Annotated in this window: 54 protein-coding genes, 1 tRNA gene, 1 other RNA gene and 1 pseudogene (1 of these 57 only partly in view); 31 read left to right on the plus strand and 26 right to left on the minus strand. The window is 55.3% G+C overall.

The features are described from left to right. Positions 1–91 precede the first annotated feature (91 nt). The 4 genes from ssrS to SPV1_RS05410 form a co-directional block, all read right to left on the minus strand. Positions 92–255, minus strand: a non-coding RNA gene (gene ssrS / locus SPV1_RS14145) — 6S RNA. A gap of 565 nt (positions 256–820) precedes the next feature. Continuing rightward, entirely contained in the window at positions 821–2,362 is a 1,542-nt protein-coding gene (locus SPV1_RS05405) for a B12-binding domain-containing radical SAM protein (protein ID WP_009850123.1), read from the minus strand. Positions 2,363–2,457: 95 nt separating this feature from the next. Continuing rightward, on the minus strand, positions 2,458–2,628 hold the full coding sequence (locus SPV1_RS14300) for a hypothetical protein (protein WP_155806632.1): 171 nt from the start codon (positions 2,626–2,628) through the stop codon (positions 2,458–2,460). A 178-nt stretch (positions 2,629–2,806) separates the two neighbouring features. Further along, the gene (locus SPV1_RS05410; protein WP_040881682.1) at positions 2,807–3,982 is read right to left on the minus strand and encodes a type III PLP-dependent enzyme; all 1,176 of its coding nucleotides are present in this window, start codon (positions 3,980–3,982) and stop codon (positions 2,807–2,809) included. A 152-nt stretch (positions 3,983–4,134) separates the two neighbouring features. Between SPV1_RS05410 and tal the strand changes: the two genes are divergently transcribed. From tal to SPV1_RS05425, 3 genes are all read left to right on the plus strand, one after another. Next, positions 4,135–5,091: a transaldolase gene (tal, locus tag SPV1_RS05415; RefSeq protein WP_018293768.1), complete on the plus strand. Its 957-nt coding sequence runs from the start codon at positions 4,135–4,137 to the stop codon at positions 5,089–5,091. Positions 5,092–5,159: 68 nt separating this feature from the next. Further along, positions 5,160–5,903 (plus strand): DUF481 domain-containing protein, encoded by a 744-nt coding sequence (locus SPV1_RS05420; protein ID WP_009850127.1) that lies wholly within the window; start codon positions 5,160–5,162, stop codon positions 5,901–5,903. 82 nt (positions 5,904–5,985) lie between these two features. Next, entirely contained in the window at positions 5,986–6,654 is a 669-nt protein-coding gene (locus tag SPV1_RS05425; RefSeq protein ID WP_009850128.1) for an adenylate/guanylate cyclase domain-containing protein, read from the plus strand. Positions 6,655–6,712: 58 nt separating this feature from the next. Here the strand turns inward: SPV1_RS05425 and SPV1_RS05430 are convergent, their stop codons facing one another. Then, positions 6,713–7,426, minus strand: coding sequence for a class I SAM-dependent methyltransferase (locus SPV1_RS05430; RefSeq protein ID WP_009850129.1), 714 nt, complete (start codon positions 7,424–7,426; stop codon positions 6,713–6,715). A 339-nt stretch (positions 7,427–7,765) separates the two neighbouring features. Here SPV1_RS05430 and SPV1_RS05435 point away from each other — a divergent pair, with 339 nt between their 5' ends. Together SPV1_RS05435 and SPV1_RS05440 are read left to right on the plus strand one after the other, a co-directional pair. Further along, entirely contained in the window at positions 7,766–10,201 is a 2,436-nt protein-coding gene (locus SPV1_RS05435; RefSeq protein WP_040881503.1) for a Tex family protein, read from the plus strand. 117 nt (positions 10,202–10,318) lie between these two features. After that, complete coding sequence (locus tag SPV1_RS05440; RefSeq protein ID WP_009850131.1) at positions 10,319–11,200, plus strand: Dyp-type peroxidase; 882 nt, start codon at positions 10,319–10,321, stop codon at positions 11,198–11,200. A gap of 69 nt (positions 11,201–11,269) precedes the next feature. Here the strand turns inward: SPV1_RS05440 and zwf are convergent, their stop codons facing one another. The 5 genes from zwf to SPV1_RS05465 form a co-directional block, all read right to left on the minus strand. Further along, positions 11,270–12,784 carry a glucose-6-phosphate dehydrogenase gene (gene zwf / locus SPV1_RS05445; RefSeq protein ID WP_009850132.1) on the minus strand — a complete coding sequence of 505 codons (1,515 nt, stop codon included), beginning with the start codon at positions 12,782–12,784 and terminating at the stop codon, positions 11,270–11,272. Positions 12,785–12,792: 8 nt separating this feature from the next. Further along, positions 12,793–13,830, minus strand: a complete 1,038-nt coding sequence (locus SPV1_RS05450; RefSeq protein ID WP_009850133.1) for a coproporphyrinogen III oxidase — start codon at positions 13,828–13,830, stop codon at positions 12,793–12,795. Between the two features lie 98 nt (positions 13,831–13,928). Beyond that, on the minus strand, positions 13,929–15,092 hold the full coding sequence (hemW, locus tag SPV1_RS05455; protein ID WP_040881505.1) for a radical SAM family heme chaperone HemW: 1,164 nt from the start codon (positions 15,090–15,092) through the stop codon (positions 13,929–13,931). Between the two features lie 11 nt (positions 15,093–15,103). After that, positions 15,104–16,624 carry an Rne/Rng family ribonuclease gene (locus SPV1_RS05460; protein WP_009850135.1) on the minus strand — a complete coding sequence of 507 codons (1,521 nt, stop codon included), beginning with the start codon at positions 16,622–16,624 and terminating at the stop codon, positions 15,104–15,106. Beyond that, on the minus strand, positions 16,621–17,190 hold the full coding sequence (locus SPV1_RS05465; protein ID WP_009850136.1) for a Maf family protein: 570 nt from the start codon (positions 17,188–17,190) through the stop codon (positions 16,621–16,623). The genes SPV1_RS05460 and SPV1_RS05465 overlap by 4 nt, the downstream gene beginning before the upstream one ends. 131 nt (positions 17,191–17,321) lie before the next feature. Here SPV1_RS05465 and SPV1_RS05470 point away from each other — a divergent pair, with 131 nt between their 5' ends. Both SPV1_RS05470 and SPV1_RS05475 read left to right on the plus strand, forming a co-directional pair. Further along, entirely contained in the window at positions 17,322–18,299 is a 978-nt protein-coding gene (locus SPV1_RS05470; RefSeq protein WP_009850137.1) for a polyprenyl synthetase family protein, read from the plus strand. A 103-nt stretch (positions 18,300–18,402) separates the two neighbouring features. After that, positions 18,403–18,476, plus strand: a tRNA-Gln gene (locus tag SPV1_RS05475). Between the two features lie 470 nt (positions 18,477–18,946). Here the strand turns inward: SPV1_RS05475 and SPV1_RS05480 are convergent. Further along, entirely contained in the window at positions 18,947–19,879 is a 933-nt protein-coding gene (locus tag SPV1_RS05480) for a DMT family transporter (RefSeq protein WP_009850138.1), read from the minus strand. Positions 19,880–19,982: 103 nt separating this feature from the next. On the opposite strand from SPV1_RS05480, the gene SPV1_RS05485 reads away from it, so the two are divergent. Continuing rightward, positions 19,983–20,648 (plus strand): class I SAM-dependent methyltransferase, encoded by a 666-nt coding sequence (locus tag SPV1_RS05485; RefSeq protein ID WP_009850139.1) that lies wholly within the window; start codon positions 19,983–19,985, stop codon positions 20,646–20,648. Between the two features lie 53 nt (positions 20,649–20,701). Then, entirely contained in the window at positions 20,702–20,983 is a 282-nt protein-coding gene (gene ppnP / locus SPV1_RS05490; RefSeq protein ID WP_009850140.1) for a pyrimidine/purine nucleoside phosphorylase, read from the plus strand. Positions 20,984–21,019: 36 nt separating this feature from the next. Here ppnP and SPV1_RS05495 read toward each other — a convergent pair whose 3' ends face one another. Further along, complete coding sequence (locus SPV1_RS05495) at positions 21,020–21,664, minus strand: 2OG-Fe(II) oxygenase (protein ID WP_009850141.1); 645 nt, start codon at positions 21,662–21,664, stop codon at positions 21,020–21,022. A gap of 142 nt (positions 21,665–21,806) precedes the next feature. On the opposite strand from SPV1_RS05495, the gene SPV1_RS05500 reads away from it, so the two are divergent. The 10 genes and pseudogenes from SPV1_RS05500 (at position 21,807) to SPV1_RS05540 (ending at position 32,688) form a co-directional block, all read left to right on the plus strand. Further along, positions 21,807–23,198, plus strand: a complete 1,392-nt coding sequence (locus tag SPV1_RS05500; RefSeq protein WP_009850142.1) for an esterase/lipase family protein — start codon at positions 21,807–21,809, stop codon at positions 23,196–23,198. A 41-nt stretch (positions 23,199–23,239) separates the two neighbouring features. Continuing rightward, positions 23,240–23,416, plus strand: a complete 177-nt coding sequence (locus SPV1_RS14305) for a hypothetical protein (RefSeq protein WP_155806634.1) — start codon at positions 23,240–23,242, stop codon at positions 23,414–23,416. Positions 23,417–23,434: 18 nt separating this feature from the next. Further along, positions 23,435–25,801, plus strand: coding sequence for a phosphoketolase family protein (locus tag SPV1_RS05505; RefSeq protein WP_009850143.1), 2,367 nt, complete (start codon positions 23,435–23,437; stop codon positions 25,799–25,801). A 124-nt stretch (positions 25,802–25,925) separates the two neighbouring features. Further along, positions 25,926–26,462, plus strand: a complete 537-nt coding sequence (locus SPV1_RS05510) for a DinB family protein (protein ID WP_040881508.1) — start codon at positions 25,926–25,928, stop codon at positions 26,460–26,462. Further along, positions 26,459–26,890 (plus strand): annotated as a pseudogene (locus SPV1_RS05515) (PAS domain-containing protein); the annotation flags it as partial. The gene SPV1_RS05510 and the pseudogene SPV1_RS05515, both read left to right, overlap by 4 nt. A 547-nt stretch (positions 26,891–27,437) precedes the next feature. Continuing rightward, complete coding sequence (locus SPV1_RS05520) at positions 27,438–28,136, plus strand: hypothetical protein (protein ID WP_040881510.1); 699 nt, start codon at positions 27,438–27,440, stop codon at positions 28,134–28,136. Positions 28,137–28,500: 364 nt separating this feature from the next. After that, entirely contained in the window at positions 28,501–29,763 is a 1,263-nt protein-coding gene (locus SPV1_RS05525) for an amylo-alpha-1,6-glucosidase (protein ID WP_009850147.1), read from the plus strand. Between the two features lie 335 nt (positions 29,764–30,098). After that, the gene (locus tag SPV1_RS05530; protein ID WP_040881512.1) at positions 30,099–31,187 is read left to right on the plus strand and encodes a mechanosensitive ion channel family protein; all 1,089 of its coding nucleotides are present in this window, start codon (positions 30,099–30,101) and stop codon (positions 31,185–31,187) included. 108 nt (positions 31,188–31,295) lie between these two features. Next, complete coding sequence (locus tag SPV1_RS05535) at positions 31,296–32,126, plus strand: hypothetical protein (protein ID WP_040881514.1); 831 nt, start codon at positions 31,296–31,298, stop codon at positions 32,124–32,126. A 271-nt stretch (positions 32,127–32,397) separates the two neighbouring features. Continuing rightward, positions 32,398–32,688 (plus strand): hypothetical protein, encoded by a 291-nt coding sequence (locus tag SPV1_RS05540; RefSeq protein WP_231288293.1) that lies wholly within the window; start codon positions 32,398–32,400, stop codon positions 32,686–32,688. 47 nt (positions 32,689–32,735) lie between these two features. Here the strand turns inward: SPV1_RS05540 and SPV1_RS05545 are convergent, their stop codons facing one another. After that, positions 32,736–33,263, minus strand: a complete 528-nt coding sequence (locus SPV1_RS05545; protein ID WP_009850151.1) for a YgjP-like metallopeptidase domain-containing protein — start codon at positions 33,261–33,263, stop codon at positions 32,736–32,738. A gap of 228 nt (positions 33,264–33,491) precedes the next feature. Between SPV1_RS05545 and SPV1_RS05550 the strand changes: the two genes are divergently transcribed. After that, positions 33,492–34,820: an APC family permease gene (locus tag SPV1_RS05550; protein WP_009850153.1), complete on the plus strand. Its 1,329-nt coding sequence runs from the start codon at positions 33,492–33,494 to the stop codon at positions 34,818–34,820. Between the two features lie 26 nt (positions 34,821–34,846). Here the strand turns inward: SPV1_RS05550 and SPV1_RS05555 are convergent, their stop codons facing one another. The 3 genes from SPV1_RS05555 to SPV1_RS05565 form a co-directional block, all read right to left on the minus strand. Beyond that, on the minus strand, positions 34,847–35,593 hold the full coding sequence (locus SPV1_RS05555) for a sulfite exporter TauE/SafE family protein (protein WP_009850154.1): 747 nt from the start codon (positions 35,591–35,593) through the stop codon (positions 34,847–34,849). Further along, positions 35,593–36,273: an MBL fold metallo-hydrolase gene (locus SPV1_RS05560; protein WP_009850155.1), complete on the minus strand. Its 681-nt coding sequence runs from the start codon at positions 36,271–36,273 to the stop codon at positions 35,593–35,595. Before SPV1_RS05560 ends, SPV1_RS05555 begins: the two co-directional genes overlap by 1 nt. A 76-nt stretch (positions 36,274–36,349) precedes the next feature. Then, complete coding sequence (locus SPV1_RS05565) at positions 36,350–36,799, minus strand: CoA-binding protein (protein WP_009850156.1); 450 nt, start codon at positions 36,797–36,799, stop codon at positions 36,350–36,352. Positions 36,800–36,903: 104 nt separating this feature from the next. Between SPV1_RS05565 and SPV1_RS05570 the strand changes: the two genes are divergently transcribed. The 4 genes from SPV1_RS05570 (at position 36,904) to SPV1_RS05585 (ending at position 39,843) form a co-directional block, all read left to right on the plus strand. After that, positions 36,904–37,785, plus strand: a complete 882-nt coding sequence (locus tag SPV1_RS05570) for a radical SAM protein (RefSeq protein WP_009850157.1) — start codon at positions 36,904–36,906, stop codon at positions 37,783–37,785. Between the two features lie 63 nt (positions 37,786–37,848). Further along, positions 37,849–38,298, plus strand: a complete 450-nt coding sequence (locus tag SPV1_RS05575; protein WP_009850158.1) for a YiiD C-terminal domain-containing protein — start codon at positions 37,849–37,851, stop codon at positions 38,296–38,298. Between the two features lie 30 nt (positions 38,299–38,328). Further along, positions 38,329–39,531 (plus strand): multidrug effflux MFS transporter, encoded by a 1,203-nt coding sequence (locus SPV1_RS05580; protein ID WP_009850159.1) that lies wholly within the window; start codon positions 38,329–38,331, stop codon positions 39,529–39,531. Between the two features lie 33 nt (positions 39,532–39,564). Beyond that, a complete protein-coding gene (locus SPV1_RS05585; RefSeq protein WP_040881686.1) occupies positions 39,565–39,843 on the plus strand; it encodes a peptidylprolyl isomerase in 279 nt (92 codons plus the stop codon). 27 nt (positions 39,844–39,870) lie between these two features. On the opposite strand, the gene SPV1_RS05590 is transcribed toward SPV1_RS05585, so the two are convergent. From SPV1_RS05590 to SPV1_RS05610, 5 genes are all read right to left on the minus strand, one after another. Then, the gene (locus SPV1_RS05590; protein ID WP_009850161.1) at positions 39,871–40,434 is read right to left on the minus strand and encodes an SPOR domain-containing protein; all 564 of its coding nucleotides are present in this window, start codon (positions 40,432–40,434) and stop codon (positions 39,871–39,873) included. 53 nt (positions 40,435–40,487) lie between these two features. Beyond that, positions 40,488–41,162 (minus strand): spermidine synthase, encoded by a 675-nt coding sequence (locus SPV1_RS05595; RefSeq protein WP_009850162.1) that lies wholly within the window; start codon positions 41,160–41,162, stop codon positions 40,488–40,490. Positions 41,163–41,281: 119 nt separating this feature from the next. Further along, a complete protein-coding gene (locus tag SPV1_RS05600) occupies positions 41,282–42,178 on the minus strand; it encodes a pseudouridine synthase (RefSeq protein WP_009850163.1) in 897 nt (298 codons plus the stop codon). Positions 42,179–42,447: 269 nt separating this feature from the next. Continuing rightward, positions 42,448–42,639 (minus strand): hypothetical protein, encoded by a 192-nt coding sequence (locus SPV1_RS05605; protein ID WP_009850164.1) that lies wholly within the window; start codon positions 42,637–42,639, stop codon positions 42,448–42,450. A gap of 27 nt (positions 42,640–42,666) precedes the next feature. Further along, complete coding sequence (locus tag SPV1_RS05610) at positions 42,667–43,848, minus strand: protoporphyrinogen/coproporphyrinogen oxidase (protein ID WP_009850165.1); 1,182 nt, start codon at positions 43,846–43,848, stop codon at positions 42,667–42,669. A 64-nt stretch (positions 43,849–43,912) separates the two neighbouring features. Between SPV1_RS05610 and SPV1_RS05615 the strand changes: the two genes are divergently transcribed. After that, positions 43,913–45,064 carry an aminotransferase class I/II-fold pyridoxal phosphate-dependent enzyme gene (locus SPV1_RS05615; RefSeq protein ID WP_231288294.1) on the plus strand — a complete coding sequence of 384 codons (1,152 nt, stop codon included), beginning with the start codon at positions 43,913–43,915 and terminating at the stop codon, positions 45,062–45,064. Here SPV1_RS05615 and SPV1_RS05620 read toward each other — a convergent pair. Beyond that, a complete protein-coding gene (locus SPV1_RS05620; protein WP_009850167.1) occupies positions 45,054–45,434 on the minus strand; it encodes an RT0821/Lpp0805 family surface protein in 381 nt (126 codons plus the stop codon). The two genes, SPV1_RS05615 and SPV1_RS05620, sit on opposite strands and share 11 nt — an antisense overlap. 217 nt (positions 45,435–45,651) lie before the next feature. On the opposite strand from SPV1_RS05620, the gene SPV1_RS05625 reads away from it, so the two are divergent. The 4 genes from SPV1_RS05625 to SPV1_RS05640 all read left to right on the plus strand — a co-directional run bounded on the left by SPV1_RS05625 (position 45,652) and on the right by SPV1_RS05640 (position 51,387). Then, positions 45,652–46,956, plus strand: a complete 1,305-nt coding sequence (locus tag SPV1_RS05625; RefSeq protein WP_009850168.1) for a cyclic nucleotide-binding domain-containing protein — start codon at positions 45,652–45,654, stop codon at positions 46,954–46,956. Positions 46,957–47,055: 99 nt separating this feature from the next. Then, complete coding sequence (secA, locus tag SPV1_RS05630) at positions 47,056–49,704, plus strand: preprotein translocase subunit SecA (protein ID WP_009850169.1); 2,649 nt, start codon at positions 47,056–47,058, stop codon at positions 49,702–49,704. A gap of 28 nt (positions 49,705–49,732) precedes the next feature. Continuing rightward, positions 49,733–50,956 (plus strand): bifunctional glutamate N-acetyltransferase/amino-acid acetyltransferase ArgJ, encoded by a 1,224-nt coding sequence (argJ, locus tag SPV1_RS05635; protein ID WP_009850170.1) that lies wholly within the window; start codon positions 49,733–49,735, stop codon positions 50,954–50,956. 17 nt (positions 50,957–50,973) lie between these two features. Beyond that, positions 50,974–51,387, plus strand: coding sequence for an NUDIX domain-containing protein (locus tag SPV1_RS05640; RefSeq protein ID WP_081441968.1), 414 nt, complete (start codon positions 50,974–50,976; stop codon positions 51,385–51,387). On the opposite strand, the gene SPV1_RS05645 is transcribed toward SPV1_RS05640, so the two are convergent. The 4 genes from SPV1_RS05645 to SPV1_RS05660 form a co-directional block, all read right to left on the minus strand. Continuing rightward, positions 51,343–51,870 carry a hypothetical protein gene (locus SPV1_RS05645; protein ID WP_040881517.1) on the minus strand — a complete coding sequence of 176 codons (528 nt, stop codon included), beginning with the start codon at positions 51,868–51,870 and terminating at the stop codon, positions 51,343–51,345. The genes SPV1_RS05640 and SPV1_RS05645 overlap by 45 nt on opposite strands. A 116-nt stretch (positions 51,871–51,986) precedes the next feature. Continuing rightward, on the minus strand, positions 51,987–52,319 hold the full coding sequence (locus SPV1_RS05650; protein WP_009850172.1) for a YnfA family protein: 333 nt from the start codon (positions 52,317–52,319) through the stop codon (positions 51,987–51,989). A gap of 24 nt (positions 52,320–52,343) precedes the next feature. Next, positions 52,344–53,249 carry an ornithine carbamoyltransferase gene (gene argF, locus SPV1_RS05655; protein ID WP_009850173.1) on the minus strand — a complete coding sequence of 302 codons (906 nt, stop codon included), beginning with the start codon at positions 53,247–53,249 and terminating at the stop codon, positions 52,344–52,346. Further along, positions 53,246–54,406: an acetylornithine transaminase gene (locus tag SPV1_RS05660; protein ID WP_009850174.1), complete on the minus strand. Its 1,161-nt coding sequence runs from the start codon at positions 54,404–54,406 to the stop codon at positions 53,246–53,248. The genes argF and SPV1_RS05660 overlap by 4 nt, the downstream gene beginning before the upstream one ends. Before the next feature lie 114 nt (positions 54,407–54,520). Here SPV1_RS05660 and SPV1_RS05665 point away from each other — a divergent pair, with 114 nt between their 5' ends. Both SPV1_RS05665 and trpB read left to right on the plus strand, forming a co-directional pair. Next, complete coding sequence (locus tag SPV1_RS05665) at positions 54,521–55,162, plus strand: phosphoribosylanthranilate isomerase (protein WP_009850175.1); 642 nt, start codon at positions 54,521–54,523, stop codon at positions 55,160–55,162. A 15-nt stretch (positions 55,163–55,177) separates the two neighbouring features. Beyond that, a protein-coding gene (gene trpB, locus SPV1_RS05670) for a tryptophan synthase subunit beta (RefSeq protein ID WP_009850176.1) crosses the window boundary here: on the plus strand, positions 55,178–56,335 show its 5' portion. It continues 96 nt past the right edge of the window; 1,158 of the gene's 1,254 nt are visible here — the first part of the coding sequence; its start codon is at positions 55,178–55,180; the stop codon falls past the right edge of the window.

The following is a 56,335-nucleotide window of genomic DNA, read 5'->3' on the forward strand; positions in this document are numbered from 1 at the left end:
AAGAAAGGGTTTATTCTGGATCATTGGCGGAGAGATGCATGCAAAAGACCTGCCGGGGAGGTAGGGCAGGTCTTTGTTGACGGTGTTGATGAATTTCACTGGCGTTGTGGCCTATAAATACTGAACCCTTTATGACAAGGTGGGCGTTGCATCCAGACATCAGGTTTCCCACAGAGGGACTCACACAGCCTGGATAGAGAAACTCCCGTTCAGATGACATCGGCCCCGATTTATAAGCCACAACGCCAGTGAAACTGGGTTAATATTACTCCTGCGGCAGGTGTTGTGCAAGTGTTATTGATGGCAGTCATGTTCCGAGCCGGATTTGTCGAAAAAGACCAGGTATCGGTAGTCGCATATCACACAGCGATAACGCCTGGATAATGGTACCAGTCGCATCCACCATCTTCGGTGTACTCTTTTTTTTAACGCGCTTCCACATGCAGGGCAGGTTTTTGCCATGGGGCTCTCCTGGACAGGTAGCTCTGAAACATTTGCGCCATTCCATGATGGCGCACTCATCCTCTCAGTGAGGTCAAAGCCTTGCGTTCCTATATTTATGTTTGCCTGAGTATAGGCGCGGATACTCGGAACTGTTATCAGAAGAGGTCTGATTTTCATGCCGGGCATGCTGCACGATCTTTATAGTTGAAAAATTTAAAAGTGGCCAGAGCAAATGTCAGTATGGTGCGACAGTTTGCCTCGATCGGGCATGGCGTGCGGCCAGAAGGCTGTCCGAGAACATGGAACCGTTGTGAGGGAAAGCGGCCAATATACGCATTTCCCGGCAGGCTCTTCTGTTCTTAGGGCAGTCTTCCGACTACAGACCGTTTTGCTCTACCCGGGCATGTCGGATCTGGCGCTTGTTGTGACCGGTAGCTGATTGTAACGGCTCCGGGCTGCGCTCATATGCAAATGGTTGCAGGCACTTCGGCATTTTCCGCCCTTTCAGCTTCATGGTATCTTCAATTAGCAGAGCCGCAACGTCACCCCTGTTGCACCCCCGTTTGTCACACAGGTAATCGAACAGCAGAGCAGTCAGCCGGTCCAGCGATATCTGCCAGGTGCTTTGAGTTTGCTGGTATACCCAGAGTGAGAAGGCGCCAAACTGCTCATAGACGTCACCTGCCGGCCAGAGCAGGCCGATACTCTGTTTAAAGTTGCCGCTGTTGTAATAGAGGTTCCAGAAGCGTGAGAAGCGCTTCATTTGCTGGATGTCGACAAAGCTCAACAGATCATTCTTCAGGATATCATAGGGCGGTTTTGGCGAATAGATCATGCCGAACTCATCATCGTGTCGGTGCAGACTGGTGCCGGAGAGTTTTTTCAGAATGCCGATCTGGATTTCCGAGTTGGCCATCGTGCACAGGCGATTGAGGTTGTCACCGAAGCTGTCCAGTGTTTCACCGGGCAGTCCGACAATCAGATCCAGATGCATATGTGCCGAGCTCTCCTCTTCGAGAAAGCGGATGTTCTCTTTGATTTTATCCATCTTCAGGTTGCGATGAATACGATCGGCAACCTCCGTGTTCAGTGTCTGGATGCCGATTTCCAATTGCAGAGCTGCGGCAGGAAATCGGGCGATGCGCTCCTTCAGCGCATCCGGGAAGTGGTCGGGAATGACCTCGAAATGGACAAAGCAGGGTTGTCTCTCGAGGAAAAAATCAAGCAACCGGCTGGCGATTTTCACATTGAGGTTGAAGGTGCGGTCGATAAACTTGAAGCTGCGCACGCCTCGTTGATAGAGCTTGTCGAGTGCGAGCAGCAATTGTTCGGTATCGATATTGCGCACCTTTTTGTCTATCGAAGAGAGGCAGAACTCGCACAGGAAAGGACAACCTCGTGAGGCTTCCACATAGATGTAACGGTTGGCCACGTCGGCATCCGTATAATAATCATAGGGCAACTCAATGGTATTGAGGTCGGGCATCGGCGCCTGAATGGTGCGCTGCTGTGGGGGCAGGTCACCCAGTAGTGCCTTGGCCAGATCATAAAAGGCCGCATCGCCTTCGCCCTGCACAATGTAGTCCGCCGCATCAAAATTCAAACGTAGCGGCAGATAGCTGACCTCAGGGCCTCCGAGCACCACGATGGTCTGCGGCGATATCTGTTTGATCAGTTGTACCAGCTCTGCGCATTCGCAGGCATTCCAGATATAAACGCCAATCCCGATCACCTTCGGTTGTGCAGCCAGCAGTTGCTCGGCGATATCCTGGATATTGTCGTTGATGGTGAACTCACGGATTGCACTCTCAGGTTGGAGTTCGCGCATATTGGCAAATATATATCGCAGGCCGATTGCACTGTGTGAATAGCGTGCATTGAGCGTGGTTAGCAGGATGTGATGGCGGTTTTCTGGCATGATCCGCCAAGGCTACGTGTTTATGGCCGGATTACGAAATGCTGATGTCGCGAGCGCTCCGGTTGAGGTTCTATTCAGGTCTGTTTGTCGAAGGGTTAATGCAACAGGCGCGGATCAATCAGCTTTACGCGCTTTGAATTCAGGTCGATTTTCACGATGGAGCAGTATGCTGCCAAGTTCGGATATTTGGTGGCGAAAAGAGAGCGGGCGAATTGTGCCTGCTGCTCGGAGTAGTAGGGGCCATACAGGTTCATCTCGAAGTTCAATCCATATCCACACATAGTACACCATCCCTGGTTCAGATATACTGCTGATCATCAGCATATACTTCATATATCGACAGTTTACGGTGAGTGTTTAATTGCGGGTCCGGGCGTTCAGGTGCGGGGCTGAATCAGAAAGTCGGTTCCGAGCCTGTCTGTGTATCAACACTTCTGTTTCTGGTTATCCGATGACGTACTGCTTCAGTGGCGGGAAACCGTTGAATTCGATAGCGCTGTAGCTGGTGGTGTAGGCGCCGGTTGAAAACCAGTAGAGGCGGTCGCCGATCTCCAGACTATTCGGGAGTCCGTACTTGTGATCTTCGTACATGATGTCGGCACTGTCGCAGCTGGGGCCTGCAATCACACTCTCTTCGCGCTCGCCGCTCCTGTCCGTGTAGATCGGGTATTTGATGGCTTCGCCCAGCGTTTCGATCAGGCCTGAAAACATGCCGACATCGGTATAGACCCAGCGATGCAGCGAGGTCGTGGTTTTGCGCGAAATCAGTACCACCTCACTGACCAGTACGCCGGCATTGGCGCAGAGTGAGCGGCCCGGCTCGAGAATGATCTCGGGCATATCATCGCCGAAGTCGTCATGCAGGTAATGGGTTATCTCTTTTGCATAGGTGGGCAGATCATTGGTGCGGGTCAGGTAGTTGGCCGGGAAGCCGCCGCCCATGTTGATCATCTTCAGTTGAATGTCACACTCTGTTTTAAGCCAGTCGAAGATGGCTTTGACCTTGTCGATGGCAGCGTCCCACGCGCCGATATCGCGTTGCTGGGAGCCGACATGAAATGACACGCCGTAAGGCTCCAATCCCAACTCTTTGGCCAGTATCAGCAGGTTGGTCGCCATATCGGTCTGACAACCGAATTTGCGCGACAGCGGCCAGTCGGCGGTGTGGCTGCCTTCGGTGAGCAGGCGGATATAGACTTTTGCTCCGGGGGCTTCACGAGCGATATTGCGCAAATCGGCCTCTGCATCGCTGGCAAACAGCCGGATGCCCTTTGCATAGAAATAGCGGATGTCTTTGCATTTCTTGATGGTATTACCGTAGCTGCAGCGATCGGGTGAAACGCCGAGCCCGAGCACCTTGTCCAGCTCATAGGTGGAGGCCACATCAAAGCAGGCGCCACGATCACGCAGCAGGCTCAGTATTTCCACGTCCGGATTGGCCTTGATGGCATAGTAGATTTTGGCGTAGGGGAAATTATCGACAAGCTCACTGTAGTGCTCATTGATGATGCGGCGGTCTAACACCACAAACGGTGTCTCCCGGCTATCCGCAAACGTCTTGATATCGGAAAAATATTCCGGGTTGTAATAATCTTCAATACGAACGATATCTGATTGCATGCGGCGATTATTATCCTTGCTTGCAGGCGAAGCAATATGCCGGGTGAAAATAATCGATGGCGGACACATCCTGTTACTGACCTGCTATACTCCGACGATACATTTAATTGCTGATACCTCAACATTGATCAGCCGGAATGCAGGAGGAAACTATGCAGACAAGACTCGAACAGTTGCGCGGGATGACAACCGTTGTCGCGGACACCGGCGATATTGAGGCCATTCGCCAGTGGCGGCCTGTTGATGCTACAACCAACCCGTCACTGCTGCTCAAGGCAGTAAGCCAGCCCGAATATGCCCATTTTCTCGATGAAGCGGTAACATGGGCCAAGGGGCAGGGCGGTCATGGTTCCCGCCTGCTTGAGGATGCTGCCGATATGCTAGCGGTAATGGTCGGGCGCGAGGTGCTGGATATTGTTCCCGGTCGTATTTCTACCGAGGTGGATTCCCGTCTCTCTTTCGATGGCGAAGCTACGATGGCCCGCGTTCACAAGCTGATTGACCTCTATGCCGGTCGTGGCGTTGGTACAGAACGGATTCTGATCAAGATTGCTTCAACCTGGGAGGGGATTCGTGCTGCCGAGCAGCTGGAGCGCGAAGGCATCAATTGCAACCTGACGTTGATGTTTTCCATGGCTCAGGCGCGCGTCGCAGCCGATGCCGGGGTGTTTCTGATTTCCCCCTTTGTCGGTCGTATTATGGATTGGTTCAAGGCTGAAAACGGACAGGATTATGCGGCAGCGGAGGATCCGGGCGTGTTATCGGTGCAACAGATCTACCGCTATTACAAGAGTCACGGCTATGCGACCGAGGTCATGGGAGCGAGCTTTCGCAATATCGGCGAAATTCTGGCGCTGGCCGGCTGCGACCGGTTGACGATCAGTCCTGCCCTGATGCAGCAACTGGATGCTTCCTGTGAATCGGTGGAGCGTATGCTGGCGGATGATGGGGGCTGCCAGGCGCGGGAGTCTCCGATGCGAGAAGCTGAATTCCGCTGGCACCTCAATGAAGATGCCATGGCCACCGAAAAACTGTCCGAAGGTATTCGTAATTTCACGACCGATCAGCGTAAGCTGGAGGCGCTGCTTAAAGCTCGTCTGGCAGACTAGGCCGACTCACCGGCATCCTGGCCAGAGGGTTCTTGGTCAAAGGCCGGGAGCCCGGCTAGGGTTTGCCCATGCCTTTTCTTATTTTTATTCTACTCTTTCTTGCCCCGTCTCAGGCGTTGGCGATTATCAATGCCGAGGATCTCGACCTCTCCATTCACGAGGATGGCACGGCCGGCAAGGTCGGGTTTTCGCTGAATGGCAACTCCGGCAACAGTGCCAAAATTAACGGAGAAGGTAGCGGCCGGTTGTTATGGCGGCATGGATCAAATACCGAGATGCTGGTTGGCAGCTATGCCTATGGCAAAAGCCGCGGGGTGCGGGACACTAATGAGGCGTTTGTCCATCTGCGCCATCGTTATGCACTCAACGATTCGTGGGATGTTGAAGCGTTTGCGCAGGCGCAGCAGAATGAATTTGCACGTCTGAAGCTGCGTACGCTGCTCGGCGGAGGCCTGCGCTGGTCCAGTCAGGCGGAAGGCTGGCAGTTGCATGTCGGCCTGGGCTCTTTTTTCGAGCGCGAATCCTTGCGAGGCAGCAATGCGCCGGCTACCCGGCTCTGGCGTGGCAATGCCTATTTGGGCCTGCATTTCGCCATCAATGATCATGTACGGCTGCAGAATACCGTTTATTATCAGCCTGCATGGCGGTATCCTGCTGATTTCCGCCTGCTTGACGATGCGGCTGTGAGTGTCACGCTAAGCGCCGGGCTTGATCTGCGGCTTTCACTGGAGATGGCGCATGACTCCCGCCCTCCGGCAGGGGTCAGGCCGACGGATATCAGCTACAAGACCGGCCTGGCATACGCATTCTGATGCATATGTTGGGGTGTTGGGAGTCGGAGTTGGCATAGCTATTGCTCAATTTTTCACCTGTTCGGGGAACTCAGGAGTTTACATGCACAGCAATCATTCGACACTGCCGATTCAAATGTTTTTGCCGAGCGAGACGGTGGAGTTGATTGCAGAATATGGCTCTGACTTTCCTCATAATCTGGCGCTGGAGCAGGATATGACCATTTTGTTCAGCGATATGCGCGATTTTACCGAGCTGGCGGAACGGTTTGAGCCGAGGGAGGTGTATGCTTCGATCAATGCCAGTATTGCCCTGCAGGTGAAAAGCGTTCATGCCTATGGCGGTAGCGTCAACAAGTTTCTCGGCGATGGTCTGCTGGCCTGTTTTTCGGGTGAAGGGAAAAGTGAGCGGGCCGTGGCATGTGCGGCTGAATTGCTCCGGGTGCTGCCTGAGCATGAGGGGGCACTGCTGCCTTGCCGGATTGGTTTCGGCATTAATAGTGGCAAGATTATGTTTGGCGTGCTGGGTGATGCCATGCGCTGGGAGTACACGGTCGTCGGTGATGTCGCCAATACGGCTGCGCGGCTGTGCGGTATCGCCAAGCCGTTTCAGGCTCTGGTGACCGAGAGTGTGTTTGAGGACATGTCGCCGGCCAGCAGGCAGAAGTATTGCTCATTTCTGAGGCCTCAGATGTTTAAAGGAAAAAAACACCCGGTCGGCATCTACGAAGTACGCGCAGAATCAGACGACGACGCAGATAAATCAGCCTAGAGCCTGGGCTTCACGCGGAGGCTCGAGCGACCCGGTGTGTCGCTCTCCTGAGGCGTGCTCAGGTCTGTTTGCGCAGCAGGTCGATGCGGATCGGCATCTGAAAATCAGCGCCGTTTTCTCCCATGTGGAGGGCAAACCGCTGTTTCACCTGTGCATGAAGTTCATCGGACAATCGGTGATCGGTGTGCGTTACCTTGAGCACCTTTTTCTCGAAATCGGCAAAATCGCTGAAATGCATCGGTGAGTTGAAAAAGCACTGTTGCTCCAGCGACATCACCTCCGAATCGACAGCACGTTTAATGGCCTCAAAAGCGGCCAGACGCACCTGCTCTTCGTCATGAAACATCTTCAGCAGGTCGTTGAAGTCACCGGCATATACAGGCTCGGAAATATAGGCATAACCGCCGGGCTTCAGTACGCGACGGATTTCCAGCAATGCCCTGTCCATCAGCTCCAGCGGTACATGATGCAGTGATTTGAACATGAATACGACATCAATACTGTTATCCGCACACGGAATCTCTTCTGCACCGGCCATGATGAATTCGACATTGGGCAGATCATCGATGGCCAGGTGATTGCGGTGCTGAATTTCATCGACTTCCAGCGCGATGATCTGGCGGTCATTGCCTTCGGTAGCGATGGCGCGGGTGATTTCGGCTTTGCCGCAGCCCAGCTCCAGAATACTTTTGCCATCAAGTTGCAGCAATTCGTTGTAGATCTCCCGCTCGGGAGATGTGCGGGTAATAGAGGGATCGGAGAGTTTCATCATGGACAGGAGGTTAGGAGTACCTGTGCTCGCAGGCAACTGATTATGTGCCGGTGAAGATGCTCGATTCGACATGGGCTCAGAATAAAATTATCTTCATAGTCGGTTCACGGAGGTCTCACATATCGACTGCAATGTACGTCCTGTCCGGAGCGGGTCACCCTCCCTCCCCTCCCTCCGATCCCTCCGGACTGAATTCTCCTCCTCAAGAGAATCATAGGTGGCCCCGATGTATGTCGGGGCCATTTTTGTTTCCCGTTTCTTTCTGAAAAGCAGGCTATAAACTGCCGCCGACTTCGGGTGCATGCGAAGGCTATCTATTCACCCGTTGCAGGAGCATATATGCGAATTGAACTGCGTATCGCAAAAGAGTTAAACGTGAATGAGCGGCAGACTGCGGCAGCGATTGCGTTGCTGGATGGCGGGGCTACCGTGCCTTTTGTTGCCCGCTATCGTAAAGAGGCAACCGGTGGACTGGATGATACGCAATTACGTTATCTGGATCAGCGTCTCACTTATTTGCGGGATCTGGAGTCGCGTCGCTCGGTTATTCTGAAATCGATAAGAGATCAGGAAAAACTGACCCCTGCGCTGGAGCATGCCATTGTTACCGCAGAAACCATGGCACGGCTGGAAGATATCTACCTCCCCTTTAAACCGAAACGCCGAACCAGAGCGCAGATGGCGCGCGAAGCAGGACTGGAACCGCTGGCCCATAGCCTGCTGGCTGATCCGACGCAGCAGCCGGAGGCGCTGGCTGCCACATTCATCAGCAGCGAGCATGGTATCGACAGCGTTGATGCAGCGCTTGAGGGAGCGCGCCAGATTCTGATGGAGCAATTCGGCGAGGATGCCGATCTGATCGGGCGCTTGCGCGACTATCTGGGCAAACATGCGCTGCTTATCAGCTCTGTGCTGCGCGGCAAGGCGGAAGAGGGGAGTAAATTTGCCGATTATTTCGACTACAGCGAGCAGCTGAAACGGATACCGTCTCACCGTGCACTGGCCCTGTTTCGCGGGCGTAATGAAGGCGTGCTCAGTATCAGAGTGCAGGAAGGCAATGAAGTGCCGGACGCTTCGGGGATGGGGCACTGTGAAGCGATGCTGGCCCGTCATTTCAGCATTGCCGGGCGCGGCAGGCCTGCTGATAAATGGCTGCTGGAGAGCGTGCACGCAGCCTGGACGCAAAAGCTGCACAAGCGGCTGGAGCTGGACCTCTTTAACGGACTGCGGCAACAGGCCGAAGATGAGGCGATCAGGGTGTTTGCCCATAATCTGCGCGATCTGCTGCTTGCGGCACCGGCCGGCCCGCGTACGACCATGGGGCTGGACCCGGGACTGCGTACAGGTGTGAAGGTGGCGGTAGTCGATGCAACAGGCAAGTTGCTTGATACCGCAACGATCTATCCGCATGTGCCGGCCAAACGCTGGGATGAAGCGATTGCAGCTCTGGCCGTGCTGGCCGACAAACATCATGTGGATCTGGTCGCTATCGGTAATGGTACAGGTTCACGCGAAACCGAGGCGCTGGTGAAGGAGTTGCGCGAACGCTTTGCCCAGTTGCATCTCACACAGGTGATGGTTTCCGAAGCAGGTGCATCGGTCTATTCGGCTTCAGAGACGGCTGCCAAAGAGTTTCCCGGTCTGGATGTGTCGTTGCGCGGTGCTGTTTCCATTGCCCGGCGCTTGCAGGATCCGCTGGCGGAACTGGTGAAGATCGAACCGAAGTCGATTGGTGTCGGCCAGTATCAGCATGATGTGAATCAGACAGCGCTCGCACGCATGCTCGATGGTGTGGTGGAAGACTGCGTGAATCATGTCGGGGTCGATATCAATACAGCTTCAGCAGCGTTGCTGGCGCATGTGGCAGGACTCAGTCGTTCGGTGGCTGAAAATATTGTCAGTTGCCGCGATACGCAGGGCAGCTTTCATAATCGTCAGCAAATTCTCAAGGTACAGGGTATCGGGCCGAAGAGTTTTGAGCAGGCGGCCGGGTTTCTGCGTATTATGAAAGGGGACAACCCGCTGGACGCATCGGCTGTACATCCGGAAGCCTATCCTGTGGTGGAAAAGATAGTGGCCGCTACCGGCAAGCCGGTGAAAGAGTTGATGGGCAACCGTGAGTTTCTGCAGCAGCTGAAGGCGGGAGATTTTGCCGATGAGCGTTTCGGCGAAATCACCGTATCCGATATTCTGCTGGAGTTTGAAAAGCCGGGTCGCGATCCGCGTCCGGCGTTCCGTACGGCTAAATTCAAGGCGGGTGTTAAAGAGCTGCGTGACCTGCGCGAAGGCATGATTCTGGAGGGGGTCGTGACCAATGTGGCCAACTTCGGCGCATTTGTTGATATCGGCGTGCATCAGGACGGACTGGTACATATCTCCGCTTTGACGCATCAGTTTATCGATGATCCGCGCAAGGTCGTGAAAACAGGAGAAGTGGTACAGGTGAAGGTGCTGGAGGTGGATGCCAGGCGCAAGCGCATCTCTTTGACCATGCGTATGGATGATGTGCCGGGTGCGAAAGCGGAGAAGCCGGAGGCTGCCGCTGCTAAACCGGCAGAAAAACGTCGGGGGAAAAAACAGCATCCGGAGAAGTCCCGCGCAGCAGGCAAAGCGCAGGCGAACAAGGCGCATGGTGGCAGGTCGGATATACATAAAGCGCGCCCGAGTGCGCCGAAGACACCAAAAGATCAGGTGAAAGAGCGGTTGGCGACACAGAAGAGTCAGCCGAAAAATGCACTGGCGGCAGCTTTTGCCAAAGCGATGAGTAAGAAGTAACGAAAGGATCGTTTCAGCTTCGGGGCAGCCATCCCGAACGGGTTTGTTGGTCCGGCCGCCTCACTTGGTCTATACTCACACAGCTGATCAGGAACAGCGGGCGATACGGAGAAAGATATGAACAAGGTGCAACGGGGAATATTGGCAGATGTGCCGCAAGTCGGACGGCATCTGCTGTTTTCTATCATGCCGGGTGGAGATCTGATCCCGGCATTAGAGTCGTTGCGCGAGATAGCCGACGGTGAGGCGACGGTCGTCGGGCTCGGCCAGTCGCTGGTGCTTGCGCTCGGCCACGATGTGCCCGACCTGCGCCTCTTTCCGCCCGTTGCCGGAGCGGGTTTTGCCGTGCCCTCGACGCCTGCTGCTCTGTGGTGCTGGCTGCGCGGTGCAGATCGGGGTGAGCTGCTGCATCGTGCACGCCGGATCGAACGGATTCTGGTACCCGCCTTGCAGCTGGATCAGAGCATCGATGTATTCAAATACGATATCGGCCGCGATCTTACCGGCTACGAGGACGGCACTGAAAACCCGGTGGATGGGGATGCAGTCGAAGCGGCTGTCATGAGCAGTGGAAAGGTCGGTATGGATGGCTCCAGCTTCGTGGCGGTGCAGCAATGGTTACATGATCTGGGCCGGTTCGATGCGATGTCTGCAACCAACCAAGACTATACTATAGGCCGTTGCAGGGAATCCAACGAAGAGATCGCAGATGCGCCGGACTCGGCTCATGTGAAGCGTACGGCTCAGGAGGATTTTACCCCTGAAGCCTTTATCCTGAGGCGCTCAATGCCATGGTCCGATGGCCAGCGGGCGGGACTCGTGTTTGTCGCTTTCGGTAAATCGTTTGATGCCTACGAGGCGCTGCTGCGCCGCATGGTCGGTGCCGATGACGGCATCGTCGACAGTCTGTTCAGTTTTACTACCCCGATCACCGGCAGTTATTTCTGGTGTCCGCCGATGTATGACGGGCACCTTGACCTGCGCGCTATCGGCCTTTGAGGTTGCTGTTGATCAGGCAGATGCCTGATGATGCCGACGTCGCCGCATTCTTAATCGTTGTTTGCGGCTTCAGGAGATCGATGTATATCCATGCTGATATACGGTTGAGAGATCACGCCAGCAACCGATACAGCCTTCCATGATAGTATCGATATCGGGTATATCCGAGCTGCCGGCTTCATAGAAGCGGATGCTGCCGGGCTGTTTCCATGCCTCCATCACCGGCGCCACGATACGCCATGACTCCTCCACCTCGTCGGCACGGGAGAACAGGGCTGTCTCTCCGAGCAGAGCATCGTGCAGCAGGGTTTCGTAAGCTTCGGGCGAGTCCGAGCCGGTCATTGCATATGGTGCATCAAGCGCCAGCTTGTGCAGTTGATCGTTCAATCCGGGCTGTTTGGCATTAAGCAGAAAGATCATGCCCTCTTCGGGATGCAGTCGGAAAACCAGTTCATTCTGCGGCAGGTGTTCCTTGATATGGGCAAACAGGTTCTTCGGCGGTTGTTTAAAGCGGATGGCGATTTCCGAAACGCGCTCAGGCAGTCGTTTGCCGGTACGCAACAGGAATGGCACATCCTGCCAGCGCCAGTTGTCGATATAGAGTTTCAGTGCGGCAAAGGTTTCGGCGGTTGAGGCGGGGTCAACATCCGGCTCATCGCGATAGGCGGGCACGCGCTTGCCGTCAATGGTGCCGCCGGCGTACTGGGCGCGCACGGCAAAGCGATCTACCTGATCGGATGGAATCGCGCGCACGGATTTCAGCACCTTTACCTTTTCATCGCGTATGGCATTACCGTCGAGTGATACCGGCGCCTCCATCGCCACCAGCGTCATGACCTGAATCAGGTGGCTCTGGATCATATCCACCAGTGCGCCGGCCTTTTCGTAATAGTCGGCCCGGTACTCCACGCCGATCGTTTCTGAAACCGAAATCTGTACATGGTCGATATAATTGCGATTCCACAACGGCTCGAAGACGGTGTTGGCAAAGCGGAACACCATCAGGTTCTGTACCCCCTCCTTGCCGAGATAATGGTCAATACGGTAAACCTGCGACTCTTTGACATATTCCCGGAATGTCAGATTGAGTGCGCACGCACTCTCCAGGTCACTGCCGAATGGCTTCTCGATGACAATGCGGCGAAAACCATCGCTCTCATCCAGCAAACCCGACTGATGCAGGGCGGATACAGCGGATTCATACCACTGGGGCGGTATGGCGAGGTAAAACAGGGCGTTGGTTCGTCCGTTCGAGCTTTTCATGTTTTCGCGCAGGCGCTGATACATGGATGCATCGGTCAGATCACCGATTGTCAGTTCCAGCATCGTGGAGATGCTCTGCCAGCTGGCATCATCATTGATGCTGTCGGGATGAAACTCCTCCAGTGATGCATGCACATAGCTCTGCCACCGCTCTGCATGCCAGCTCGGATCGCGCATGACACCGATAATACGCGAGTTCGGTGCCAGCAGGTTCCAGTGATGCATGCGTGCCAGCGCCGGCAGCAACTTGCGCCGGGTCAGATCACCCGAGGCGCCAAAGATGACGATATTACATGGGTCTGCCTGTAGAACCGTGCTCATGGCATCGCTCAGCTATGGTTTTTCACGGTAGGAGGAGTGCTGTCGCCCGAGGCCTGCATGGCGATCGCTTCCGGATAGGTGCGGTAATGGTTGCGGACTACGGCTGCGAGCTTTGCTTTTACCTGAGCGTCCACCAGTGCAGGGGTGGTTGCCGGCAGGGCGGCGATCAGTGATTCCAGCAGTTTTTCCTGCGGTGCAGGCATGCGATCGACCCACGTGTGTAGCAGGTCGCGATCCACATAAGCCGGCAATGAGCCCATAATACCGACATCGTTCTGGTCGTGAACCAGCAGGCCGGTGGTGGTGCCGCGATCGAGTGTCAGTACCTGAAAGAAATAGAGTGTGTGGTAGGCCAGTTGTGCCGCCTGCTGCGCATCGGTGGCCTGTTCAGGGCTCTGCAGCACCTGCTTCAGGATATCGACATAGGTGTCGATGGCGGCCTCGCCGACACTTCTGGCCAGTGCGTAATCCGCATCGGCATCGCTGGTGCTGTAGCTTTCCAGATAAAAATGGGCCACGCCGCGATGACGGCCGAGAGCCGGGATATAAAAGTAACGCTCGCCCTGTGCTTTGGCCTCATCGAATTGCGCCGGAGCCGCCTGTTTGAGGGCGGCGAAGAACTGGGCTGTGTGGGCCGGATTCTCATTGGATGGATTCAGATCGGCCATCATGCGCCAGTATCCCTGCCCGTTTTTCATTTCGGTCCAGCTGATATGGATGTGTACCGACGGGGCCAGCGGATGCACGGGATGGATAATGGTCGATATGGCGTTGGCCGAACCCAGTTTCTTTTCAGGCAGATCATCGTAATGTACCTGCGAAACATTGACCGAACCGCGCCCGATCAGATCGCCATCGGCTGTTTCAAAGCGCACTCCGCCGCCATGTTTGCCCTCATCGCGACACCACTCGACCGCCGCAAGGCGCTGACTGCTACCTTCGGTGATCGCCAGTTTTTCCAGAGCCTGCACAAAACGGCTTTGAAGTTCAGTGACCAGATCCAGTGCGTGAGCTGCGCTGGCAGATGTGGCGGGTGTGCGTTGCATGGTAAATACCTCGATGTTTTATGGGCATGGAACTATGAAGGAATCGGGCCGGGGTTCAATGACCTGTAAGCCATCCTGCCTGAGTATGTGCCGGATGCTTACAATACGCTGGCGGCAATGGTGTCGGCCAGAGGCAGTCCTGCCGGGGTCAGAAAAATAGATTGTTCTGTCACCTTCAGCATCTCCCGATCCAGCCACGGTTGCAGATTGGCGGCAAACAGATCGAACGCATCAGTGCCGAAACGCTGTTTGAAGGCTGCGCGATCGATTCCCTGTGTGCGACGCAGGGCCAACCAGCATGCTTCGCCGGCTGCCTGCAGGTGATCCAGAGATTCGCGGCTGTTAATAGCGCATCCGTTGGTTGTGGCTGTCTCGATATAGCGCTCCGGCGCACGCGTGTTGCTATAGCGTGTGACGCCCAGATCCGGCTCATCCCATTTGCCGGCAGCGCCTGCACCGATGCCGATATAATCATCATATTGCCAGTAGCCGTCATTGTGGCGGCACTTGAGATCAGGGCGCGAGAAGTTGGATACCTCATAGGCCTGATAACCGGCATGGGCCAGCTGCTCACGGGTGGCGAAAAGCATGGCGAGCGCCAGCTCGTCGTCGGGCAGTGGATAGGGTTCTTGCGCATGCCTGACGGCCAGTGCGGTATGGGCTTCCACTGTCAGCTGGTAACAGGAGAGGTGCTCGGGAGCCAGTTCCACCACCCTGCGTAGTGTGGTCAGCCAGTGATCCAGATCCTGCTCGGGCAGGCCGAACATCAGGTCGAGATTGATATTGTCAAAGCCGGCACGGCGGGCCATGTGAAAGGCGGCAGTGGCTTCTTCCGGTCCGTGAATGCGCTCCAGCCAGCGCAGTTTGGCCGCATCAAGGCTCTGCACACCGATGGATAGGCGATTGATGCCGGCCTGCCGGTAAGCCAGAAACCTGTCTGCCTCGGCGCTGCCGGGGTTGGCTTCCAGTGTGATCTCACAGGAGCTGGTCAGCCCGAACAGCTCCTCTGCCGCGCTTATAACAGCTGCGATCAGTGCAGGCGGAGCCAGTGACGGTGTGCCGCCGCCGAAAAATATCGAGGCAAGTGTGCGCCCGGCGAAGGGGGCGTGCTCCGACCAGTGTGTTAGCTCGGCCAGCAACGCCTGCTGATAGGCCTGCCAGGGCGGTTCATCACGCACGTGCGAGTTAAAATCACAGTAATGACATTTATGTGCGCAGAAAGGGATATGCACATACAGGCGTAACGGGCTGGCAACAGTCACCGGATGGATGCTTACTGCAGTACTACTTCGTAGTGATCGGAGGCGAAATCCTCGTCGCTCTTGAGCGAAATCTCTTTCTTCAGGAACTCTTCGAGTTGCAGTACGCCCTGATTTTCCTCACTGAGCAGCAGATCAATGATGGAGGGATGGGCTATGACCATCAGTTTTTCGCAAGGGTAAGCGCGTGCTTCGGCGACCACCTCGCGGAAGAGCTGGTAACAGATCGTGGTCGGGCTTTTGGCCTGACCAATGCCGCCGCAACGCCCGCACTCTTTCATCAGCATGCGGCCGAGTGAATCACGTGTGCGCTTGCGTGTCATTTCCACCAGCCCCAGCTCGGAGAGCTGGACGATATGGGTTTTGGTTTTGTCGCGCTTGAGTGCCTCATCCAGTACTTCCATCAGCCGCTGCTTGTTTTCATCCTCCTGCATATCGATGAAGTCCACGACGATGATGCCGCCGAGGTTACGCAGGCGCAGCTGATGCACGATTTCATGTACGGCTTCCAGGTTGGTTTTAAAGCCGGTCTCTTCCATATTGCGTGAGCCGACAAATGAGCCTGAATTCACATCAATGGCGATCAGGGCTTCGGTCTGGTCGATGACAATGTGGCCGCCGGATTTGAGGGGGACACGCCGCTTGAGTGCGCTTTCGATGGCTTCTTCCACGCCATACACATCGAAAATCGGGCGCTCGCCCGGATAATAGTAGAGTCGTTTGGAGACTTCCGGCATAAATCTGCGGGCAAACTTTTTCATGCTTTCATACGCTTCTTTGGAGTCGATATGGATTTTTTCAACTTCCGCATCGACATAATCGCGCATGACACGCAGGTAGAGGTTCAGCTCCTTGTGGATCAGCGTACCCAGGCCTGCACTCTTGGTCCGTTTTTCAATATCACCCCACAGGCGCAGCAGGTAATCAAGATCCTGCTGGATATCAGCCTCCTGTTTGCCTTCGGCAACAGTGCGAATAATCAGGCCGCCCTTTTCAGGTGCGATAGCATGGGCGATTGCCAGCAGACGTTCACGTTCAACCGGATCCTCCAGACGACGGGCAATGCCGGTGTGCTGGAGATGGGGCAGATAGACCAGATAGCGACCGGCCAGACCGACCTGGCTGGTCAGCCGCGGTCCCTTGGAGGCAATGGGTTCTCTGGAGACCTGTACCATCAACTCCTGCCCGTCCCTGATCAGGTTGGCGATCGGCGGCGCATTCCGACGCGGCTGATTGGAGGCACTGGAGTCATCTCCGACCTCATTGTCATCACCGTGATCGATCTCTTCCGACAACTCGAGGGCGGGTTGTTTGGCGGTGGCGATATCTCCGGCATAGAGAAAGCCGGCCTTATCCATGCCGATATCAACAAACGCCGCCTGAATGCCCGGCAGGACGCGTTGCACCCGTCCTTTATAGATGTTGCCTTTCAGGCCCCGTTCGCGCTCGATATAAATTTCTTCCGCCTGCCCGTTTTCAATGCGTGCCACGCGTGTTTCGAAAGGGGTGACATTTACCAGCAATTCCACGCTCATTGCATATGCTCCATTGCCTTGATCTGTTCAATCATGCGGATCGTTGTGCGTACGGGCAGACCGATTACGTTGTCGAGCGGGCCGTCGATCGCTTCAATAAAGCTTGCCGCACCGCCCTGTACGGCATAGCCGCCGGCTTTATCCAGTACCTCATTGTGTACCAGATAGATGCCAATCTCCTCGCGGCTTAGCTCGCGAAAGCGCACACGGGTTGCCACCTGTTCGCACAATATCTGTTCGCCCAGGCGGACGGCAACGCCGGTCAGCACCTGATGGGTCTGGCCGGATAACTGCATCAACATATGCCTCGCTGCATCCAGGTCTGCAGGTTGCCCGAAGGCCGTACCGTGAATGGCAACCAGTGTATCAGCGGCAATGACCGGAATATCGGCAGGCGCACTACATGCCTGTGCCTTGTTGAGGCTCAGACGTGATACGGTTTCGCTTACCGTTTCGCCATGTTTGATAGTCTCATCAATATGTTGAGGTCGCACCTCAACGGCCATGCCTGCACTTTGCAGCAGGGTCAGGCGGCGGGGGGATTGGGATGCCAAAATTACTTCCATGCGCCCATGTTATGCAATTGCCTGATAAATGCATCCTGCAGCTTGCATGTGGCTGGCGCATGCCTGTTGGCGTGGCCGATACTTGACGATCCGGATTGCGTGTTTACGATGCACGACCCGTGAGTCAATCAATGAAATCATCACTGCAACGAGCAGTTACGCTGTGCAAGGCCGATATGCAACTGGTGGATACCTGTATCCATGAGAACCTGCAGTCGGATATCATGATGATTCCGGCTATCGGCCATTATATCGTCAACAGTGGCGGCAAGCGGCTCAGGCCTCTGCTTACCCTGCTGACCGCGCGTCTGTTCGGTTATCAGGGCAAGCGCCATGTCCCTCTGTCGGTTGTGGTGGAATTTATCCATACCGCATCATTGTTGCACGATGACGTGGTCGACTCCTCGGATCAGCGCCGTGGCGCGCCCTCTGCCAATGGCGTGTGGGGTAATCAGGCCAGCGTGTTGGTTGGCGATTATCTCTTCTCGCGTGCTTTTCAGATGATGGTGAGCGATGGCGATATGGTCATGCTCAAGCTGATGAGCGATGTGACTAATGCACTGGCGGAAGGTGAAGTGTTGCAGCTGTCGCGCACTTTCCACCTGGAGATGACGGAAGCCGAGTGTCTGGAAGTGATCGAGCGCAAAACAGCAGTACTGTTCAAGGCGGCAACGGAAGTCGGTGCTCACGTGGCCGGCCAGTCGGCACAAACCATTGCGGCTATGGCTGAGTACGGCATGTGTCTGGGTGTCGCGTTTCAGCTGATGGATGATGCACTGGATTATCTGGCGGAAGCTGAAGATGCAGGCAAGCCTGTCGGTCATGATCTGGAGGAGGGGAAGATTACCCTGCCTCTGATCCATGCCATGCAGCGCGATGAGGCGCTGGCAGAGCGGGTGGAGGCTGTTTCCGAACGTGGCGGCTATGAGCCGGGTGATCGTGAATGGGTACGCGAGCGGGTAGCCGCACAAGGTGGCGCGGAATACGCCATGCAGTGTGCCAGAGAGTATGCCGGCCGGGCAAAAAAACTGCTGCCTGAGCATGCCGACCCTGAGATGAAAGGGTTGCTGGCTGATCTGGCCGATTTTTCAGCGCACAGGCCTTTCTAAAGCCAGCTCAGTGAGGCGGCCTGAATAGTCGGGCTGAAATGGCGGAAGGAAATTTGCATTTGACGAATGAATATTGAGACATTAATGTGCGCGCCTTCCTGATTGGGGGATCGTCTAATGGTAGGACAGCGGTCTCTGACACCGTCAATCGTGGTTCGAGTCCACGTCCCCCAGCCAAACATAAAAAAAGGGTCCCGAAAGGGGCCCTTTTTTTATGTTTGGCTCTGAGGGACTAAGGCCTCAACCATTGGTTCGACAATCCAGCAGGACAGCTGGATTGAACGCCGCTTTAGCGGCGGCCCCGAAGGGGTGAAGGGCAGGATGCCCTGAATAGTCCACGTCCCGTTCTTAACGTCTTGGCAGGACAAACGCGACCTCCATGCACCACCCTTACAGGGCGCTAACGCGTGCAATGATGCTGTCCTGCATCATTGTCGACAAATCGGCAGGAGCAAGTAGCGGCGTTCCCGCTACGCGATAGGGTTGTCATTAAATCAACGCCGCTTTAGCGGCGGCCCCGAAGGGGTGAAGGGCAGGATGCCCTGAATAGTTCACGTCCTTTGATTCGACGCATTCGCAGGGTAGTGGTTTATGGTGCACATCCATGTGATTCGGGGCAATCCAGCTTCCACATCAACACAGCCCATTCACAATAGATCCTTTTGCGCCTCGCCTTCTGACTCGGTGAGAATAACCGGCACGCCGCTCGGCGGTTGCGGGGCGGGCGTTGGACGTTCGCGGGCGACGATAATACCGGCAACGACAATGCAGAGCATGCCGGCAAGCCCCGGTATGCCGGGGATCTCCTGCCATGCAAAGAAACCGATCAGACCGGCAAACAGCAGACTGGAGTAACCCAGTGGTGATACCTGTGTGATCGGTGCGTGCTGATAGGCCCAGGTGAGGCCCAGCTGACCGAGACTGCCGAACAGACCGACTGCCAGCAGCCAGCCCCATGCTTCATGCCCGGGCCACTGGAAGCTCCACAGCATTGGTAGTGCCGATATGGCGGATGAAATCAGCGCGAACCAGACAACAATAGTGACTGGATTTTCTGTGGCTGAAAGCCGTTTTACCGTCGTCAGTGCCAGCCCCGCGAATGCACCGGAGGCAAGGCCCAACAGGCCGGGTAGGGAAAAAAGGTGTGCAGAGGGACGAAACAGCAGAGCCAGCCCAACCAGACTGATGGCCAGTGCAATACGGCGAGCGATTGTCCATTGCTCTTTCAGCCACACTACGGCAAACAGCGCGATAAAGATCGGCGATGTGTAATTGAGTAGCAGCGCATCGGCCAGAGGCAGGCCATTGATGGCGTAAAAGTATAGGTACATGGCAGTCAGCCCTGCGCCTGCGCGTAGCAGGTGAAAACGAAAGTGCTCTGTCTTCAGCGACACATGATTGCGCTGCATCAGCGGCAGCAGGATGAGCAGGGCAATAAAATTACGGAAAAATACTACCTCGCTCTGTGGCAGCTCTATGCTGGCCATGCGCACGCATGCGGCCATCGAGGCAAAGCTGGCTGCCGAAAGCAGAGCAAAGCCAATCCATGCCGCAGGCAAGGGGGGCGATTTCAGCTGCATATGGCAGTCTCGGAGGATGAGTGCATCAGGAAAGGCTGGCGCGGAAGCAGATCGAGGTAAACACTCTGTTTGGTCTGTCTGCCTGACCGCGTAGAGTGGCGCTATGAGAAGCGTTGATCCGGTGGATGAAGAGGCTCAGAGGTATCAGGGCATGCATGCAGCTCAACGGCAAGCCGTGATTGAGCGCCACCGTGATAGTCTGGACTATTTCGGTTATGCGCCGCAGGCGCTCTACTGGGGTACGTCGGAAGAGCAGCTTGCAAGATTCGGGATGCTGGCCGGGATAGGTATCCGTAGCGGAGATTCACTGCTCGATGTCGGCTGCGGTTTTGGTGACCTGTACTGCTGGTTACGCAGTCAGGATCTGGTTGTCGATTATACCGGGCTTGATATCTCGCCTGAAATTCTGGCTAAAGGGCGTGAGTTGAATCCGGCACTGCGGCTGGTGCAGGGCGAGCTGTTTGATTTCGACTGGGCGCCGCAAAGCTTCGACTGGGTGGTTTTGTCCGGCACATTGAACTGGGATGTCGGAGAGGGCAGCGCTTATGCACGCCGCGTGATACGGCGCATGTTCAGCCTCTGTCGCTTCGGTGTGGCGTTCAATCTGCTGGATATCCGTACGCTTGATATGACGGGGCTTGGCGAGATCGTGGCCTATCAGCCACATAAGGTGCTTGCATTCTGTGAGGGGATTACGTCTGACTGCACGTTGTACTGTGACTACCTCGAGGATGATTTCACTATTTACATGCGGCGTGCGAACGTATGATTGCCGTAGCTTACGGCTGTTGAAATGAAATAAATGATGGATGAGGATGATCTATGTTTAAAACCAACGAGTATTTTGACGGAAAAGTGAAATCGATCGCCTTTGAAACGGCGGATGGACCGGCCACCATCGGCGTGATGGCTGCAGGCGACTATGAGTTCGGTACCTCCAGCAAAGAGATTATGTCTGTTGTATCCGGAGCTATGGATGTGAAGCTTCCCGGTTCTGACGCCTGGCTGAGTATTGATGCCGATGAACAATTTGTTGTCGAAGCCAATCAGTCATTCGGCGTGCGCGTCAAAGAGCAGACGGCCTACCTTTGCCTGTATAAATAGGCTTCGGCGCAGCGCAGGCTGCGCATATAACTGCTTTTATGGGCGGATGCGAAACCAGCCGGTCAGACTCAGTCGGTCGCGTGTGGCCGGCAAGACTTCATGCGGAAACTGCTCGCTGATAAAGGTGACCAGGCGCCCGCCCTGCGGCAGTATCTGCATCGGTAGTGGCAGGGTGGATGCATCGTGGCCCTGATGGATGTTCAGGGCACCGCCATCTTCAGCTTGCCAGTTATCGTTAAGATAGAGAATGCAGGTGACAACGCGCTCGAGTGCGCCGATAAATCGATCGTAGTGGATATCGTATGATGCGCCGGGTGGATAGAGCGCAAAATGGCCTTCATACTCGAACAGGCCCAGAAACAGATTGCGATTGATATATTGGCGCAATGTTTCCAGATCGAGCAGGTAGGGCTGTTGTATGGCCGTAGGGTTTTCCGTATCCAGCCAGTAGATGCGGTCGTTGCGGATTTCCGGGCGCAGCTGCATTGATACACCGCGGCCGATGCGGGCATGGCGAAAGGCGCCTGATTGCTGCAGCTCTCTGGCCTCCAGCGCCATGCTGCTGACCAGCAACGGCGAAACAAAATCATCACAGACGGATAACCCCGTTTCCATCAGGTCCGCTACGATGCGGTCGAACTTGTTCGATGAGCCGTTGTCGGCAAAAAGCGATTGGACCATTGCACACCCTGATGTCAGATCTGTTAAAACGCCTGCATGATCGTTCACAGTTGCATTGGCGGCAACAGAAATCAGATCCCGCCTGCGCCGCCGAGCGCTTAAATATTTTGCTATACTCCGATGCGATACAGAGGAGGTGTGTATGCAACTCATATTTGTTCACGGATGGAGCGTTACCAATACCAATACGTATGGCGGGCTGCCGGAAGCGCTGGCAAAAGCGGGCGGCACTGAAATGGATCTGGATATCCGGCATATTTACCTGGGCCGCTATATCAGTTTTCATGATCAGGTGACGTTGGATGATATTGCCAGAGCGATGGACAGGGCGCTGCGTGATCTGCCCGGTAACGGGGATACACATATTGAGCCGTTTTCATGCATCACGCACTCCACAGGCGGTCCGGTGCTGCGCTTCTGGGTGGACAAGTATTATGGTCCGGATGCGCAGCAGGGGCTGAACGATTTGCCGCTGAAGCATCTGGTGATGCTGGCACCGGCCAACCACGGCTCCGCTCTGGCCAAGTTGGGAAAGGCGCGTGTCGGACGTATCAAGGCATGGTTCAGCGGTGTTGAGCCGGGCCAGCGGGTTCTCGACTGGCTCTGCCTCGGCAGTGAGGGGCAGTGGCAGTTGAATGAGCGTGCGCTTGCATATGATTATGCCGCGCACGGATTTTATCCCTTTGTCCTGATTGGTCAGGGGATCGACAAAGCCCTGTATGATTTTCTCAATAATTATCTGGTTGAACCGGGTTCCGATGGGGTGGTGCGTGTATCCGGTGCGAATATGAACTACCGCTATCTGTCGCTGACGCAGAGTCGGGATCAGGTGATTCGCAAGCAGCCGCGAACGCTTGCCCTGAATCCGGACGGAGATGTGCGTGCGTCCAAGCCGGTACCGCTGGGCGTCTATAACGGATACAGCCATTCGGGCAAAAAGATGGGCATCATGGCCAGTATTGCAGGCGATGATGATCAGGCACCGGTGGTACAGGATATTCTGGCCTGCTTCCGGGTAGAGAGTGCGGCCGATTACCTGCGCAGAGCGGCTGAACTGGAGCTGTTGACCGATTCCCAGCAGGCAGGTACGGATCGCTTTTGCATGTTCGTGTTTAATATCTGCGATGATCAGGGGGAGCAAATCGGAGAGGGCGACTACGATCTCTACCTGCTGGCCGGAAACAACTACCAGCCGCAAAAACTGCCGAAGGGCTTTTTCAAGGACAGTCAGATGAATAGCCAGAGCGGTCGTCTGGTCTATTACCTGGATGCCAACAGGATGGAAGAGATCAGGGACGGCAAGTTCGGTCTGCGTGTTGTAGCCCGCCCGACAGACGGATTTTCCTATTATTGTCCTGCCGAGTTTCGCTCCGAAGGGATGGCTGCGGCAGGTATTTTGAAGCCCAATCAGACCACTTATGTGAATATCATACTGCACAGGTTTGTCGATGAGGCCGTTTTCCGTTTCGACCCGGCTACGGCTGCCAGAACGAACTTCAAACGCATCAAGCCATCCGGCAGGACGCTCGGATAACAGCTGACCAGGCCTGTATTGCTGCACCACAGGGAGAGCGCATGAAGATGGCTACCCAACTGAGCGGTAAGCGGTCGACGAAGGGGCTGTTCACCGCGTTTGTCGCAAGCCCATGGCGGGATGAGAATATTGCAGGCAGGCTGGTTAAGCGGGTCACTGTTGTGTCATCTTCATCTGTTAGCAATGCATGGCGGTTATCGTTTGATAAAGGCTTATAGTTACGAAGGAGTTGCGATATGAATCAACGTTCGCTCGGTGCTGAAAAACTCAAAGCCATGCATGGCTTTTGGCGGGCCTGCAACTATCTGGCGGCCGGCATGATCTATTTGCGGGATAATCCGCTGCTCTCCGGGCCGCTCAAGCCGGAGCACATCAAGCAGCGGCTGCTGGGGCACTGGGGTTCCAGTCCGGGGCTGAGCTTTATCTATACCCACCTTAACCGGCTTATTGTCGAGCAGGATGTGAATGCGATCTTTCTTGCAGGTCCCGGTCACGGCGCACCCGGCGTGCTGGCGCCGGTTTATCTGGAAGGGCGCTACAGCGAGGTATACCCGAACAAGAGCGAAGATGAAGAAGGTATGCGACTGTTTTTCAAGGATTTCTCTTTTCCGGGAGGTATCGGCAGTCACTGTACGCCGGAGACGCCGGGTTCGATCCATGAAGGCGGTGAGTTGGGTTACTCGATTTCACACGCATTCGGCGCGGCATTCGACAATCCGGATTTGCTGGTTGCGGTTGTTGTCGGTGACGGCGAGGCCGAGACGGCGCCGCTGGCCACATCATGGCACTCCAATAAATTCCTGAACCCGGTCCGTGACGGGGCGGTGCTGCCGGTGCTGCATCTCAACGGTTACAAAATCAATAACCCCTCGGTGCTGTCGCGTATCCCCGCCGAAGAGCTGACCAGCCTGATGCAGGGCTATGGCTGGAAGCCCTGTTTTGTCGAGGGCGATGATCCGGAGCTGATGCACCAGCAGATGGCTGCAGCGCTGGATGAATGTATGGCGGAGATCCGCAGCATCTGGAGTGCGGCTCGCGAGGAGGGGGTAACTGAGCGACCGCTGTGGCCGATGATTGTGCTGCGCTCGCCCAAGGGGTGGACCGGGCCGGCAGAGGTTGACGGTCACCAGGTGGAAGGTTCCTGGCGGGCCCATCAGGTACCGCTAAAGGGTGTACGGGAGAATGAAGAGAAACTGCATCAGCTGGAAGCGTGGTTGCGCAGTTATGGTCCGGAAGAGCTGTTTGATGCCGAAGGCTGCCTCCGGCCGGAATTTAAAACGCTGACGCCGAAAGGGGAGCGTCGGATGAGTGCGAACCAGCACGCCAACGGCGGGCGGTTGCGCCGGATGTTACGTTTGCCGGATTTCCGCAGGTATGCGCTGGAATTTGAGAAACCCGGCACGGTTGAAGCGGAGAATACGCGACCGCTGGGTCGTTTTCTGCGCGATATCATGAGCAGGAATATGCATAACTTCCGGGTGTTCAGTCCGGATGAGAACAGCTCCAACAAGCTGGATGATATCTATCAGGCCAGCAAAAAGTGCTGGATGGCCGGACGGTTGCCGATCGATAGCGACGGCGGCGAACTCTCGGCCGACGGGCGGGTGATGGAGATGCTCTCCGAGCATACGCTGGAAGGTTGGCTGGAAGGTTATCTGCTGACCGGTCGGCACGGCTTCTTCTCCACCTACGAATCCTTTGTGCATGTCATTGATTCGATGTTCAACCAGCACGCCAAATGGCTGGCGATGTCGCGCGATGTGGACTGGCGGGCGTCGGTATCGTCGCTGAATATGCTTATTACCTCCACGGTATGGCGTCAGGATCACAACGGCTTCACGCATCAGGATCCCGGCTTTCTGGACCTGGTGGTGAACAAGAGCCCGAAGGTGACCCGCATCTATTTGCCGCCGGATGTGAATACCCTGCTGGTCACAGCCAATCACTGCCTGAACAGCCACGACTACATCAATGTCATTGTGGCCGACAAACAGAATCACCTGCAATACCTCGATATGGATGCCGCAATCAAGCACTGTACCAAGGGGCTGGGGATCTGGTCATGGGCCAGCAATGATCAGGGGTATGAGCCGGATGTGGTGATGGCATGCGCCGGCGATGTGCCCACGCGCGAGGCGCTGGCAGCCACGTATCTGCTGCGGCAGCACTTCCCGGATTTGAAGGTGCGTTTTATCAATGTGGTTGATCTCTACAAGCTGGTGCCGGACTCCGAGCATCCGCACGGGCTGACCGATCGCGACTATGACAGCCTGTTTACCGTTGATAAGCCGATCATATTCAACTTCCACGGTTATCCGTGGCTGATTCATCGCCTGGCCTACCGGCGTACGAACCACAAAAACCTGCATGTTCGCGGTTACAAGGAGCACGGCAGCATCAATACGCCGCTGGAGCTGGCGATTGCGAACGAGATAGACCGCTTCTCGCTGGCGATTGATGTGATTAATCGCATTCCCCGTCTGGCAGTGGCCGGAGCCCATGTCAAAGAGCAGTTGCGCGATCAGCAGCTTACCTGCCGACAATATGCCTACGAACACGGCGTCGACCTGCCCGAGGCCACCAACTGGACATGGCCATTGTGAGATAAACCTGGCTGACGCTTTGCCCTTTTCAGGGCCTGTGGTGAGCCCGGCGAAAACAGATAATTGCGCATTTGCCGGAAAAGTTCAGGTTCTCTGCTATACTGTGAGCGGGCGAGGTGAGGGCATGGTTGAATATCTGCAACGCATGGCGCGTTATAACCGCTGGATGAATCGCAAGCTTTTTGCGAAAGTCGCCGAACTGCCTGCGGCAGACATTGCCGAAGATCGCGATGCCTTCTTCGGCTCCATTCTCGGCACGCTCAACCATATTATGGTCGCCGATCTGATCTGGTTGCACCGTATTGCTACCAGCAAGGCGTGCCATGAATCGCTGATTCCGCTGGCTGATTTCCCGACACCGTCACTGCTGCGCGATATCCTCTTTAATGATTTCTCCGATTTGAGTGATGCCCGTAATCAGCTGGATGTGCTGATTCTCGAATTTTCCGAGACATGGACGCAAGAGATGCTGGCCGGGATGATCCATTACCGCAATATGGCCGGTGACACACACGAGCACCCGCTGGGCGCTTTGTTGCAGCACCTCTTTAACCACCAGACCCACCATCGAGGCCAGGCCACCACGCTGCTCTTTCAGGCCGGTATCGATCCCGGCCCCACCGACCTGCTGGTGATGATGATGGAAGAGGAGAACGTATGACCGATATAGCCGCTGACATGGAAGCCGATGGTGCTGTTTACAAGACTCTGCTGGAGTCTACCAAAGCCATTCCGTGGAAGCTTGACTGGGGCACCATGAGTTTCTCCTATATCGGCCCGCAGATTGAAGCGCTGCTGGGCTGGGCGCCATCGAGCTGGCTGAGTGTCGAGGACTGGGCTGCAAGAATGCATCCGGATGACAGGGACAATGTGGTGAATTATTGCGTTGCCCAGTCGCAGGATGGCATTGACCATGAGGCGGATTATCGCGCCCTGACAAAAGATGGCGGCTATGTGTGGATTCGCGATGTGGTTCATGTGATCCGCAAGGATGATGGCGAGGTTGAAGCGCTGGTCGGTTTCATGTTCGATATCAGCGAGCGCAAGGCGCTGGAGCAGTCGCTGGAGCGCTCCAATGCGGAACTGAAAAAAGCCAATGATGAGTTGCAGGACGCGATGCAAACGATCAATACGATTAGCGGCATTATTCCGATATGCGCATGGTGCGGGCATAAGATCAGGAATGCCCGCGATCAATGGGTGAGCGTTGAGTCGTATCTCAAGGAGCATACCACCGCACAGCTTTCTCACGGTATGTGCCCGGGTTGCCAGGAAGTAGTTCTCAATCAGACCGATGTTGCCTAGTGAGGGTGCCCGCATCGCTCGATTCTCTCCGGCTTCTCTGAATCCGGCGAGGTGATGAAAGGAGGCGACCGGCTGGAAGATCGACCATCGGCACCGACAAGGACTTGATGAGTCATGCGCTAACTACCGAATAGACCGGTGCATGCGGATCAGAAGTGAGGGGTGATGATAGCTGGGGTCAAGAAAGTGCACGAAACGAGACCTGAGCCTCAATGCACGGAACATGCCAAGAGCGCATAATAAGGCGCTTGTCCGGACGCAAATTACGCTGCGCTTCGTTTGCGCCGCACGCACAGCTTTCGTCGTTAGGCCCATGAAGGAGAATTGAGCATTGGATAATGGTTATGAGCTAGATTTAAAAATGCATAACTCTAAAGGAATGGCATTTCTTAATCGAATGCGAGCGCATAGTTTTAGCCATAACATATTTTCAATGAATCTTCATGAGATAAATGAAGGGTTAAAGTTAATAGAAAACCCTGAAATAGGTATAAGGCTTATGGCTCAGGATAACAGAGAGGCAGGAGATCAGGCATTTAGAGAAGTTAACCGTCTTTTTCATAACTTGCTAGCGTCAGCCAAAACACTAATTGAGCATACACGAATTTTTATGGATAAATATTATACAGGCACCTCTATTCATCAGGCGTATTCACAAAAGATTAGAGATGATTATGCCAACGATGAGCTATGTAGATTTATCCAAGACCTTAGAAACTATATGCTTCATCAAGGCCTTCCCCACTCAGAAATGTCACTTAGTGCGCAACGTGACGGATATATAGAGACAACCATAAGCCTTGATGTTGAGAAATTGAAGTTATGGTCAAGATGGTCACCGAAGAGTAAACAATATCTGTTAAAGTCCGGTAAGAAAATAAAGGTCTCAACAATCACTGGAGAATATGGTAACAAAATCAATGCGTTGAACGAATGGCTGCATACTCATTTGCATAAATATCACGAGCATGAACTTGATGAATTAAAATCAATGAGAGATGAGTACATATCAAAGTATGGAGAGGCCTAACCAGTCGCTACACCGACCAAAAACCGCTGTGCGGTTTTCGTCGGGTGAGCGTGGTCGTTATGTGCCAGAAAAAATACGGGGCCCAAAGTGAGTCATAATTTCGAAAATGACGGGGTCTGGCATGAGTTATTGAGTTGTTTCGTTTGTTATACTGCCTGCAGCGCCCTGAGTGAGGCGGTTGGCACGTTGCTTTTGGGGCGTTCGATGGTCTAAGCTTACAACTTGCGTCCTTGCTGGTCTGGTGTGAACTATACGGATCAGCAAAGGGGGGAAGATTGATGGCGGCATGGGTAACTAAATGCACGAAACAAGATCTTCGCAGCTCAAAGGTGCAGGCATCGGCCCTGCGCGGGAGTGACCGGGTATGCATAAGAATCCCGTAGAGGAAGAGGGTTACAGCAAGGCGCTGGCACTGCTTCACGCATGTGTGACGGCGGACGGATTCGTAGCCAGCCCCAGCGATCACGACAACTACCGGCGCATCTGGGCTCGCGATGGAACGATTATTTCGCTGGCCGCACTACTCAGCGGGGATAACGAGTTGATCAAGGCGGCCCGGTGTACCTTCGAGACGCTGGCAGAGTGGCAGGGGCCGCATGGCGAGATACCAAGCAATGTCGATACCGCCGCAGAACGGATCAGTTACGGCGGTACCACCGGCCGGGTTGATGCCGATCTCTGGTTTATTATCGGTTGCGGTGAATATTGGCTGGCAACCGGCGATGATGAATTCATCGAGCATATGCTGCCTGCTATCGAAAAGGTCCGCTTTCTGCTCGGCGCCTGGGAGTTCAATAACCGCGGACTTATTTATGTGCCGCTGACCGGCGACTGGGCTGACGAGTATCTGCATAATGGGTATGTGCTTTACGATCAGGTGTTGTATCTGCAGGCGCAACGTACACTGGCCCGCATACGGGCGGCAGCACACGATTCGCTTGACCATGCGCTCATCGAGAAAGTAAGTCGTCTGCGCCACCTCATCCGCACCAATTACTGGTTTGAGGATGGCAAAAAAACGCCTGATGATGCCTACCATGAGGTGCTCTATGAAAAGGGGCGGGCTCTTGCCCCGTCGCACGGTGCCGGACAGCACTGGATGCCATTTTTCTCACCCGGCGGTTACGGTTATCGCTTCGATGCCCTAGCCAATGTGCTGGTATCGTTGCTGGATATCTCCGATGACACCAGATGCAGCAAGGTGGATGAATATATTGCTGCGGAGGTGGTCAATGAGCAGCTGCCGTTGTTGCCCGCATTTCACCCGGTGATCAAACCGGTGGATGAGGACTGGAAAGATCTGCATGTGATGTTTTCGTATACCTTCAAGAATAAACCTTATGAATTTCACAATGGCGGCCTGTGGCCTGTGGTGACGGGATTTTATGTGGCGGATCTTGTGCGGCGGGGGCGAATGGGTGAGGCAAACAGGTATTTGCAGGGCATATATCACGCCAATGCACTGGTGATGGAGGGCGAGGCATGGGGTTTTCCCGAGTTCGTTCACGGCAAGAACCTCACACCCGGCGGAACAAGGCATCAGGGGTGGAGTGCTGCCGCGGCCGTAATCGGGCATCATGCCCTGAAAGGGCAGTGCGTGTTCCGGGTGAACGAGGAGCAGGGGTGATTCAACTTTCCCACCACTGTCAGGCAGGGTCACTTGACAGCAACACCTAAATTCGGTTCTCTTGCTTATGCCCATATCAAAGCCTGTTTTCGGTTCCTGTTAATATGAGGCAAGGATCTTTCTGTTCAGGTATGTCTCCCGGTTTACACTGTTTGTGAGACAACGCCTTTCGCCTCTGCACGCAGCAAGGCTTAAAGGGGGCAGCTATACTGTAGAGGCTTTTGCCGAACATGCGGGAGGATGACACCTTCTGATGAGCAGACGGCCTCACGGCGCAGATGCTTATCCTCCATGCCGGTTCCCGCTTCCAGCTACTCCAATCACAGGTGCTTGAAATGACACTTTATTTACAGACCGAAATTGCATCAAACAGCGTCCAGACCTGGCTCATTGCGTTAGCGATTGCGCTGGCCACGATGGTTGCAGTCGGGGTTTTCCGTTTCGTTAGTATGAAATATCTGCAAAAGCTGACCGAACATCAGGTTGCAGCATCCGTCTGGGATATTCTGCTGAAGGTAATCGGGCGGACCAGTTGGCTCTTCATTTTTATACTGGCCCTGTTCATCGGCTCGCTGGTTGTTGAGTTGCCTGAAACCGCACGCAGGGTTCTGGACTCCATCACCATCATCTCCCTGCTCATACAGGCCGGCCTGTGGGCATCGCTGGCGCTGCAGCAGTCCATTGATCAATACCGGGAACATAAAATATCCGAGGATCCCGCCAGCGTCACAACCCTCAACGTACTGAGCTTTATCGGCAAGGTCATGTTATGGGCTGTTGTTTTGCTGCTGGTGTTGGACAATCTGGGCATCAATATCACCGCACTGGTTGCAGGTCTGGGCGTTGGCGGTATCGCCATTGCACTGGCCGTTCAGACCATATTGGGCGATCTGCTTTCATCATTATCAATCGTACTTGATAAACCCTTTGTCATTGGTGACTTCCTGGTTGTCGGTGACCTGCTCGGCTCGGTTGAACACGTCGGGCTGAAAACAACCAGGCTGCGCAGTCTTTCGGGCGAGCAGCTGGTATTCTCCAACTCCGATCTGTTAAACAGCCGCATCCGAAACTACGGCCGTATGTATGAACGCCGCGTACTATTCAGCATCGGTGTTACCTACCAGACCCCGCGTGAGAAGCTGATCAAGATCCCCGAGATCATCCGCGAGGCAGTGACCGGGCAGGAGAAGACGCGCTTTGATCGCTCGAACTTCAAGGAGTACGGTAATTTTTCACTGAATTTCGAATCGGTCTATTATGTGCTTGGACCGGATTACAATGAATATATGAATATTCAGGAGTCGATCAATCTGCACATCCATGAGGCTTTTGAGAATGAAGGTATCGAATTTGCCTATCCGACGCAGACCCTGCTCGTACAACAGCAGTCCCCGGCCGGAGATCATCAAGCGGCCCCTGAGTGATTCAAGCCCCGCCATTCTCAGCCGATAGGTATCGGTGGCATGATCGTAGAACAGCTGGATTTTCCCGCGTATAAAACGGTGAGCCGTCAAATCAAAGGTGGGATAGGTATGGGTGACAAAGAGAAGAAGCCGAAATATCAGAAAGGGCTGTTGGAAAAAGCGGTTGTAGAGAGTGTGCAAATCACCCGTTACGCCGTGAAAGGGAAGCATGAGAACAAGCACAAGGTTGTGTTAAGTACCGATGGTGAGATCGCCTTTGTCGAGAAGGGAGTGACGAATTGGAAGCTTGATCTGACGGCGAAAAAGGCCATTACGCTGAGCCGGACCGATACTCCGCATGTGGCGGTGAAAGCCCGCTGGTATACAACGCAGGAGGCACTGGAGAAGGGGATCGAGGTGGTGTATGGCGGCAGCGCCAATACATTCGGCAGTCTGGGCGCACTGCTGGTGCCCGATGGCTTTAACATCCCGACGGTGATGGCTACGGCCGAGAATGTTAAACATTACGATTTGCAGTTGATCGCCAGTGGAGAGGATTTCGCTATCTCGACCGATCAGTTTCAGATTGCCATGATGAAATATGATTATAGTGGGGACTACAAAAAGGATTTCCTGATGCAGAAGTATGGTGGCGGAGGTGTGTTTGTTGAGACGCACAACTTCCCCCATATTCATATCCCTCTGAATGAAGAGTGCGGCGGTTATATCGTCATCGGTAAACAGGTTACAGCAGGTCTTTTCAATTTTACTGCCTTTCAGATTCCCTACGGTTTTGCGCTCTATACCCCCTCATATACTATCCATGGCGATGGTACTCTGGTCGGCGAATATGGATTCACCGTGGCCGACTCAGCGATGGCTCATGCCGATACCGTATTAATTTACAACAAGGAGCGGTTGAGCATGGCGCGTAATGTTGTACCGAACTGGAAGGCATGAGTGATTGAGTGATTCGCTGTGCTACCCGGGTCATGCACCAACTGCGAGATGGCTACGGGTTCAGAGAGCACAGTGGTTTCTTTGTTATTGCCAGTCAGGTGAGGTTAGGCGCGTAGAGTTCGGTGCCGGATTTCAGCAGAGCTTGAATGATCGGTGGCAGGTCTTGAGCCTTGAATCTACCTCAGCGTGTGGGATGTTTCGCAAAGTGTGATTTTGGGCACTGTCGTGCCTTAAAGGAGCCGCTTGAATTGTCTCCATGACGGAGGCAATGATGAAAAAGACGATTATTACTGTGACTGCTCTAATGGTTCTGATGGCTTCACCGGCGCTGGTATCAGCTGCGGAGGCGACTGCCGGGGATAAAGCCAAGGCCGGTATAAGCAGTGCTGTTGACTGGACTGTTTCAGCATCTAAAAAGCTATGGAGCTCCACAAAGCATGGCGCTAAAGAGCTCAAGTCCTGGGCCGATGAGAACGAAAAAAACAAAAAACCGGCTAAATGGGCCCGAGTCAAAACTGATAAAGGCTGGAGAATAGTTAGAGTGGATAAAGCTGGTACCTGATCTGAGCAAAGCTGCTCTATCCTCATCGGGTAGGGCCCGGCTGACAGCTACGAAGAGGCAGACCACAGCGGATTTTTCGTTATTTCCAGCCAGGTGAGATAGGCGCGCAGGTCGAACTCCAGTTGGTGATAGTTCGGCTCCATATTACAGCAGAGCTTGTAAAAGGCCTTGTCATGTTCGCTCTCTTTCATGTGGGCCAGTTCGTGAACCACAATCATGCGCAAAAATTCGGGCGGCATATCTTTAAACATGGTTGCCACGTGAATCTCGCGTTTACGCTTGAGTTTGGCGCCATGCACCTGTGATTTGCTGGTATGGATGCCGAGCGCATTGCGGGTGAGGTGCAGCGTACTGTCGAAAGCCACTCTGTTGATCAGCCCTGCATTGCGCATATAGCTCTGTTTGAGCTCCATCACATAATCATAGAGCGCCTTGTCGCTGCGGATCGCATGCTGATGCGGATACTTGTGCAGTAACCAGTCGGCCAGGTGTCCCTGCTCGATCATCTGTTTGATTTTATCTGTCAGCTCAGGCGGATAGCCGGCCAGATAGTTCGGTGCTGATTTGGGGCGCATCACCGCAAGCTAGTCGTTTATCAGGTCTGCAACCATGCAGGAATGGGCAGCCTGTGGTCTGCCGGCTCAGGCCGGGGGCAACGCTTCTCCATCCGTTGTGCATTCCTGTTTATGGACTATCCTCTCGGTGATGCAGCAAAGAGGTTTCATATCATGCGTTGCCCTGTTTCTGAGCAACAGGATTTCGGTCGGGCGGTCTGATGCAAACATGAAAACAGTCGAAACTGCATGAGTACATCCGGCAAAGAGAAGCTGGGCTACTGGGAAGTCACTGCAATAGGCATCGGCGGCATGGTCGGGGGCGGTATTTTTGCCGTACTTGGTCTGGCCGTGGAGTTAACCAGGGGCGGTGCACCGGTAGCATTTCTGATTGCAGGGCTGGTTGCGCTTGTGACCTCCTACTCTTACGCACGACTATCCGTAACGTATCTGAGTCAGGGCGGGACAGCAGCCTTTCTGGATCGGGCGTTCGGCTCGGGGCTGTTGACGGGCAGTGCGAATATCCTGCTCTGGATTAGTTACATCGTTATGTTATCGCTCTATGCCTATGCCTTTGGCAGTTATGGCGCATCCTTTTTTCCGCCGGACTCACAGCTGGTCTGGAAACACATTCTGATCACCGGCAGTGTCGCAGGCATTACCGGGTTGAACCTGTTGAACGCCAGGCTGATTGGCGAGTGGGAAGACGGGATTGTACTGCTTAAGCTGGTGATTCTGTCGCTTTTTATCGGGGTTGGTATCTGGGGCGTTGATACAAGCAGGCTGGCTCCGGCAGCCTGGTCGGCCCCTGTGCCCCTGATTGCGGGCGGTATGATCATCTTTCTTGCTTATGAGGGGTTCGAGTTGATTGCCAATACCGCGCAGGATGTGCGCGACGCGTCCAACACATTGCCCCGGGCATTCTATTCAAGCGTTGGTTTCGTGGTTGTGCTCTATGTCCTTGTGGCGATCGTTACAGCGGGAACGCTGCCTGTTGATACAATTGTAGCTGCCAAGGACTATGCCCTGGCTGAAGCTGCCCGCCCCTCCCTCGGCCAGACTGGATTTGTTCTGATCGCCATTGCAGCACTGCTTTCAACGGCTTCGGCTATCAATGCCACCCTTTATGGTGCAGCCCGATTGAGTTATGTCATCGCAAAAGATGGAGAGCTTCCACGCTCACTGGAGAAAAAGGTCTGGGGCAAGCCGATAGAGGGACTGTTGATCACAGCAGGACTGACTCTGTTCATCGCCAATATGGCCGACCTCTCCAGCATGTCGATTATGGGCAGTGCCGGCTTCCTGATCATTTTTGCTGCTGTTAATGCTGCGAATGTGATGCTGGCAGAGGATACACAGAGCAGGCGTTCAATCTCGCTGGTCGGAGTCGTGCTATGCCTGTTCGCATTGGGAAGCCTGATCTGGCAGACCGCAAACAGCTCACCCGAACAGCTGTGGTTTCTGTTCGCAATGGCAGGAGCCGCCTTCCTGATTGAAGTCACATTCAGGGTGGTTACCGGACGAAAAATGAACCTTTCAGGGGATAAGCAACAAGGTGAAAATGCCGCCGGCCCCTGAATCCGGCAAGCATGCTTATATGCCGGTTATGTGACGCTCAGACTCTGCCAGGCGATAAAGCCGCCGAGAAATATCAGCAGAATGGCAAAACCTTTCTGCAGCCGGGCCGCAGGCAGGCGCTTGAGCAGGATGCCGCCGATGATGCTGCCCACGGCTGCTATCAGGGCAACGCTCAGGGTCAGGCCGATATCAATATGCACCGATTCAACTGTTGAGTAACTGATAATGCCGCCCGCGGCATTGGCGATAATAATCATCAGTGAGTGGCCGACGGCTGTCGGAAAGTGACCGATACCGAGAAAAATCAGTGCCGGGACCAGCAGGAAACCGCCACCGACGCCGAGCATGCCGGTGAGCAGGCCTATGGCAAAGCCTGCCAGCACGGCAGGAATGTAACGAAACGTACTAACCTTGTTTTCCAGTCGCACAAAGCCGGTCCAAACCGCGACAGTAAGAATCAGTATGGCGAGGATGGCCAACTGCAGGCTTTCGGACATGCCTGCCCCGATACGGGCCCCGCTGGCGCTGCCGGCAATGCCGGTTGCTCCCAGAATGATCAGCAGACGGTACTGCAGCTGTTTCCATACCTGCTGGTGAATGGCGGCTGTCAGCGAGACCAGACTAACGACCCACAGGCTCATGGGTACGGCTTCCTTGACGCTCATGTCTCCGACCATCATCAGGGCAGGCACGGTTAACATGCCGCCACCTGCGCCAAAGAGGCCGAGGATCAGCCCGATCAGCAGGGCGGCCGGGATCAAGCCGAAGCTCATCAGGTTTTGCCGCAGGCCAGGTTAGCCGGCACCGCTTCGTGAATGCGTTTCGGATCGGCCAGATCCAGCTGCTGCATAAAGGTGATAAACTCATCCTTTGCCAGATTCATGCGTGGGTTCCACTGCTTCTCTTCACCGATGGTGGTGCATGTCATGCCCTTATAATCATGGCCGGGATAGACCAGTGTATCCGCAGGCATGGTGAACAGTTTGTTGGAGATCGAATCGTAGAGCGTGCCGGCATCACCCTGTTGAAAGTCCGTGCGCCCGCAGCCGCGGATCAGCAGTGCATCACCGGTCATGACCCGCGACTCACAGACGAAACTCAGGCAACCATCGGTATGGCCCGGTGTCTCCAGAACGCGGATCTCATGGCGGCCGAAACGGAACTGATCAGCTTCAGCCAGCTGCAGATCCGCACATGCCACATTGCCGTGTTTTGATACGCCGGATGTGCAGCCCAAACGCTCGCGCAAGGCGCCGGTCGCCGTGATATGATCCGCATGTACATGGGTGTCAAAGGCATAGGATAGCCTGAGGCCCAACTCCCGGATCAATTGAATATCCCGCTCCAGCTGCGTGTCCACCGGATCGATGATGATCGCTTCTCCTGTTGCCTGATCGGCAAGCAGGTAGGTGTAGGTTGATGTGTCCCTGTCGAAAAGCTGTCGAAAAAGCATAAGTCACTCCTTTTGCCGGAATGTGCTTACTATAGATGAAGAGCCTCTGCCCGCCCAGACAGTCGTTAGGTCTTGCTCAGTGCAACAGTGTGCGCTGCATGACGGCGATGCAGAGATCCATGATGCATGTTTGACCGCCGACAGTCGCGATGTGCCAGGCCTCCTCATTGATAATGCCCTGTTGCAGCCACAAAGCTCCGGCGCCGATGGCAACGGAGGTTTTGGCGATGGGCGGGGTAAGCTCGGGGCGAAGAAAGACATTCACAATATCTACCGACTCGGGAATATCGGTCAGCGATGGGTAGGCTTTCTGGCCCAGAATCATATCGGCTTTCGGATGCACCGGGATCACATGGTAACCGCGCCCCAGCAGAAAGGCGGTAATCTGGTGGCTGGTGCGCTCAGGTTTGGGGGAGCAGCCGACAACGGCGATGGTTTTTGCCGAGCGCAACAGCTCGCTTAATTCTGCATCGTTCGGGTTCTGCCAATGCTTCATCCTGCTCTCCCGTTTTTTCTGTTTGGTCATGCAATACTGCTCCCAGCTTACAGTAATGGGTAACCCGGGGTGGTGAAGCTTTACAGACAAGAGGATGGCAATGTGCGAAACAATCGCCGATAGTTGCTTGTCATATGACACTGAGTTATCACATGCCGCTCTACCGGCCACCGAGCGAGGGCGATAATCTGATTATCCAGGTGACACTGGGTTGCAGCTTCAATCGTTGCAGTTTCTGTGCGATGTATCGAACGAAGCAGTACAGTCAGCGTCCGCTTGAGGCGGTACAGGAGGATATCGGCAGGGCAGCCTTAAGTGAGCCTGATGCTCGACGGGTGTTCCTTGCCGATGGCGATGCGCTGAGTCTGCCTACAGGAGAGCTGCTGGCGATTCTGGATGCACTGCATGCGGCTTTTCCAGCACTTACCCGTGTCTCCTGTTATGCGACACCGGCGAATATCCTGCGCAAGGGGGTGGATGAGCTCGCACTGCTAAAAGGGCAGGGTTTAAGTCTGCTCTATCTGGGCATCGAGTCCGGATCCGATCTGATCCTGAAGAAGATCACCAAGGGGGCAAGTCAGAAAGGGATCGCCGAGGCGATGCACAAGGCTCACGATGCAGGCATCAAGGTATCGGGTACCGTTATTCTGGGGCTCGGTGGCAGGCAACACTGGCAGGAGCATATCGACGGCACCATTGCGCTGCTCAATAGCGCGCCGATCACATACCTCTCCACGCTGCAGTTATATCTGGAGGATGGGATCGTTGACGAGTTTCAACGCAAGTTCGGGGAGGCGTTCGAGATGCAGAGTGACAGCGCCATCCTGCTGGAGCAGCAGCGCTTGATTAGCGGTGTGAGTCCGCCACAGCCTGTGATTTTTCGCTCTAATCACGCCTCCAATGCACTGGCGCTGGCCGGCAATCTGCCGCGTGACCGGGCAAAACTGCTGGCTCAGCTGGAGGCGGCACTGGATGGGGAAGCGCCGCTACGGCCATGGTATCTGCGCGGCATGTAAGTGCGCGAGCGGCAATTGTGCTTTTGCGGCAAAATGTTACAGGATTAAGCGGGAGCGTATCAGATGAAAACAGACCTCACTGAGATACTGAATTATGTGCATGAGCATATTCCGATCACCACTCACCTTGGGGCGGCCATTAAAAGCTATGATGGCAATGCCATCGTGATAAGTGCGCCGCTGGATGCGAACATCAATCACCGCAACTCGGCCTTTGGCGGCAGCCTCTCTGCCGTAGCGATCCTCTCCGGCTGGGCACTGCTGTTTATCAGGATGAAAGAACTTGGCCTGCATACGCGGCTGGTGATTCAAAGCTCTGCCTTTGAGTTCACCAATCCAGTCACTGCCGACTTTGAAGCGGTATGCGCACTGCCTCCGGCAAAGGTATATGACCGCTTTATCAACACGTTGCAGAAGCGCGGGCGGGCAAGAATAACGGTCGATTCCGAACTGTTGTGTAATGGTGTCAGCTGCGGCCGCCATACCGGCGTCTATGTGGCGGTACAGATCTGATTAGTATCTACATCGCGAAGGTTGACCTGAATGCGCGGCAATAAAGCATCCGTTGGTCTGCCCCTGTCGCTGGTTGTCGCAGCACTGGCAACCGTGGCCCCGTTCACCATCGACACCTATCTGCCATCCTTTCCCGACATCGGGACCGAACTCTCTGCTACCCATGCGCAAATGCAGCTCACCCTGAGTCTCTACCTCTTTGCCGCGGCTACCTCCACTCTGATTTACGGCCCGCTCTCGGACGGTTTCGGTCGACGCCGGGTTATCATGGCGGCGCTGCTGATCTATGTTGCGGCCTCAATCGGTTGCGCACTGACGGCAACAATAGATCAGCTGATTCTGCTGCGAATCGGGCAGGGCTTGTCGGCCAGCGCCGGCATGGTCATCGGCCGCGCCATGGTGCGCGATGTCTATCACGGCGCGGATGCGCAGCGAGTGATGTCGCGGGTCATGCTGCTGTTTGCCATCGCACCTGCCATAGCGCCGGTGATCGGCGGCTGGCTCCATGATATGTTCGGCTGGCACTCCGTATTCCTGTTTCTGGCGCTGGTGGCGGCAGCGCTGTTCCTGATGATCTGGCTTGGCACGGGTGAAACACTGGCTGCGGAAAAGCGGCAGAGCATTCACCCGCTCGTTATTGCCCGCAGCTATGCCAGAGCGCTACGCCACCGGCATTTTCTGGCGCTGGTATTCTGCTTCGCACTGATGTTCAGCGGTTTCTTTATCTATGTGGCCGGTGCTCCGGTCGTGATCTACGTGTTTCTCGGTCTCGGCGTCAACGATTTCTGGATGTTGTTCGTGCCCTGTGTGGCTGCGATCATGATCGGCGCGCAACTCTCGAGCTGGCTGGCGGGCAGGTTCTCTGCGACGCGCACGGTCCGCATCGGTCTGGGGTTGTTGTTGGCAGCCTCGATGGTGAACCTCATGCAGAGCCTGTGGCTGGCAGCAACTCCGTTGAGCGTGATTGCGCCGCTGGCGCTCTATGTGCTCGGCATGGCGCTGACCATGCCCAACCTCAATGTGATGGCGCTGGACTGCTTCCCACATAATCGCGGTATGGCCTCGGCCATGCAGAGCTTTGTGCAGATGGCTTTTACCGCGCTGGTGGTGGGGGCAGTGGTTCCTCTGGTCACGGTGTCCTTGACGATGATGACGTTGTGCATGTTCGGATTGAGTCTGATTGCATGCCTGTTCTGGATATTGCGTGGCGGTGAATCAGAGGCTGTAGCTTGACAGCGGCGGGGCATGACTGAAGAACTCGCATGCATGAAAAGTGCAATGGCGAAACATATCCTGGTAAAAACGAAGGCCGAGGCCGAAGCGCTGAAAGTGCGTCTGGCCGGAGGCGCGGATTTCGCTGCACTGGCGCGCAAATATTCGCTCTGTCCGTCGAAGAAGCGGGGCGGTGATCTGGGCGAGATTTATCCGGGTCAACTGGTCAGGCCAATCGAGAATGTAATTTTCAAACAGCCGCTGTTGAAGCTGCACGGGCCGGTAAAGTCGCAGTTCGGATATCACCTGGTGATTGTCTACTTCAGAAGCTAAAAGGAGGCTGAGCGGAGCGAAAAGTGATCAGTAGCCGCCGATCCAGAGCGTGCGGTACTCCTTGTTGTCGATGAACTGCTCACCCGCTTTTCTTGCTGCGGCTATGGTGGCAAAGCCCTTGATACGCAAGCGTAACCAGTGACGCCCATCAATGTTCACTTCAATCACTTCCGGTGTGTAGCCCAGTGCAGTGATCTGATCAAGATGTTCAGGTTTGCCGTTCAGGTTGGAGAGCGACATCAGGTTCAATGCCCACGGCGGCCCGGAGTGGTCGGCGGGGATGATGGCGTGATCGACAGGCTGCGATTCCGTTTCAATGGGGCGCGGCTCAGCTTCAGGCTTTGTGTCCCCGGAAACGGGTGCAGGTTCTTTGCTTGCCCGCTCAGGCTCGGCAACGACAGCTGCGGGCGCACTTGGCGATTGCAAGATGTCGGCAGGTTTCGGCGCTGCGGGTTTGTCCGGGCTGCTGAACATGAGAAGGAGGGCAAAGATGGCAACAGCGCCAATGAGGGCCGCGAGCAGATACAACGGTGTTGAACTGACCGATCTTGCCGGAGCAGCCTCGGATGACGAATGATCAGAATCGGACATACAGAAAAAACTAGACCTTGCTGCCGCGCACGTCCATATATCCTGAGTCCGGGCTAATAGCGAACAGCCACCCATATGGTGTGAATAGCACCGAGATCGTCGGTATGCTCGCGCACCCGTTTTTCCTCGACTTCAAAACCGATCTTCATCAGTCGCTGGGTGAAATTGATATCCCGCTCTGCCGACCATACCGTGAGTACGCCGCCCGGTGTGAGCGACTCAAAGGCCGTTTCAAGACCACCCAGCCCATATAGGTTGTCATTATCATCGCGGGTGAAGCCATCCGGTCCGTTATCGACATCGAGCATGATGGCATCGAAGGTGTTTTTATGCTCACGCATCACTTTTCCGACATCCTGAATGATCACATCAACCCGTTTATCCTTGAGAGGGTGGCCGGCAATAGCGCCTATATGCTCACGATTCCAGCGCACGACGGCAGGCATCAGTTCTGCCACGGTAATGCGTGCGTCGGGGCCGGAGTGAGTCAGCGCGGAAGCCAGCGTGAAACCCATGCCGAGGCCTCCGACCAGCAGGCGTGTTTTTTTCCGCGCAGCCACATGTTTGCAGGCCAGCTCCGCCAGCACATCTTCCGAGTTATGCACGCTGCTGTGCATCAGCTCGCCATGCTGGTTGTCCACGCGGATGGTGAATTCATCACCCCGTTTGAGCAGCCGCAGCGTTGTACCGTGTTCGGAGCTGGTATCGAGCAGTGTATAGTCAGTCATCAGTGTCTTATCCTCGGCCGCGCATCGTAGCTCTGTTCACGGGCAAGCAACACTGTCCGGATTGATGTCTTGATCTCCGCAGGTGTTGACGTGTGAAGGTCGAGCCACGTCCAGGTCGCTTACCAGTTCAACTGCAGGTGACTTTCAAATTGATGCATCTGGCCGGAAACCGGATCGGTGAAAGCCAGTCGTTTGGCCAGCAGTTGCAGCGGATTGTCGTAGCTTGGCGGGTCTGTCGGCGACTGGTAATCCGGATAGAAGCGGTCTCCGACGATATGGGCTCCGATCAGGCCCATGTGCAGGCGCAGCTGATGGGTCTTTCCGGTAATCGGTTGCAGTTCGAAACGGGAGAGCGAGCCCTTGGATTCGATAATGCGTATGCGTGATCGGGCATTGATTTCACCGACGGTGTTGCGAAAACGAATCCAGGGTTCGCCGCGCTCAATGCGACTTTCAACCAGCCATTCGCGTTGTTGGCTCTCGGCTGGTGTTGCAGCGATCGCCTCGTACGATTTGCTGATAGCGCCATGACGGAACAGGTCGAACCACGGTTGTCGCTGTTTTTTGTCGACGGTAAACAGTACGAGCCCGGCTGTTTCGCGATCCAGTCTGTGTGCCGGCACGAGGTGCTCCAGCCCGGTGCTGCGCTTGAGCCGGTGCAGCAGACACTCGTTTACATATGAGCCGCCCGGAGTAACGGGTAAAAAGTGCGGCTTGTCTGCGACGAGGATCGAATCGTTTTGGAACAGGATCTGCTCCCGGAAGGGGATCGGGTGTTCGTAAGCAACTTCGCGGAAATAGCGCAGGCGTGCATGGGGCCTGAAAGACGTATCTGTCGTGATGATGTTGCCGAGCTCATCCGTGATTTTTCCGGCCTCAAGCCGGTGTTGCCATATCGCCCGCTCGATAAACGGGAATCGCTGTTCGAAAAAGTCGAGCAGGGTAGGCCAGGGGGCAGGCAGGTTGGGCAGCGTGATATGGGAGGGCGTGAGCGAGGTGCTGGGGGCTGGTTGCATGTGGGGATTCTGCAACTCCCGGCGGCTGTGACAATCATTCGGATAATATCCGTATGCCGGAGCAATCAAAAGGCCTGCCGGAAGGGAGGGGGGAGACCGGCAGACCTTTCGTTGAAAACTTGTCTGTTGCACTGGCGTTACGACCTATGTGAACTGAACCCTTGCGAAAAAGGTGGGTGCCGCATCCTGGTATCAGGTATCCCGTGAGGGACGCACACAACCCGGATAGACAAGCTCCCGATCAGTATTCATCGGCCCGGACACATAAGTCACAACGCCAGTGCAACGAACGCTTGTTTAACAGTGAGCATAATCGGGGCCAAAATCGTGGAAATGCCCGGAACAGCTCTGCTTGCGGCTTTAAAAGCCTTACTTTTTTGTCGCAACGGGCAGCCTGCTGGAACCAATGCCGGGTCAGACATGCCGTCGATATTTTGACTTGTTGCCTGTTTGACGGGCATGAATAGTCACATTTAGCAGCAGAAGAGTTATGCTACGAGTCTGGCGAATTCGCTTTCCACGCGCTCCAGACAGTCTTCGACCGCTACGCCGGCAAAATAGTTACCGACCAGAGCCAGCGGTTGTTCCGCCAGTAGTCCGTCCACGGCGTTGATCAGCTGATGATGGCCCATATCCGGTGCAGGCAGTCGGTTTGTTTTATGGAACAGGTGCAGCAGTGAGGATTTCTCCACTCCCAGCACGGAGCAGATGCGCTGTAATTTGGCTTCTTCATCCAGCAGCCCCGGTTTGAAATGAAAGGTGAGTCCGCGCAGGTGCGGGTGGCCGACAATATCGCGTGAAACCGCTGACCAGAAATCACCGTCGACGGCGATAATGCCCGCAACCGGCTCCAGCGGCAGCCGCTCTTTCTCCAGCACAACGCCGACCGACTCAATCTCGACTTCGCCCATCCAGTTCAGTTGCTCAGAGATCTCCGGGTGCGCAGTTTTGAGCAGGCGTGCTGCAGCCAGCACCGGTGTGGCGCATACAAGTGTGTCGGCCTGAAACAGAGTATCGGCCGTTTCGATCTGATAGCCGGCTTCGGTGCGCTGAATATTGCGGATATCCTGCCCTGTTTTTATCTCCAGTTGCGCTTCCAGGGCATCAATAATCCGGCTCAACCCGCCGGGAAAGGTGTAGCTACGCATGATACTTTTGTTGCGCGGACGTTTGCGAAACAGCATGTCGGCCGGCACATCGGAGGCTGGCTGGCAGATGACGGCATTGAAGGCATGGCTGAATACGTCGCGGTAATTTTTTGCTCCGAAAATGGCGCGGTAATAGTCGCCGACCGATCTGTTCTCCTTACTCTGTGAAAACAGTCGCCAGATATGGGTGAAAATCTCGAAAAAGTGCAATAGTGATGGAATTGCCACGAGTTTATCTCCGGCCAGCATGCGATAGCGCAGTTTTTCGCGCCCCTGCATCTGATCGGTCAGTTTCAGCTTATCCATCAGTGTGAGCAGGCGAGTGTAGGAGTTGAAGCAGGTGTGTGTGCCCATCTCCAGCCAGAAGGTGTTGTCCGCCACCGTTTCCGAGTGAAAGCAGCCGCCGGCTCGTGCCTCTTTTTCCAGTACCAATACCCGCTTGCCGGCCTCTTGGGCCCTGTGCGCCATGGCCAGTCCTGAAATGCCGGCTCCGAGGATGATCATATCATATCTGTTTTCCATGTCGGTACTCTATGCCAGGCATCCCCTTCAGGACAAACAATGGACTTATGATTAAGCTCTGCGCATGCGAAGAATAGACAGAATCGAACCATTTCGGGTGATGCAGTTGCTGGAGCGAGCCAAGCAGCTGGAAGCAGCAGGGCGCAGGATTGTGCATATGGAGATTGGCGAGCCGGATTTCTCCACGCCCGCTTCGGTGATTGATGCGGCTCACGCGGCGCTTGATAGCGGCGACAGTTTTTATACCCCTTCCACCGGAAATCCGGCGCTGCAGCAGGCGATTGCCCGCTGGTATCGTGAAGAATACGGTGTCGATGTGAGTCCCGAACGTATCCTGATTACACCGGGGACATCCGGAGCCTTTAGCCTGATTTATGCCGCCCTGATTGAAGCCGGAGAATCGGTGCTGCTCTCCGATCCGGGTTATCCGTGTCAGCGCAATTTTATCCGGCTGGCTGGCGGCGAACCGGTCAGTGTGCCCGTGGGTCCGGAAACCCTCTATCACCTGTCACCCGGATTGATTGAGCAGTACTGGCAGAGCGGCACGCGCGCGGCTGTGGTGATCAACCCCTCCAACCCGACTGGCACGCTGATAAGCGATGATGCGCTGCAACAGGTTGCTGCGACATGTCGCCGTCTGGGCGGTTATCTGATTTCAGATGAAATATACCACGGGCTGACCTACGGTTTGAAAGCGCGTTGCGCACTTGAGTTTGATGACAATGCGATAGTTGTGAACGGTTTTTCCAAGCGCTGGGCCATGACCGGCTGGCGTATCGGCTGGGTCATCGTACCGGAAGAGCTCATAGATGCCTGTCGTCGGGTGATGCAGAATATATTCATTGCCGCTCCCACCCTGTCGCAATACGCGGCGATTGCCGCATTGCGTGCAACAGATGATTGTGAGCGTATGCGCCTGGCTTATGATGAGCGCCGTCGCTACCTGCTGGAGGCACTACCCGAACTTGGCTTTGATATCGTGGTGCAGCCACAGGGGGCCTTTTATATCTATGCCAATGTCGAACGCATAACCGATGATGCAAAATCATTTTGCTGGGAAATTCTTGAGAATGTCGGTGTTGCTATCACGCCGGGTGAGGATTTCGGCACCTACAGGGCGGCCGGGCATGTCCGCTTCTCCTATGCAACCGGAATGGATGATATCCGTCTGGGTGTTGCACGGCTGCGGGAGTGGCTGCAGCCGGTCAGCGCATGAGCTTCCAGGTTCCATCGTCCGGCTGACGACAGGCTGTGCCGCGGGCGCTCTCCTTTTTATTGTCAACGAAGATCTCGGTCTGAAATGCTCTGCAGTTCTGGCCGGATACATTCCGGTAGGTGCTTGTCGGCGTAGTGATGAAACGGGCACCTGTATTGTCGTTTTGCCATTTTCGGGCCTGCCTGTCCTGGTTGTACTCCAGTGCGAGTTGCGCCTGCATCTCATCGGTTGTGTCCATATAGCGGTTGATCTCACTGCCGGCTAGCACGCTCGAGAGGTTACCTTCACTTATCATCGGTCTGTCTGACTGGCAGCCTGAAACGGGAATCATGAATAACCCGAACAACATATAGACAAGATATTTGTGCATCGCAACGCCTCCGAAAACAGGTTTTGCAGTATACCTTTCCTGCCGTTTGTATCGCTCCAGTATAATAGTGTGCGGAAATAAATCGCAAGTTGTGTATGAGTAAGGCCGTGAACATAACCTGCAGGTACCTGTGCTCGCACGGTTGAAAGGGCGTAAGCCTTCGCCTATAGTCGTAACTTTCGTACGCGGGTTAATCCGCCTTTGAGGGGGGGATGATGTGGTATTATTGAACGCGCGTGAAGCCCAACTCTATGCCAGCAAGAAAAAAACGGGCAGAGGTGCAGAAGGCAAACGCGAGGCAGCCGAGCTGTTTCATCAGGCCAGAGAAGCGGCGGCAGACGGAAAACATGATCAGGCTGCATTGTGTTATGCGGTGCTGGCCCGGTTGTCATCATCCAATGCCCAGTTGGCGTTGCGTGCAGCACGCAGTTATCAGGAGGCAGGCCAGCGCCGGGATGCTGCACGCTGGTACCTGGAAACTGCCGAGCGCTATGCGGAGCAGTGCCAGACCACGCAGGCCATCGCCGTGTTGCGCCTGTATCGGGAACTGGCTCCTGATGAATATGATGGCCCGCGAAAGGTGTTCAATGTCTGTCAGGAGAGAGGGATGACGGGCAGTGGTCTGTTTGAGTTTTTGTTGCCGGTCGACCGGGCGAGGCTCTCGCTGCGTACCGATGACATGTTTGCAGCATTCGATGATGCCACCTTCGAAACGGCGCTGGATGCAATGGTTTCCCGTGATCTCGCCAAGGGTGATATGTTGACCCGTACCGGCGAGGCGGCTCATTCACTGTTCATTATTGTGCACGGCCGGGTTGATGGCTATCTGACACTTGCAGGCAAGCGGACGCATCTGGGACACATGGGTAGTGGAGAGATATGCAGTGCCGTACCCTATTTTACCGGCGGCCGCTGTGCCTCCGAGGTTACGGCAGCCGAAGAGACCCAGGTGCTTGAGCTGCCTTACAGTGTGCTGGATACGCTGCGGGAGAGATCCGAAGAGTTCAGTGCGCATCTTGAGGCCCTGTATCGCAGACATATTCTGGTTAAACAACTGGCGCTTGCACCGGTTCTGCGTCTGCTTGATGCGGAAACGCGCAAAATGATGGTTGAAAAAATGGAGGCGGTCTCACTCAAGGCGGGAGCGTTGCTGTTTCGGGAAAACGAAATCGGATGCGATCTATACCTGATACGCAGCGGGGCTATAGGGCTGAACCTGGATGTGAACGGTGAGGAGCGGCAGTTCAAGACCATGTGTACGGGTACGGTCGTCGGTGAAATCAGTATCTCCACCCGGGGCAGACGTACGGCTACAGCCCGCGCTATTTCTGACTGTCGGCTGCTCAAGCTCGATGGTGAAATCTATCGGCAGCTGTTTGAGCAGAGCGATCTGCTGCACAGTGAGTTGGATAAACGCCGCATTAAACAGGTGAACGAGGCCCGAGAATTCGTCAGGCAGCTGAATTTGACGGAGGGTGATGACACCTGCGAGTTGCTGCTCAAGGATATCTGGCGCGATTAATGAGGCGTGCCTGAGCCTGCTTTCGGTCGCGTAGCTTGGTCGTAGTGGTTGTGCATGCTAGCTTGCAGCGCATTACCATATTTCGGGAGCACCACCATCATGTTAAAAGTTCTGACCAGATTATTCGGTAGCCGCAATGAGCGTCTGCTCAAGCAGTATTGGCCTATTGTTGATCAGATTAATGCCTTTGAACCCGCTATCAAGGAACTCAGCGATGAAGCGCTGGCGGCAAAAACCGTCGAGTTCCGGCAACGTATTGCGGATGGTACGAGTCTGGATGATCTGTTGCCGGAAGCCTTTGCGGTGGTGCGTGAGGCATCATCACGCGTGCTCGGCATGCGCCATTTTGATGCGCAGATGATTGGTGGTGTGATTCTGCATCAGGGCAAGATTGCCGAAATGAAGACCGGCGAAGGTAAAACGCTGACGGCCACGCTGGCCGTCTATCTCAATGCGCTCTCCGGAAAAGGCGCGCATGTGGTGACGGTGAACGATTATCTGGCCCGTCGCGATGCTGCGATGATGGGGCGTCTGTACGGGTTTCTCGGCCTCTCTACCGGCGTGATTGTGCATGGCATAACCAGTGAAGAGCGGCGGGCGGCGTATGCGGCCGATATCTCCTACGGCACCAATAACGAATTCGGCTTTGATTACCTGCGCGACAATATGGCTTTTTCCCGTGAAGAGCTGGTCCAGCGCGGTTACAACTTCGCCATTGTGGATGAGGTGGATTCGATCCTGATCGATGAGGCGCGCACGCCGCTGATCATCTCCGGCCCTGCCGAGCAGGCCACCGAGCTGTATAATCAGGTGGATGCGCTGATCAAGCGGCTGGATGAGTCGGATTACGAAAAGGATGAGAAAGACAAGGTCGTTGCCTATACCGAAGCCGGGATGGAGCATATTGAAGAGCTCTTCCGTGAAGCGGGCCTGATGGATGAAGGTCAGTTGTACGACCCTGAGAACGTCAATCAGATGCATGCCGCAACCCAGTGTTTGCGTGCCAACACGCTGTTTACCCGTGAAGTCGATTACATCGTGCGTAATGATGAAGTGGTGATCATTGACGAATTCACCGGCCGCATGATGCCCGGCCGTCGTTACTCCGACGGACAACATCAGGCGCTGGAAGCCAAGGAAGGCGTGACCGTGCAGCCGGAAAACCAGACGCTCGCTTCGGTGACCTTCCAGAACTATTTCCGTATGTACGATACGCTGGCCGGTATGACCGGCACCGCGGATACCGAGGCCGAAGAGTTCCACAAGATTTACAAGCTGGAAGTGGTCATTGTGCCGACCAACAGGGATATGATCCGCAAGGATATGCCTGATCTGATTTATCGTGATACCGATGACAAGTTTGCTGCGATTATCGACGATATCGAAGTGACACACCGGACCGGCGCGCCGATTCTGGTCGGTACAACCTCAATCGATAAATCGGAGATCCTGTCGACGCTGCTCACCAAGCGCGGCATCGCGCATGAAGTACTCAATGCCAAACATCATGAGCGGGAAGCGGAAATCGTGGCTCAGGCCGGTCGCAAGGGCGTAGTTACGATTGCCACGAATATGGCCGGTCGAGGCACCGACATCATGCTCGGTGGTAATCCGGATATGCTGATCGACGCAATCGACGCCAAAATCACCGGCGAAGAGCGCGAGCGCAGGATCGAGGAAATTCGCGAGGCTTGCCGGGCTGAGCATGTCGAGGTCGTTGATGCAGGCGGCCTGCATATTGTCGGCACCGAGCGCCATGAATCCCGCCGTATCGATAACCAGCTGCGCGGTCGTTCCGGTCGTCAGGGCGATCCGGGCGTAACCCGCTTTTATCTCTCTCTTGAAGATGACCTGATGCGTATTTTCGGCGGCGAAAAAATGCAGGCCATGCTGACCAAAATGGGCTTTGAAAAGGGTGAGGCGATTGAGCATCCCTGGGTCACCAAGGCGATTGAAAATTCGCAGAAGAAGGTGGAAGGCCGCAACTTCGATATCCGCAAGCAGTTGCTGGAATACGATGACGTGATGAATCAGCAGCGTGATGTGATCTACTCGCAGCGTCGTGAATTGCTCGAAGCCGATGATGTGCATGACGTTATTGAAGATATGCAGCTTGAATATGCGACCCGTTTCGGTGCGCCATTCCTGGAAGGGCATACGGAAGAGTGGCAGCTCGACGAGATGGCGGCAGAGCTGAAGGAGAAGCTGACTATTGTCATTGATCCACATAGCTGGCTGGAGCTCGATGAGGTGGAGACATCGGAAGATATGATCGCGAAGTTGAGCGATGCCATGAAAGCCCATATGAGTGCGAAAGAGACGATGACCGGCGTTGAGCAGATGTACGGTTTTGAAAAATATCTGCTGCTGCAGGTGCTCGATCACCACTGGAAGGAGCACCTGCTGGCCATGGATCACCTGCGCCAGAGTGTGGGCCTGCGCGGCTATGCCCAGAAGCAACCGATTCAGGAGTACAAGCGCGAATCATTTGAACTGTTTGAAACTATGCTGGATAAGGTGCGCGAAGAGACGATGCTGGCTCTGCACCGGGTTCAGGTTGAACTGCCTGCGATGGAAGAGCCGCCTGTTGTCGAGACGGCACCGGTCACATACAGCCACAGGCTGGAAGAGGAACAGGAGAGCGAGGCTGCGCATACCTACAAGCGTGAAGAGCCCAAGGTGGGGCGCAACGATCCATGTCCGTGCGGCTCAGGCAAGAAATACAAGCAGTGCCATGGCAAGCGCTGATTGATTCCAATCACAAGGAAAACGTCGTATGGCTGTTAACACCCCTGAACTGGAAAAACCGCTGCCGGTACCCGGCTTTCGGGTCGGTACCGCATCATGCGGCGTAAAGTCGCCGGTCTTAAAGGGCAAGCGTCAGGACCTGACGCTGATTGTCGGTGAGGTTCCCTGCCATGCTGCAGGCGTATTCACCAAAAACAGGTTCCGTGCGGCCTGTGTACGGCAGGCTGAGGCAACGCTGGCAACCGATGCTGAACATGTTCGCGCCATTATTGCCAATGCAGGCAATGCCAATGCCGGACTTGGCGAGATGGAGTCGGTCTGGGCCGGGCAGCTGATCGAAGCCGGCGCAGCAGCAGCAGCTGTTTCCACCACTGCCGTGCTTTCCGCCTCTACCGGCGTGATCGGTACGCCGTTCCCGATCGAACGGATTCAGGCGAGTGTGCATGAAGCGGCCGACTCACTGGACGCGAACGGGTGGGAAGCCGCCGCCAATGCCATTCGTACCACCGATACCTTTGCCAAATGGTCTTCGGCAGAGGTCAGTATCGACGGGCAAACCTATACCCTGACCGGCATCGCCAAGGGCAGCGGAATGATTCACCCGAATATGGCTACGATGCTCGGCTTTGTTGCGACCGATGCGCCGATTGCCGCAAACGATCTGCAGGCCATGCTCCGGCGTGTCGCCGACCGTTCATTCAACTGCATCAGTGTTGATGGCGATACCTCGACCAATGACACGCTCTACCTGCTTGCCTCGGGCCTGGGGCTGGGTCATGCACCGCTTTCCGATACGTCGCTGTTTGAACAGGCGCTGACAGAGCTCTGTATTGAGCTGGCGCAGTTGATTGTGCGTGATGGTGAGGGCGTCACCAAATTCGTCACCATTGAAGTCACCGGTGCAGCGAGTGAAGCCGATGCTCGTACGATTGGCCGTGCCGTAGCCGTTTCACCGCTGGTTAAAACAGCATTTGCCGGCTCCGATGCCAACTGGGGTCGTATTCTCTCGGCCGTCGGCAATTCAGGTGTCGCTATCGATACCAACGCGATCACGCTGCTGGCCGACGATGTGTTGATGTTCAGGGATGGTAACCTGCATCCGGACTACCGGGATGCAGATGGCATGGCCGTATTTGCCAGACCTGAATTTTCCATTACGCTGGATGTCGGCATGGGCGATGCCTCAGCCACAGTCTGGACGGGCGACCTGACCCACGAATACATCACCATCAATGCGGAGTATCGCACCTGAAGTCCTGGTCGATTGCGCTGGCCGCAGCTTTTAACAGCAGTGGCGAGGTGTTGTTGTTAAAGCGGAGCACGGATCAGCATTGCGGTGGTCTGTGGTCATTTCCCGGCGGTAAAGTGGAGCAGGGCGAGTCGCCGCAAGCTGCGGCCATGCGTGAGTTGCAGGAGGAGACGGGGCTCACCGGCTTGACCTGGCAGAGCTTGGGTACACACAGCTTCACCTATCCTGATCGTTTGTTGCATTTTCAGCTGTTTGGCTGTTTGTGTGTATCCCTGACGAGCCTTGATTGCGAATCAGAACATGCATGGGTAGCCAGAGACAGGTTGGTTGATTACCCCATGCCGGCAGCCAACGGCGCACTGCTGGGGATGCTCGGAGCGTACCGGGTGTCAGTAAAAGATGGCAATCAGGATGAGGATCAGGATAGGGAATAAGATAGGCGCAAGCGATTTTACCCTGTCGAGCACGACCTCTCTGGAAGGGAGGCCTATTTTAGGCATGAGCATTTCAGCCGGGCCGAAGAGTTGCACGGCATCCCTTGACGATATGGCCTCCGCATTCGCCCAATACGTTTTGTCGGCCAGCACCTTCTCCCACGTCACAGAATGCTTTTGTGACGGAGCTTCGTTAGCCACTGCATCCTCTTTAATTGAAGCATCCGTGATAATGAAATCCTCGGTTGGCGGATAATATGATGCATCATCCAGCCGTTGTTCCCTGATCGCCCACCAGCCGCACTGCGGGCACTCCGCGAGACTGGTTATAATCACGGGAGTGGTGGCTGTTTGATGAAAGATCCGGGAAGCCCCAGAATGATCCACCTCACGCGTCGTCAGGGCACTGTAGCAGGATGGACACCTTTTGAGTTCCAGTTTTTTTCTGCTCAGAGACATGATGTTAAAACAAACGGTTTTCATGCTTTCTCCTGCCCTGCATAGATATTTAGTCTGGCAACCATGTAGGTTCCCTTGTTTCTTTGTAACGAAGGTGCAGCGCCGGATAAAAAAGCGCTCCGGGCGGATGTGCTCCGGTTTTATGCGTGGCGCGCTCCGAGTATGATGATCGCAGCACCGAGCATGCAGACCGTCGCACCCACCCAGTCAGTCAAAGTAGGACGGATTGCATCAGTCATCCACAGCCACAACAGAGCTACGCCGATATAAACACCGCCGTAAGCGGCATAAGTGCGACCAGCCGCATATGGATGCAGCGTCAATAGCCAGGCAAAGGCGGCCAGGCTAGCGGCCGCAGGTAGCAGCAGCCAGACGGGTTTACCCTGCTTTAGCCATAGCCATGGCAGATAACAGCCGATGATCTCAGTCAGTGCCGTGACGACAAACAGGCTGAATGTTTTGAGTATATCCATGCCCTGTCTACGCGTCTGACCGGTTTATGCCATCAAAAATTCAAGCAACCCTTTCTGTGCATGCAGGCGATTTTCCGCCTCTGTCCAGACAACCGATTGTGCGCCATCGATCACATCCGCACTGACTTCCTCGCCGCGATGGGCCGGCAGGCAGTGCATGAACAGGGCATCGGGGCCGGCATAAGACATGGTCCGCGCATCGACACAAAATCCGGCAAAGGCCTTGACGCGCTCTGCCTGCTCGTCCTCCTGGCCCATGGAGGCCCATACATCGGTGGTGACCAGGTCGGCATTGGCAACCGCTTCCAGAGGATCATCTGTCAGCGTCACATCGGCACCCAGGGCGCGAGCCGCCGACAGCGTCTTGTCATCCGGGCAGTAGCCAGGCGGGCATGCGATACGTAACTGATAACCGAAAGTGACAGCGCCATTAATCCATGAGTGGGCCATATTGTTGCCGTCGCCAACCCAGGCCACTGTTTTCCCCTCAATAGAGCCGCGCTGCTCTTCATAGGTGAATACATCGGTCAGGATTTGGCAGGGGTGGGTGAGATCGGTCAGTCCGTTGATAACAGGGACCGAGGAGTACTCCGCAAAACGCTGAATGGTATCGTGGGCGAAAGTGCGGATCATCACGCCATCAACCATGCCGGAAAGGACGCGGGCGGAATCCTCAACGGGCTCACCGCGGCCGAGTTGTGTGGTTGCCGAGTGCAGGAAAAGGGCGTGGCCGCCGAGCTGATACATGCCCACTTCGAAAGAGACGCGAGTGCGCGTACTGGCCTTGTCGAAAATCATTGCCAGTGTTTTACCTTCCAGTGGCCGGAACGCCTTGCCTTCCCTGAGTTTGCGCTTCATCTTTTCTGCACGCTTGAGGATATGGCGCGCTTCATCCGGTGTGATATCCAGCAGGGTTAAGAAGTGCTTCATAATGTGTTCTCCATAGCGGTGGCCAGCTTTTGCAGCGCTTCATCCACCTCTGCTTCGCTGACATTCAATGGCGGCAACAAACGCAGTACCTGCGGCCCTGCAGCCAGAACCAGCAGGCCTGCAGCGCGTGCTGCGGCAATCAGCGGGGCAACATCCACATTCAGTGAAGCGCCGATTAGCAGCCCCTGGCCGCGAATATCACCCATGCCCGGGAAACGAGCGGCCATGGCGGTCAGGCCCGAGCGCAGCTGTGCGCTGCGCGCCCGCACATTGTCCAGCAGGGCGGTAGTTTCAATTTCATCAAGCACGGTCAGTGCTGCCGTGCAGGAGAGCGGATTGCCGCCGAAGGTGGAACCGTGCGAGCCCGGTCCGAATGAGGTGGCCACACCCTCTCTGGCCAGCATCGCGCCGATCGGTACACCGCCGCCAAGTCCCTTGGCCAGTGTCAGGATATCAGGAACGATACCCGCCTGTTCAAAGGCGAACATCGTACCGCAGCGACCAATGCCGGTTTGTACCTCATCAAGCAACAGCAGCAGTCCGTGTTCATCGCAGAGTCTGCGTACGGCCTGCAGATATTCCGCATCGGCAAGGTTGACACCGCCTTCGCCCTGTAACGGCTCCAGCAGAATGGCCGCCGTATGCTCGTTCACCGACTGTTTCAGGGCTTCGATGTCATTGAGCGGCACATGTATGAATCCCGGCGGTAGCGGGTCAAAGCCTGTTTTTACCTTCTCCTGACCGGTAGCGGTCAGAGTCAGCAGAGTGCGCCCGTGAAATGATTGATGGGCGGTAATAATCGTACGACGAGTGGAACCCTGGTCGTAAAAATACTTGCGTGCCAGCTTTATGGCGGCCTCATTGGCTTCAGCACCGGAATTGCAGAAAAAGGCGCGTTCCAGGCCGGAGAGCTGTGTCAGCCGCGCAGCCAGCTGCTGCTGGGTGGGAATATGAAACAGATTGGAGCAATGCAACATCGTGCCGGCTTGTGCAGACAGCGCAGCGGTCAGTTTCGGATGGGCATGGCCGAGCGTGTTGACGGCAATGCCGGAAATAAAATCCAGGTATGCATTGCCGGCATCGTCCCAGACGCGTGTGCCTGCGCCGCGCACGAGCGTTAACGGGAATCTGGCATAGGTATTCATGACTGCGTTCATGAGGGCATACTAGGAATTTGTCGGGTTTAGGCAATTCGTGGCGGCGGAGGCAATCAGGGGCAGTGATGACGGGCAGAATTTGTCATCGTAACGACAGGCTTCTAGTGTACTGGCATGAGCGTTATGGAATCAGCCACACGTACCCGTATCAAGGTATGCGGCATTACCCGTCTGGAAGATGCACTGGAAGCATCGCATCTCGGCGTGGATGCCCTCGGCTTTGTATTCTATAAGCGCTCACCGCGTTATATCGATCCGCAGAAAGCTGCTGCGATTCTGCGCCAGTTACCGCCGTTTGTTTCGGCTGTCGGCCTGTTTGTGAATCCGTCACAGGATGAAGTTGATACGGTTCTCTCCAGTTGCCCGGTGGGTGTGATTCAGTTGCATGGTGATGAGACGCCGGAGTTTTGTCAGGCGCAGTCGCGGCGGGTGTTGAAGGCAGTGGCTGTCAGTTCCGCCGAAGACCTGAAGCGGGCAAGTCGTTACAACTGCCCGATCCTGCTCGATGCCAAGGCGCCACCCGGTGTCTATGGCGGTACGGGGACCCGTTTTGACTGGTCGCTGCTCAGAGACTACAGGCATGACTATCCGATTTCTCTGGCCGGCGGACTGAATGCGGAGAATGTGCAGGATGCACTGGCTGTTCGCCAATGGTTTGCGCTGGATGTATCCTCCGGCGTTGAAGTTTCGCCGGGGATCAAGGATGCCGGTAAGATGCGTACATTTATTGCAGCTGTGAACGGCTGTAGCAAGTAAGATCAAGGAGTTAGTGTGAGCCGTTTACCCGAGGCCAGCCCGGAGCACCCGCTTTATCATTTTGATATTACCCACGCCCCCGATGCGGGTGGCCATTTCGGACGTTTCGGAGGTCGCTTTGCCGCCGAGACCCTGATGCAGCCGCTGAAGGAGATCGAGGAGGCATTCTATGCCGCCTGGGCCGACCCGGAATTTCACCGGGAGCGTCTGGATCTATTGAAGAACTACGTCGGTCGTGCCACGCCGCTCTATCATGCCGAGCGGTTGACGAAGCTGACAGGCGGAGCGCAGATCTATCTCAAGCGCGAGGATCTGAATCATACCGGTGCGCATAAAATCAATAACACGATCGGCCAGGGCCTGCTGGCCAGACGCATGGGCAAGAAACGCGTGATCGCCGAAACAGGCGCCGGTCAGCACGGCGTAGCTACGGCTACAGTGGCAGCGATGTTCGGTATGCAGTGCGATATTTATATGGGTCGTGAGGACATGGCGCGGCAGATGCCCAATGTACTGCGCATGCGCCTGCTCGGCGCAAATGTAATTCCCGTCGATTCGGGCACGGCTACGCTGAAAGATGCGGTTAATGAGGCGTTGCGCAATTGGGTGGCGAGCTGTGAAAACACCTTCTATATCTTCGGTACTGCGGCCGGCCCGCACCCCTATCCGCTGCTGGTGCGTCAGTTTCATACAGTCATCGGACAGGAGGCGCGCGCACAGATTCTCGAGCAGGCAGGACGTCTGCCTGATGTGGCTGTTGCCTGTGTGGGCGGCGGCTCCAATGCGATGGGGCTGCTGCACCCCTTCCGCGATGATGCGGATGTACGGCTGGTGGCGGTGGAAGCAGCCGGTCACGGACTAAACAGTGGCAAGCATGCAGCCTCACTGGCGGCCGGGAAAGCCGGTATTCTGCACGGCAACCTGACCTTCCTGCTGGAAGATGATGAGGGGCAGGTGTTGCCCACGCACAGTATTTCAGCCGGTCTCGACTATCCGGGAGTCGGTCCTGAGCTGGCATTGATGCTGGAAGAGGGGCGTCTGGAACTGGAAGCGACGACGGACGATGATGCACTGGCTGCGCTGCAGCAGCTGACGCGCTGCGAAGGGATTATCCCGGCGCTGGAGTCCAGCCACGCGCTGGCTGCCGGTTGCCGTATAGCCGCAGGCATGCGC

The sequence above is a fragment of the Mariprofundus ferrooxydans PV-1 genome (genome assembly GCF_000153765.1).
Taxonomy (GTDB): domain Bacteria; phylum Pseudomonadota; class Zetaproteobacteria; order Mariprofundales; family Mariprofundaceae; genus Mariprofundus; species Mariprofundus ferrooxydans.

What these genes read in the sequence shown, in the direction of transcription:
- SPV1_RS05565 (WP_009850156.1), bottom strand. Translation starts at nt 36,799, where the DNA reads ATGACCAAACAGAAAAAACGGGAGAGCAGGATGAAGCATTGGCAGAAC.
- SPV1_RS05505 (WP_009850143.1), top strand. Translation starts at nt 23,435, where the DNA reads ATGAATCAACGTTCGCTCGGTGCTGAAAAACTCAAAGCCATGCATGGC.
- SPV1_RS05660 (WP_009850174.1), bottom strand. Translation starts at nt 54,406, where the DNA reads ATGAACGCAGTCATGAATACCTATGCCAGATTCCCGTTAACGCTCGTG.
- SPV1_RS05665 (WP_009850175.1), top strand. Translation starts at nt 54,521, where the DNA reads ATGAGCGTTATGGAATCAGCCACACGTACCCGTATCAAGGTATGCGGC.
- argF (WP_009850173.1), bottom strand. Translation starts at nt 53,249, where the DNA reads ATGAAGCACTTCTTAACCCTGCTGGATATCACACCGGATGAAGCGCGC.
- SPV1_RS14305 (WP_155806634.1), top strand. Translation starts at nt 23,240, where the DNA reads ATGAAGATGGCTACCCAACTGAGCGGTAAGCGGTCGACGAAGGGGCTG.
- SPV1_RS05605 (WP_009850164.1), bottom strand. Translation starts at nt 42,639, where the DNA reads ATGCCCGTCAAACAGGCAACAAGTCAAAATATCGACGGCATGTCTGAC.
- SPV1_RS05510 (WP_040881508.1), top strand. Translation starts at nt 25,926, where the DNA reads ATGGTTGAATATCTGCAACGCATGGCGCGTTATAACCGCTGGATGAAT.
- SPV1_RS05440 (WP_009850131.1), top strand. Translation starts at nt 10,319, where the DNA reads ATGAACAAGGTGCAACGGGGAATATTGGCAGATGTGCCGCAAGTCGGA.
- SPV1_RS05435 (WP_040881503.1), top strand. Translation starts at nt 7,766, where the DNA reads ATGCGAATTGAACTGCGTATCGCAAAAGAGTTAAACGTGAATGAGCGG.
- SPV1_RS05425 (WP_009850128.1), top strand. Translation starts at nt 5,986, where the DNA reads ATGCACAGCAATCATTCGACACTGCCGATTCAAATGTTTTTGCCGAGC.
- SPV1_RS05430 (WP_009850129.1), bottom strand. Translation starts at nt 7,426, where the DNA reads ATGATGAAACTCTCCGATCCCTCTATTACCCGCACATCTCCCGAGCGG.
- SPV1_RS05450 (WP_009850133.1), bottom strand. Translation starts at nt 13,830, where the DNA reads ATGCAACGCACACCCGCCACATCTGCCAGCGCAGCTCACGCACTGGAT.
- ppnP (WP_009850140.1), top strand. Translation starts at nt 20,702, where the DNA reads ATGTTTAAAACCAACGAGTATTTTGACGGAAAAGTGAAATCGATCGCC.
- SPV1_RS05650 (WP_009850172.1), bottom strand. Translation starts at nt 52,319, where the DNA reads ATGGATATACTCAAAACATTCAGCCTGTTTGTCGTCACGGCACTGACT.
- SPV1_RS05555 (WP_009850154.1), bottom strand. Translation starts at nt 35,593, where the DNA reads ATGAGCTTCGGCTTGATCCCGGCCGCCCTGCTGATCGGGCTGATCCTC.
- SPV1_RS05420 (WP_009850127.1), top strand. Translation starts at nt 5,160, where the DNA reads ATGCCTTTTCTTATTTTTATTCTACTCTTTCTTGCCCCGTCTCAGGCG.
- SPV1_RS05620 (WP_009850167.1), bottom strand. Translation starts at nt 45,434, where the DNA reads ATGCACAAATATCTTGTCTATATGTTGTTCGGGTTATTCATGATTCCC.
- SPV1_RS05585 (WP_040881686.1), top strand. Translation starts at nt 39,565, where the DNA reads ATGAAAAGTGCAATGGCGAAACATATCCTGGTAAAAACGAAGGCCGAG.
- SPV1_RS05405 (WP_009850123.1), bottom strand. Translation starts at nt 2,362, where the DNA reads ATGCCAGAAAACCGCCATCACATCCTGCTAACCACGCTCAATGCACGC.
- SPV1_RS05560 (WP_009850155.1), bottom strand. Translation starts at nt 36,273, where the DNA reads ATGCTTTTTCGACAGCTTTTCGACAGGGACACATCAACCTACACCTAC.
- zwf (WP_009850132.1), bottom strand. Translation starts at nt 12,784, where the DNA reads ATGAGCACGGTTCTACAGGCAGACCCATGTAATATCGTCATCTTTGGC.
- SPV1_RS05575 (WP_009850158.1), top strand. Translation starts at nt 37,849, where the DNA reads ATGAAAACAGACCTCACTGAGATACTGAATTATGTGCATGAGCATATT.
- SPV1_RS05410 (WP_040881682.1), bottom strand. Translation starts at nt 3,982, where the DNA reads ATGCAATCAGATATCGTTCGTATTGAAGATTATTACAACCCGGAATAT.
- SPV1_RS05610 (WP_009850165.1), bottom strand. Translation starts at nt 43,848, where the DNA reads ATGGAAAACAGATATGATATGATCATCCTCGGAGCCGGCATTTCAGGA.
- SPV1_RS05570 (WP_009850157.1), top strand. Translation starts at nt 36,904, where the DNA reads ATGACACTGAGTTATCACATGCCGCTCTACCGGCCACCGAGCGAGGGC.
- SPV1_RS05495 (WP_009850141.1), bottom strand. Translation starts at nt 21,664, where the DNA reads ATGGTCCAATCGCTTTTTGCCGACAACGGCTCATCGAACAAGTTCGAC.
- SPV1_RS05530 (WP_040881512.1), top strand. Translation starts at nt 30,099, where the DNA reads ATGACACTTTATTTACAGACCGAAATTGCATCAAACAGCGTCCAGACC.
- SPV1_RS05525 (WP_009850147.1), top strand. Translation starts at nt 28,501, where the DNA reads ATGCATAAGAATCCCGTAGAGGAAGAGGGTTACAGCAAGGCGCTGGCA.
- SPV1_RS05540 (WP_231288293.1), top strand. Translation starts at nt 32,398, where the DNA reads ATGAAAAAGACGATTATTACTGTGACTGCTCTAATGGTTCTGATGGCT.
- SPV1_RS05480 (WP_009850138.1), bottom strand. Translation starts at nt 19,879, where the DNA reads ATGCAGCTGAAATCGCCCCCCTTGCCTGCGGCATGGATTGGCTTTGCT.
- SPV1_RS05600 (WP_009850163.1), bottom strand. Translation starts at nt 42,178, where the DNA reads ATGCAACCAGCCCCCAGCACCTCGCTCACGCCCTCCCATATCACGCTG.
- SPV1_RS05550 (WP_009850153.1), top strand. Translation starts at nt 33,492, where the DNA reads ATGAGTACATCCGGCAAAGAGAAGCTGGGCTACTGGGAAGTCACTGCA.
- SPV1_RS05645 (WP_040881517.1), bottom strand. Translation starts at nt 51,870, where the DNA reads ATGAAAACCGTTTGTTTTAACATCATGTCTCTGAGCAGAAAAAAACTG.
- secA (WP_009850169.1), top strand. Translation starts at nt 47,056, where the DNA reads ATGTTAAAAGTTCTGACCAGATTATTCGGTAGCCGCAATGAGCGTCTG.
- SPV1_RS05500 (WP_009850142.1), top strand. Translation starts at nt 21,807, where the DNA reads ATGCAACTCATATTTGTTCACGGATGGAGCGTTACCAATACCAATACG.
- SPV1_RS05465 (WP_009850136.1), bottom strand. Translation starts at nt 17,190, where the DNA reads ATGGAAGTAATTTTGGCATCCCAATCCCCCCGCCGCCTGACCCTGCTG.
- SPV1_RS05460 (WP_009850135.1), bottom strand. Translation starts at nt 16,624, where the DNA reads ATGAGCGTGGAATTGCTGGTAAATGTCACCCCTTTCGAAACACGCGTG.
- SPV1_RS05545 (WP_009850151.1), bottom strand. Translation starts at nt 33,263, where the DNA reads ATGCGCCCCAAATCAGCACCGAACTATCTGGCCGGCTATCCGCCTGAG.
- SPV1_RS05535 (WP_040881514.1), top strand. Translation starts at nt 31,296, where the DNA reads ATGGGTGACAAAGAGAAGAAGCCGAAATATCAGAAAGGGCTGTTGGAA.
- SPV1_RS05590 (WP_009850161.1), bottom strand. Translation starts at nt 40,434, where the DNA reads ATGTCCGATTCTGATCATTCGTCATCCGAGGCTGCTCCGGCAAGATCG.
- SPV1_RS05595 (WP_009850162.1), bottom strand. Translation starts at nt 41,162, where the DNA reads ATGACTGACTATACACTGCTCGATACCAGCTCCGAACACGGTACAACG.
- argJ (WP_009850170.1), top strand. Translation starts at nt 49,733, where the DNA reads ATGGCTGTTAACACCCCTGAACTGGAAAAACCGCTGCCGGTACCCGGC.
- SPV1_RS05580 (WP_009850159.1), top strand. Translation starts at nt 38,329, where the DNA reads ATGCGCGGCAATAAAGCATCCGTTGGTCTGCCCCTGTCGCTGGTTGTC.
- SPV1_RS05615 (WP_231288294.1), top strand. Translation starts at nt 43,913, where the DNA reads ATGCGAAGAATAGACAGAATCGAACCATTTCGGGTGATGCAGTTGCTG.
- tal (WP_018293768.1), top strand. Translation starts at nt 4,135, where the DNA reads ATGCAGACAAGACTCGAACAGTTGCGCGGGATGACAACCGTTGTCGCG.
- SPV1_RS05470 (WP_009850137.1), top strand. Translation starts at nt 17,322, where the DNA reads ATGAAATCATCACTGCAACGAGCAGTTACGCTGTGCAAGGCCGATATG.
- SPV1_RS05485 (WP_009850139.1), top strand. Translation starts at nt 19,983, where the DNA reads ATGAGAAGCGTTGATCCGGTGGATGAAGAGGCTCAGAGGTATCAGGGC.